The sequence below is a fragment of the Janthinobacterium sp. CG3 genome, from assembly GCF_000344615.1.
In the GTDB taxonomy this organism is placed as follows: Bacteria; Pseudomonadota; Gammaproteobacteria; order Burkholderiales; family Burkholderiaceae_D; genus Janthinobacterium.
In genome coordinates this window covers 3196874-3254203 of the sequence record NZ_KB467824.1, presented here as the reverse complement: position 1 = coordinate 3254203, position 57330 = coordinate 3196874, and the positions used below count along the sequence as shown (strand labels likewise).

The window sequence follows — 57330 nt, the reverse complement described above, 5'->3', positions numbered from 1 at the left end:
GACGGCCGCGCGGTGTCGGCGCCGCGGCGCGGCATGGGGTCCGACGGTGTGCCGGCCTGGGCCTTGCCGGCCGGCGTCGAGGTGCTGGTGCACACGGCGGCGCGCGTGCATGTGATGCAAGACAAGGCGGCCGACCCCTTGTTGGCGTTTCGCCAGGCCAACGTCGAGGGCACGCTGCGGCTGGCGCGCCAGGCGGCGGCGGCGGGCGCGCGGCGCTTCGTCTTTGTCAGCAGCGTCAAGGTCAACGGCGAGGCCAGCGGCGCGCGTCCTTTCGGCCATGCCGACCTGCCGGCGCCGGCCGACGCCTACGGGGTGTCGAAGCACGAGGCCGAGCAGGGCTTGCTGGCGCTGTCGCGCGAAACCGGGTTGGAGGTGGTGATGGTGCGCCCGCCGCTGGTGTACGGGCCCGGCGTGCGAGCGAATTTTTTGAAAATGATGCAGTTCGTTAAGATGGGCCTGCCCTTGCCGCTGGGCGCGGTGCGCAACCGCAGAAGCCTGGTGGCGCTGGACAACCTGGTCGATTTGCTGGTCAGTTGCAGCGACCACGCCGCCGCGGCCGGCCAGACCTTCATGGTCTCGGACGGCCACGACGTCAGCGTCGCCGAACTGCTGCGCATGCTGGCGGCGGCGATGGGCAAGCGCAGCCGGCTGTTGCCGGTGCCGCCGGCCCTGCTCGGCGCCGCCGCGGCGCTGCTGGGCAAGTCGGCCGCGGCCGAGCGTTTGCTCGGTTCGCTGCAAGTCGACCTGGCGCACACCAGCCAGACCCTGGGCTGGCGCCCGCCGCTCGACATGCAAACGGGGATTCGTCAATGCGTCGCCCATTTTTTGACCCACAATTGATCGATATCGTTTATGAAAAGATTGTTTGATTTGCTGCTCGCCTTGCTTGCCTTGCTGTTGCTGGCGCTGCCGGTGGCGGCGGTGGCGCTGCTGGTCAAGCTGACCTCGGCCGGCCCGGCGGTGTACTGGTCCGACCGGATCGGGCGGCACAACCGGGTTTTCCGCATGCCGAAGTTCCGCACGATGCGGGTCGACACGCCCGCCGTGGCGACCCACCTGTTGACCGACCCGGGCCGCTTCCTGACCCCGGTCGGCTCGTTTTTGCGCAAATCGAGCCTCGACGAGCTGCCGCAGTTGTGGAGCATCCTGCGCGGCGACATGAGCTTTGTCGGCCCGCGCCCGGCGCTGTTCAACCAGGACGACCTGATCGCCCTGCGCAGCGAATACGGCGTCGACCAGGTGCTGCCCGGCCTGACCGGCTGGGCCCAGGTCAACGGCCGCGACGAGCTGCCGATCCCCGACAAGGTCAAACTGGACGCCTACTATGTGAGCCGGCAGTCGCTGCTGCTGGATATACGGATTATTTTCCTGACTTTTTTAAAAGTGCTGCGGCGCGACGGTGTCAGCCATTGACACGGGCCGCCGCGGTTTAACTTTGTTGATTGGTTATTGTTGATGAAACCCTTGCTGGATTTCTCCCGCTTTCACAAGCAAATCGTCGCCATCACGGCCGACGCGCTATTTCTGCCGCTGACTTTTTGCGTGGCGGTGTTGCTGCGCTTCGACGGCTTCGGCCTGGCCCTGCTGCAGCCCTACTGGTGGCTGATCTTGGCCGCCCCGCTGCTGTCGATTCCGATCTTTATCAAGCTGGGGCTGTACCGCGCGGTGATCCGCTTCATCGACTACAAGATCGTCTACGTCGCGGTGGTCGGCGTCACCGTCTCGGTGGCGCTGCTGATCGCGCTGGCGGCGTTCGCCACCCACATGCTGGGCCTGTCGCGCGGCGTGTTCGGCACCTATTGGATCAGCGCCATCATGTACGTGGCCGCCAGCCGCTTCCTGGCGCGCGCCTATTTCGCCCACCTGAGCGGCGCCGCCGGCGGCGTGCGGGTGGTCATCTACGGCGCCGGCGCCTCCGGCAGCCAGCTGGTGCACGCCCTCAGCAACGGCGGCGAATACCGCCCGGTGGCGATGGTCGACGACAAGCGCGAGTTGCAGGGCGCGACCGTGGCCGGCATCCGCGTCTACGGGCCGGACGCGCTGGCGGCGCTGGTGGTCGACAAGAATATCAGCAAGATCCTGCTGGCGATGCCGTCGGTGTCGAAGGCGCAGCAGCGGCGCATCCTGGACCGGCTCGAACCGCTGAAGATCAAAACGCTGGTGACGCCGCCGATCAAGAGCCTGGTCAGCGGGCGCGTGCGGGTGGAGGACGTGCGCGAAATCGAGGTCGAGGATTTGCTGGGGCGCGATGCGGTAGAACCGGACCACGATTTGATGGCCCTGTGCATCACCGGCAAGTCGGTCATCGTGACCGGCGCCGGCGGCTCGATCGGCTCTGAGTTGTGCCGGCAGATTCTGCAACAGCGGCCGGCCCGGCTGATCCTGTTGGAAATGTCGGAGTTCGCGCTGTACTCGATCGAGCAAGAGTTGCAAGGGCTGCGCGCGCTGATGCGCCTCGACGTCGAGTTGCTGCCCTTTCTCGGCTCGGTGCTCGACACCGCCAAGTGCGAGAGCATCCTGCGCACCTTCGGCGTCGAGACGGTGTACCACGCGGCCGCCTACAAGCACGTGCCGCTGGTCGAGCACAATCCGATCGAGGGCATCCGCAACAACGCGCTCGGTACGCTGAGCATGGCGCGCGCCGCCATGGCCGCCGAGGTCAAGCGCTTCGTGCTCATTTCCACCGACAAGGCGGTGCGTCCGACCAACGTGATGGGCTCGACCAAGCGCATGGCCGAGCTGATCTTGCAGGCGTTTTCCCGCGAGCAAACCAAGACGCGCTTTTGCATGGTGCGCTTTGGTAACGTGCTGGGTTCCTCGGGCTCGGTGGTGCCGCTGTTTCGCAAGCAGATCATGGGCGGCGGACCGATCACCATTACCCATCCGGAAATCACGCGCTACTTCATGACCATCCCGGAGGCGGCGCAACTGGTGTTGCAGGCCGGCGCCATGGGCGAGGGCGGCGACGTGTTCGTGCTCGACATGGGCGCGCCGGTGAAGATCGTCGACCTGGCCAAGCGCATGGTCCATCTAAGCGGCCTGGAAGTGAAAAGCGAGCTTGCGCCAAACGGCAACATTGAAATCCACTACGTCGGCCTGCGTCCGGGCGAGAAATTGTATGAAGAGTTATTGATCGGCGATAATGTCGAGGGCACCGGCCACCCGCTCATCCTGCGCGCCCGGGAGAACGAGATTCCCTGGGTTAGGCTGGAGGGCATGCTGGCCGAGTTGACGCTCGCCTGCGACCGCTTCGACCACCCCAGCGTGCGCGCGCTGCTGTTGCGCGTGGTCAGCGAATATGCGCCCCAGTGCGGCATCGAGGATCTGATCTGGTGCGCGCGCGAGGAGGGCGCCGTCGCGGCGCCCAAAACGCTCATCACGCTCGCCCGCTGAACCGCGCCGGCGCGCCGGCCGCGCCGCGTCAATACCGCCGCGGCTATACCGTTAACCCAGCGTCACCCACTATTTTAAGAAGAGTTATGGAAAAATTGGACAATTCGAAGCAAACCGATGATTTGGGCAACGCCGGCGCCTTCTCGCTGACGGATACGCTGGTCGCGCTGTGGCGCGGCCGCCGCGCGATCGCCGCCGGCACCGTGCTGGTCACGGCCGCCGGCGCCGCTGCGTCGCTGTACCTGGCGCAATACAAGAGCGAAGGCTTCCTGCAGTTCGGCGGGGCTATCCCGATGCAGAAGGAAAAAAATCCGAGGGAAAAGGAAAGCCCCGGCATTCCGCTGGCCGACTACAAGCGCTTCGCCGCCGCGTTCGGCGCGGTCGACCGTTTCGACCAGTTCGTGCGCCAGAACAAGCTGGAGGGAAACGCGGGCGTGGCCGGTTTGCGCCTCGCCTTCGCCAGCAACGACGGCACCGCGAAAATGATCGAGGCGGTGTATCCGTTCACCAAGCTCGACGCCAAGGATTTGATGGAGCAACCCAAGGACAGCAGCAACAACGTCATCGGATTGCGCATCAGCTACGCGGCCGGCAGCGCCGAAAACGCCCAGCGCACCGTCGGCCTGCTGGGGCGTTATGTCGTCGATAGCATCGTTTATTTGATTTATTCGGACAACCTGCGCTTCAAGCATTCGGAAATCACGTCGCGCGTCACCAAGCTCGACAATGACATCATCGACAACAAGGAGCGCCTCGAGGAATACCGCCGTCGCGGCGAGAGCCTGAGGCAGATCGTCGGGCGCCATCCGGACTCGGCCGGGCAGGCGGCGCGCCAAGTGGTCAGCGTGACCGAGGAAAACGCCCGTTTCCTGTCGCCGGTGACGCATCTGATGTCGACCGAGGTGGAAGCGTCAAACGCCAGCGAGGCGATCGTCAGGGCCAGGCGCGAGCAGCGGCAGTCGTTGTTGCGGCGCGATTATTACGACCGCGCCAAGCAGGTGCTGGAAGCGAGCAAGTCCGGCGAAAGTGTCTTGCGCGCGCTGGACGCGGTCAAGGAGAGCGTGTTCAAGGACAAGGATTTGAAGGATGAACTGGTCAAGGAGGTGTACAACGAGATCAGCATCGACAACCAGAACGCCATCAGCTTGTTTTTGGAAAAAACCCGCTTCATCGCCGGCCCGAGCCTGCCCGAGAACCGTTCGACGCGGCTGTCGTCGGCGCTGATGTCGAGCTTCCTGTTCGGCCTGCTGTTTTCGTCGCTGCTGGTGCTGGGCCGCAACTGGTGGCGGGCCAACGGCCAGAAGATCGGCGCCTGAGCCTAATGCCGCCAAGTGAAGGATTGTCGTCGGGTTAGCCCGCCATCGGCTATACCGCGTGGCTAACCCGACTGGCACCGGCAGCCGCCCGGCGGCGGATGACGCTATCGCTAATCCAAGCTGCGAACACTGAACTTAACGGCATTGGCGCCCGGGCCGCGTGGCGCGCGGCGGCCAGGGCCGCCACGCTGCTAGGTGTTCGACGCGCTGCCGTGGCAATGCGGGCACGACACCTCGTACACGTATTCCGGCGCCAATTGCTGGCGCGGCGTGACGACGGCGCGGCAGACGAAGCATTGCACCGTCTCGGTCGGCTGCAACTGCGGGTTCAGCGCGGTGCGGTAGTCGAACACGAAGCAGTCGCCGGTGTAGTGCGCGCCGCCAACCTCCTCGAAATACTTCAAAATGCCGCCGTCGAGCTGGTACACGCTGTCGTAGCCGATCTCCTTCATGTGGATGGCCGCCTTTTCGCAGCGGATGCCGCCGGTGCAGAAGGTCACCACGGTCTTGCCCGCCAGCTCGTCCTTGTGCGCCGCCGCCACCGCCGGGAATTCGGTGAACTTGTCGATGCGGTAGTCGAGCGTGTTGTTAAACGTGCCGACGTCGACCTCGAAGGCGTTGCGCGTTTCCATCATCACCACCGGCTTGCCGGCGTCGTCGACGCCGCTGTCGAGCCAGCGCTTGAGCGTGCGCGCGTCGACCGACGGCGCCCGCCCCAGCTCCGGCTTGATCAGCGGCATGCGCATCGTGATGATCTCGTTTTTCAGCTTGACCAGCATGCGCTTGTGCGACTGTTCCTCGGAATAGCTTTCCTTGACCTCGATGTCGGCGAAGCGCGCGTCGGCGCGCAGCCAGGCCAGGTAGTTGTCGACCGCCGCGCGCGGGCCGGACAGGAACATATTGATGCCCTCGGGCGTCAACAGGATCGTGCCCTTCAGGCCCAGCTCGGCGCAAATGGCCTGGAATCGCGGCCGCAACGCCTCGGTGTCGTCGACGGTGATGAATTTGTAGGCGGCGATGTTGACGTGGGCGGCGCTGGCCTGCCTGGCCTGGTTGGCTGCGCTGGAGTGGGGTGTGGCGTGCATGGTGGCGATCGAAAAAAACGGAACAGGCGATATTATAAACTTTGTCGCGGCCCGCTCCGGGGCGGGGCGCCGGGGCACGGTAAAATAGCGCCAATTGAATTTGCAAAAGATTGGCACACAGGATGGAAATGCTTACCCAAGACGCCGCCGCCGCGCAGGCGCACGCCGCCCAGCCGCGGGGACCGGCCTTCGTGCACCTGCGGGTGCACTCCGAATACTCGATCGTCGACGGCCTGGTGCGCATCGACGACGTCGTCGGCGCCGCCGCCAAGGACCGGCAGGCGGCGCTGGCCGTCACCGACCTGTCGAACCTGTTCGGCATGGTCAAGTTCTACAAGGCGGCGCGCGGCAAGGGCGTCAAGCCGGTGGTCGGCTGCGACGTCTGGATCAGCAACGACGACAACCGCGACAAGCCCTCGCGCCTGCTGCTGCTGGCGAAGAACCGCGTCGGTTACCTGCAACTGTGCGAGCTGTTGTCGAAGGCCTGGCTGACCAACCAGCACAAGGGCCGCGCCGAGGTGCGGCCGGAGTGGTTGGAAGCATTGGCGGGCACGCCGCTGAGCCTGCTGCCCGACACCAGCCCGGCCAACGGCCTGATCGTGCTGTCCGGCGCCCACTTCGGCGACGTCGGCATCGCCATCGAGAACGCCAACCTGGCGCTGGCCGAGCGCAGCGCGCAGCGCTGGGCGCGGGTGTTCCCCGGCCACTTCTACATTGAAATCCAGCGCGGCGGCCAGCCCAACCAGGAACGCCAGGTGCGCCAGTCGGTCGCGCTGGCGGCCAAGCTCGGCTTGCCGGTGGTGGCGACGCACCCGGTGCAGTTCATCGACCGCAACGAATTCATCGCCCACGAGGCGCGCACCTGTATCGCCGAGGGCGAAATGCTGGCCAACGCCAAGCGCGTCAAGCGCTTCAACGACGAGCAGTGCTTCAAGACCCAGGCCGAGATGGCGGCGCTGTTCGCCGACCTGCCGGCGGCGCTGGCCAACTCGGTCGAGATCGCCAAACGCTGCAACCTGACGCTGGTGCTGGGCAAGCCGCAACTGCCGAACTTCCCGACCCCGCCCGGCATGACGATCGACGAATTCCTGGTCGCCGAGTCGAAGGCCGGCCTGGAGCAGCGCCTGCTGCAGTTGTACCCGGACCCGGCCAGGCGCGAGGCGCAGCGCGCCCGCTACAAGGAGCGGCTGAAGTTCGAGACCGACACCATCAGCAACATGGGCTTCCCCGGCTACTTCCTGATCGTGGCCGAGTTCATCCGCTGGGCCAAGGAAAACGGCGTGCCGGTCGGACCGGGCCGCGGCTCCGGGGCCGGCTCGCTGGTGGCGTACTCGCTGCTGATCACCGACCTCGACCCGCTCGCCTACAACTTGCTGTTCGAGCGCTTCCTGAACCCCGAACGCGTCTCGATGCCCGACTTCGACATCGACTTTTGCCAGGAGGGGCGCGACCGCGTCATCCAGCACGTCAAGGACCTGTACGGCAAGGACGCGGTGTCGCAGATCGCCACCTTCGGCACCATGGCCGCCAAGGGGGCGATCCGCGACGTCGGCCGGGTGCTCGACTTCGGCTACAACTTCTGCGACGGCATCTCCAAGCTGATCCCGTTCAAGCCGGGCAAACCGGTGTCGATCGCCGACGCCATCAAGGAGGAGCCGCTGCTGGCCGAGCGCCTCGACAACGAGGAAGAGGTCAAGCAGTTGCTCGACCTGGCCCAGCAGGTCGAGGGCATCGCCCGCAACATCGGCATGCACGCCGGCGGCGTGCTGATCGCGCCGGGCAAGCTGACCGACTTCTGCCCGCTCTACACCCAGGGCGGCGACGGCGGCGTGGTGTCGCAGTACGACAAGGACGACGTCGAGGCCGTCGGCCTGGTCAAGTTCGACTTTTTGGGCTTGACCACGCTGACCATCCTCGACCGCGCGGTGCGCTACATCAAGCAGCTCGACCCGGCCCAGGCCGACTTCGACCTGGCCAGGTTGCCGCTCAACGACAAGGCCTCGTACGAGTTGCTGACCAAGGCCAAGACGGTGGCGGTGTTCCAGCTCGAGTCGCGCGGCATGCAGGGCATGTTGAAGGACGCCCGCCCCGACCGCTTCGAGGACATCATCGCGCTGGTGGCGCTGTACCGCCCGGGTCCGATGGACCTGATCCCCGACTTTTGCAAGCGCAAGCACGGCGAGCGCTTCGACTACCCGGACCCGCGCACCGAGTCCATCCTGTCCGAAACCTACGGCATCATGGTGTACCAGGAGCAGGTGATGCAGATGGCGCAGATCGTCGGCGGCTACTCGCTGGGCGGCGCCGACATGCTGCGCCGCGCCATGGGCAAGAAAAAAGCCGAGGAAATGGCCGAGCACCGCCAGATCTTCCGCGACGGCGCCGCCAAGGACGGCTTGACGGAGCAAAAGGCCGACGAGATCTTCGACTTGATGGAAAAGTTCGCCGGCTACGGCTTCAACAAGTCGCACGCCGCCGCCTACGCGCTGCTGTCCTACCATACCGCCTATTTAAAGGCGCACCACACCGCCGCCTTCATCGCCGCCAACTTGTCGCTGGCGATGGACGACACCGACAAGATCAAGATCCTGGTCGAGGACGCCATCGACGTCTGCGGGCTGACCTTGCTGGCGCCCGACATCAACCTGTCGGACTACCGCTTCACGCCGGACGGCCCGGCGCCGTCGGTGTCGGGCAAGCGCGTCACGCAGATCCGCTACGGCCTGGGCGCGGTGAAGGGCTCGGGCCAGAGCGCGATCGAGGCGATCATCGCGGCGCGCCAGAAGGACGGCCCGTTTACCGACCTGTTCGACTTCTGCCAGCGCGTCGACAAGCGCCAGATCAACCGCCGCACCATCGACTCGCTGATCCGCGGCGGCGCCTTCGACTGCTTCGGCGTCGACCGCGCGGTGCTGCAAGCTTCGGTCGGCTTCGCCATGGAATGCGCCGAGCAGAGCCTGAAGGCGGCCAACCAGGTCAGCCTGTTCGGCGGCGACGACAGCGACATGGTGGCGCCGCCCGAGTACGTCAAGGTGGCGCCGTGGAGCGACAAGCAAAAGCTCACCGAGGAAAAGATCGCGCTCGGCTTCTACCTGTCGGGCCACCTGTTCGACTCGTACGCGCCGGAGGCGCGCCGCTTCGCCCGCACCAAGCTGGCCGACCTCGACCCGTCGCGCGAGCCGCGCATGATGGCCGGCGTCATCACCGGCATCCGCACCCAGCTGACGCAGCGCGGCAAGATCATCATCGTCACGCTCGACGACAAGAGCGGCACCGTCGAGGTGACCGTGTACAGCGAGTTGTTCGAGCAGAACAAGAAGATTTTCAAGGAGGACGAGTTCCTGGCCGTGGTCGGCAAGGTGTCGGAGGACCGCTTCTCGGGCGGCTTGCGCATCACCGCCGAGAAGGCGTTCGACATCGTCGCCGCGCGCATCCAGTACGGCCGCCAGCTGGGCCTGGCGCTGCCGGCCACGCTCGATTCGAAGCGGGTGCGCGAGGTGCTGCTGCCGCACCGCGCCGAGAACGGCCTGCTGATCGCCGCGCGCGTGGCGCCGCAGGGCGTCGCCTGCACGCTGCAGTTCGGCGAAGAGTGGCGGGTGGCGCCGTCGGACGAGCTGCAACTGGCCTTGCAGCAACAGCTGGGCGCGCAGGAGGTCGCCGTCGAGTATTGATAAAACCGGGGACAGAAAACCGGGGACAGACCACGATTTTCGAGAAACTTTTTCGAAAATCGTGGTCTGTCCCCTTTTACATTTTCGAAAATCGTGGTCTGTCCCCTTTTACACGCTTTTACACGTCGTTGACGCTGGTGATCGCGTAGCCCTTGGCGGCGATTTGCTCTTGCGTATGCGCGATGCTGTAGTCGGGCAGCTCGTCGGCGCCCTCGTCGAGCTCGACCGCGCGCGCCTCGGGCAGCCAGTCGGTGTTGATTGCCTCCTGCGGGATCGGCTTGCCTTCCGGCACCGCCAGATACGAAAAAACGCCGTCCTGCTCGGCACGGCGGTAGATATCGAGACGCATGATGTTGCCTCCTTGCGGTGGGCGCCGCGGCTATGGGACGGTGAGGGCCGCCAGCCGGCGCTTGCTGGCAAGTATGGCACGATTGCCGCGGAGGCGGCGTTCGCCGCGGCCGCGCTTATTTGGCGGCGCGTTTGCGCAGGTAGCGCAGGAACCACGCCAGGCTTTGCAGCGGCTTGCCGCGGCGCCACAGGAAGCGCGAATGCATGCGCATTTCCTTGGTGTTCTTCGGCGCCGGGTCGAGCGGCATGCCGGCCCACGGCGACAATTCCAGGTAGCGCCGGAACAGCAGGCGGGCGTCGTGGCCGCTCCAGTCGGTCCACGGCTTGACGGCGCCGGCGAAGTGGATGAAGACGGCCTTGCCGACCGGCCGCATGGCGGTCTTGTTGACGTCGAGGTCGTGGATCAGGTCGTACAAATAGTTCCAGCGCGGCGACACGTAGCGGGCGCGCCCGTTGAGCACGATGTTCAGCGCGTCCTGGTCGTTGAAGCGCATGTCCTTGGTGCCGTGCATTAGCGTATCCAGCGTTCGCGCGCTGATGTCGGCGTCCATCCACGGCTGCAAATTCATCAGCAGCACGCCGGCGTTGAAGTACTCGTTGTGCGCCAACTCCAGCGCCGCCACCCGGCGCCGCGTCGTCACCGGCGCGTCCGGCACCACCACGGCGATGTCGCCGCCCAGCTCCAGCGCGATCATCTCGGCGATGCTGGCCACGCACAGGATGTCGGCGTCGAGGTACAGCACGCGGTCGGTCTGGCCGCGCAGCACCGTCGGAATCACCAGGCGCGTGAAGATCGACAGCGAGTAGTGCGAATGGCCGAGGAAGTGCGCGAACTGGCTGAACGAGGCCGGCTCGAGCAGGTGCAATTGGGTGCGCACCGGGTATAGCTGCTCGAACGCGGCGATGCGCCGCTTGTTGTCGTCCGACAGGTCGAGCGTCAGCACGTGGAAGGTGAAGTGCTGCCCGGGATTGTTGGCGATGATCGAGGCGATCGTCGCCCCCATCGGCCGGCAGTAGTTGTTGTCGACGCAAAAGGCGATGTGGAACGACGCCAGGCCGTTGGCGCCGCGCGCGGGCGCGCCGGTATCCACGGCGCCGCTCACGGGAGGGCTTTCATGACTTGCGCGACCGGGATCGCCTTGACCCAGTCGCTGCGCCGCGCCGCCGTGATGACGCTGCTGTTGGCCTGGTCCAGCGGCACCCATTCGGGGTTCTTCTGGCGCATCAACGCCACCACCGGCACGTGCACGGCGTTGGCCAGGTGCATCACCGCGGTCTCGACCGAGACGATCAGGTCGCACTGCGCCAGCATCGCCGGCAGCTGGAAGAAATTCTCCTCGGCGCTGAACAACTCGGTGCGTTCCAGGCCGTAGCTGGCGATCACGCTGCGGGCGTTGGCCAGTTCCGACGGCACCGCGTTGACGATGAAGCAGGCGTCGCGCCAGCCGTCGCGCTGGCGCATCGCGGCGATCAGCTCGGCGACGCGCTCCAGCGGCCAGCAGCGCTTGTGGGTCTTGGCGAAGGGGTTGACGAAGACCAGCTTGCCGCTGCGCGGCGCGAAGCCCCAGCCGGCCAGGCGCGCGCGCGCCTGTTCGTGCCAGCGCTCGGGAATGTCGACGAAGGGGAAGCGCGCCGCCGGCGCCAGGTCCAGGCCGCACAACTGGCGGAACCAGTCGGCGTAGACGTCGCTGATGTGCCGCGGGCCGTCGCGGCCGGCGTCGTAGGGCGCCAGCGCGGCGTCGAGCTTGCGGTAGGCCAGGTGGTGGTGCGGCTGGAAGAAGCCGACGGTTTTTTTCATGCCGACCACCAGGGCGCGCGGGCTGACGGCGCGCGCCAGGCCGGCGTACAGGTGCGGGCGCAGCGTCGCCAGCGAGACCACCAGCGGGTAGTTCTCCCGCTGCGCGGCGGCGATCGACTGCTGGTACAGCGCCGGGCTGTAGGTGTCGCTGTAGACCTTGTCGAAGCAGCCGCAGGCGCGCACCCAGTCGTACAGCGAGTATGTTTTCAAGCCGTCCCACTGGGCCGCGTCGGCCGTGCGGCGCACCTCGTCGACCCACAGGTGCACCTGCAGGTGCGGGTGGGCCTGCTTGAAGGCGCGGAAGCAGTTTTGCAGGTAGGTGAAGTCGCCCAGCGCCAGGTGGGCGATGAAGAGGATTTTGTCCGACTTGCGCAGCAGGTCGGCGGGGATCAGTGTGTGCGTCATGGGTGCTCTGGCGGCCGTGGTAAGGGAGGGGGTTGGGTTCAGGCGGCTTGCTGCGAAAACTGCAGGCTGTGCAAATTGGCGTAGACGCCGGCGCGCGCCAGCAGTTCGCGGTGGCTGCCGGTTTCGACGATCTGGCCGTGCGACAGCACGACGATGCGGTCGGCCCGTTCAATGGTCGAGAGGCGGTGCGCGATGACGAAGGTGGTGCGCCCGCGCATCAAGCCCTCCAGCGCCGCCTGCACCGCGCGCTCGGACTCGGTGTCGAGCGCCGAGGTGGCCTCGTCGAGGATCAGGATGGGCGCGTCCTTGTAGATCGCCCGGGCGATCGCCACGCGCTGGCGCTGGCCGCCCGACAGGCGCGCGCCGTTGTCGCCGATCGGCGTCTCCAGGCCTTGCGCCAGGCCCTGCACCACGTCGCCCAGGTGGGCCGCCGTCAGCGCCGCCTCGACGCGGGCGCGGTCGGGCGCGGCGTCGCCGTAGGCGATGTTGGCCGCCAGCGTGTCGTCGAACAGCACCACGTTCTGGCTGACCATGGCGATCTGGCCGCGCAGGCTGGCCAGCGCGATGTCGTCGATGTTCTGGCCGTCGAGCAGGATGCGGCCGCTGCTGACCGGATAAAAGCCCGGCAGCAGGCCCACCAGCGTCGACTTGCCGCCGCCGGACATGCCGACGAAGGCCACCGTTTCGCCCGGCGCCACGCTCAGGTCGATGCCGCGCAGCGCCGGCTCGGCCTGGCCGGGGTAGTGGAAGCCGACGCCGACGAAGTCGACCCGGCCGCCGCTGCGCCGCGCCAGCACCTGGCCGCCGACCCGTTCCGGGGTCTTGTCGATCAGGCTGAAGACGGCTTCGGCCGCCGCCAGGCCGCGCTGCAGCGGCCCGTTGACCTCGGCCAGTTGCTTGAGCGGCGCCAGCAGCATCAGCATCGCCGTGATGAAGGAGACGAAGCCGCCCACCGAAATCTGGCCGGCGGCGTGCTGCGACAGCGCCATCATCACCACCACCGACACCGCGGCGGCCGTCATCAGCTGGGTGATCGGCACGGTGGCGGCGAAGGTGCTGGTCATGCGCATGGTGTAGCGGCGCAGGTTGTCGGCGCGTTGCTGGAAGCGCGCCTTTTCATAGTCGTGGCCGCCGAAGATCTTGATCACCTGCTGCGCCCGGGTGGTCTCTTCGATCACCTGGGTCAGTTCGGCGTTCACCGCCAGCGAGTCCTTGTTGAGTTTTTTCAGGCGCTTGCCGGTGGTGCGCACCACCAGCGTGATCAACGGCAGTAGCACCAGCGTGACGATGGTCAAGGCCCAGTTCAGGTACAGCAGCCAGGCCAGCAGGCCGAGCACGGTCAGGCTGGCGCGCACGATCGAGGTGAACACCTTGGTGACCATTTCGATGATTTGCTGGACCTCGAACATGATCGAGTTGATGACCTTACCGACCGTGTTGGTGGCGTAGAAGTCGATCGGCAGGTTCAGCATGCTGGCGAACATTTGCCGGCGCAACTCGTTGAGGATGCGCGTCGAGACCCAGGTCATCAGGTAGGAGCTGGTGAAGGTGGCCAGGCCGCGCACCAGGAACATGCCCATCACGGCGGCCGGCACCACCCAGTAGGAAAACGCCGGCTTGCCGGAAAAGCCCTTGTCGAGCAGTTGCTGCAAGGCGTACGGCAGCAGCGGCTCGGTGGCGGCGGTGACGATCATCGCCAGGAAGGCCAGCGCCAGGTGTTTTTTGTACGGCGCGTGGAGCGCGGTCAGGCGTTGCATGTCGGGCGGCAGCATCATGGGGTTCCTTGCAACTGCGGTCAGAGGGGGGCGGCCGGGGTACGGCCTGCGGCGCGCAAACCCGACCACAGGATCACCGTCAGGAACGCCAGCATCATGACGCCGATGTTGAGCGTCAGGAAAGTGGTGGTCAGGCCGAACACCATGTAACTGATGCCCAGCGAGACGCCGGCCAGCGCGTAGGGATGGACGCGGCGGTCGCTGCTTTTCAGGCGGCGCGCAAACAGCGTCAGCGGTAGCAGGAACAGGGCCAGCACGGCGGCCAGGCCGAACACGCCTTGTTTGACCAGCGCGTCGAGGTATTCGTTATGCACATTGGTATATTCACCGATCGAGGCCGGCACCTTGCCCTGGTGGATCAGTGCGAGCTTCTGGTCCATGAAACCCTGCTTGCCCCATCCCAGCAACGGCTTGGCGGGCGTCATGACAATCGCGTTGCGCCACATTTCCAGTCTCTGGCCGAGGGAGGTTTCGGTATTGACGGCGCGGGAAAAATCGCGCGCCTCCTGTAGCGAAGCGAGAGTGCGCGCCTTGACGGTCGATTGCGGAATCGCATACGCCACCGCGATCAGCGTCGCCAGCGTCAACAGGCCGGCGTATAAATAACGGCGGCCGTGCATGTTGGTGTAATGCAGGCATAACACGCAGGCGCAGACCGGCATCGCAATCCAGCCGCTGCGGCTGCTCGTTAGCATGGAGCCGACCATGCCGAAGACGCTGCCCAGCAGAAGCAGGAGCGTCCAGGCGGCCCGGCGCGGCTGCGTCAACGCCCAGCCCAGGCCGGACATGCACAAAATTCCCAGCAACATGCTGATATTGCCAAATTGGATGGGATTGGTGGTGCCGCCCGGGCGCACAATCCCTTGCGCAAGAAGTTGCCAACCGACAAATACACCGCCGCCAATGGCGCCCACGGCCAAACCGGCCCACACCGATGACGGTTTGGCCGGATAGGCGAGCAACAACAACAACACCGGCACGGCCAGCAAGAACCTCAATGGCGCGTCATATTCCCTGCCCGGGTCGGCATGGAAGGCGACGATCGCCGATCGGACGATGAAGTACAGCAACAGCGTGCCGATCAACAAGTAGTCGGCTTTTTTCAAGGCCAGTACCGGCCGTTTCCATAGCAGCGCCGCGCTGCCGACAAAGAGCATAGTGGCCCCAATTGAGTAGCCGCCGCCCAGCGCTAGCGCCAGCGCGGAAAAAAGAAACACGGCCAAAGAGTTGTAACCGACCATCAAATAATTCCTTGAAGTATCCAAACCGGTAGAGACTTATTCTAGCCAAACCGCAAAATCAGAAGTTATAGAAGTCGGGCATTGTAAACTAAACCAGCCACGGACCCGGCGTTCAGCGCGCCGGCGGCACTGTTTTACTGTATAAAGCAAATAAACAATTTCCGGGTATCTATGTCGAAGCGCCGCCCCATCACATTTTGGGCCACTGTTTTTGTCGCCGTCGTCTGTCTATCGCTGGTTGCCATCGACGGCTGGCGCAGCTGGAACGCGCGCACGCAGCAGTTGCTAGAGGTCGAGCGCTCGGCCACCAACCTGGCGCGCGCCATGGCCCAGCAGGCCGACGACACCATCAAGGCGGCCGACACCAGCCTGGCCGACATCGTCGAGCGCATCGAAGTCGACGGCGCCGCCGCGCCGGCGCTGGCGCGCCTGCAGCGGGTGCTGCGCGGTCATGTCGCCGAGCTGCCGCAGTTGAACGGCCTGTTCGTCTACGACGCCGACGGCGCCTGGCTGGTCAATTCGCGCCCGGAACCGCTGCGGGAGCGTAACAACGCCGACCGCGAATACTTCCAGTTCCACCGCGCCGACCCGGCGCGCGGCGCCCACATCGGCACGCCGGTGGTCAGCCGCTCCAGCGGCAAGTGGGTGGTTCCGGTGTCGCGCCGCATCAACCGCGCCGACGGCGGCTTCGCCGGGGTGGCATTGGCAACCATCGACGTCGACTATTTCAAGCGCTTCTACCAGAGTTTCGACATCGGCCAGCGCGGCGCGGTGGCGCTGACCACCAACGCCGGCACGCTGTTGCTGCGCCGGCCGTTCGACGACGCCACCATCGGCATGAGCATGGCGCGCAGCGCGCTGTACCTGGCCTACCGCGGCGCCGGGCCGGTGGGCAGCGTGTTCCTGGAGTCGCCGTTGGACGGCGAGGTGCGCCTGAACAGCTACCGCGCGCTGCAGCACTACCCGCTGTTCGCCACGGCCGCGCTGTCGAAGGACGAGCAGTTGGCTAATTGGCGCCGCGACACCTTCCTGCATTCGCTGGGCGTGCTGCTGCTGGCGGCGCTGTTGGGGCTGTTCGGCAAGCGCCTGGTCCAGCAAATCGGCCTGCGCGTGGAGGCCGAGGCGCAACTGCTGGGCGCGCGCGACGCGCTGGAAAGCCTCAACCGCCAGCTCGAAAAGCTGGCGTTGCAGGACGGCCTGACCGGCCTGGCCAACCGGCGCCAGTTCGACGCCACGCTGGCCGGGGAATTCAGCCTGGCCGGGCGCGCCGCCGCGCCGCTGGCCTTCATCATGCTCGACGTCGATTGCTTCAAGCAATACAACGACCACTACGGCCACATCGCCGGCGACGCCTGCCTGCGCGCGCTGAGCCAGTGCATCGTCGCGCTGATGCCGGGGCGGCGCGGCGAACTGGCGGCGCGCTACGGCGGCGAGGAGATCGGGATTTTACTGCCCGACACCGGGCTGGACGAGGCGCTGGCGCTGGCCGAGCGGGTGCGCGCGGCGATCGAGGGTTTGCGCATCGGCCACCGCGGCAGCCCGGCCGGCGTCGTCACCGTCAGCGCCGGGGTGGCGGCGCTGTTGCCGCGGCGCGGAGCCGGCGCGCCGGCGCGCCTGCTGGAGGCGGCCGACAAGGCGCTGTACGCGGCCAAGCTGGGCGGACGCAACCGCGTCTGCGCCGCCGCCGCCGCGCCGGCCTGCGCGTAGGCCTAGGCGCAGGCCGCCGACCCGGGGACGCCTTAAAACTCTTCCCAGTCGTCGGGCGCGGCCGCCGCGGCGTTGAGCAAGCGCTTCGGCGCCGGCGCCGCCGGCGCGTGGCGCGATTCGGCGCGGGCCTCGGCTGCGCCGGCCGGCGCGGCGGCGCGCGCGGCATGGGCGCCGGCCCCGCCCTGGCGCACCGGGCGGGGCGCCGGCGCGGCCGGCGGCGCGGCCGGGGCCGGGGCCGCCAGCGCGGCGGCGCTGGCCTCGTCGAGTTGGAACACGCTGACCAGCTGCGCCAGCGCGCCGGCCTGGTCCTGCAGCGACTCGGCGGCGGCGGCGGCTTGCTCGACCAGCGCGGCGTTCTGCTGGGTCACGCCGTCCATCTGCGTGATGGCCTGGTTGATCTGCTCGATGCCGGCCACCTGCTCCTGGCTGGCGGCCATGATTTCGCCCATGATGTCGGTAACCCGGCGCACGCTGGAGACCACCTCGTCCATGGTGGCGCCGGCTTGCTCGACCAGGCGGTTGCCGACCTCGACCTTCTCGACCGAGTCGCTGATCAGGGTCTTGATCTCCTTGGCGGCGGCGGCCGAACGCTGCGCCAGGTTGCGCACCTCGCTGGCGACGACGGCGAAGCCGCGGCCCTGCTCGCCGGCCCTAGCCGCCTCGACCGCCGCGTTCAGCGCCAGGATGTTGGTTTGGAAGGCGATGCCGTCGATGACGCCGATGATGTCGACGATTTTCTTGGCCGAGGCGTTGATCGAGCCCATCGTCTGCACCACCTGGCCGACCACGGCGCCGCCCTTGACCGCCACGTCCGAGGCCGACAGCGCCAGCGCGTTGGCCTGGCGCGCGCTGTCGACGTTTTGCTTGACGGTGGAGGTCAGTTGTTCCATCGACGAGGCGGTTTCCTCCAGCGAGCTGGCCTGCTGCTCGGTGCGGGCCGACAGGTCCATATTGCCCGAGGCGATCTGGCGCGAGGCGGTGGCGATGGCCGCCGTGCCGCCGTGCACCTGGCCGACGATGTGGGCCAGGCTGTCGCGCATCGCGCGCATCGCAAACAGCAGGCTGGACTGGTCGCCGCGGGCGGTGCTGATCTGCACCGCCAAGTCGCCGCCGGCGATGCGGCCGGCGATCTCGGCCGCGTAGTCGGGTTCGCCGCCGAGCTGGCGCAACAGGCTGCGGCTGACCCACAGCGCGGCGAGCACGCTGGTGAGCAGGGCCAGCAGGCCGAAGCCGAGCATCAGCGCGCGCGCGCCGGTGTAGGTGCGCTCGGCCGCCAGCGCGGCGTCGGCGCTCATCTTGTCTTCCAGCGCGACCAGCGCGCGCAGCGACTCCCACCAGCGTTTTTGCACCGGCCGCAACTCGTTGCGCAGCACCTGGTAGGCCTGCTCGCCCTGCTGCGCCTGCCCCAGCTCGGCGGCCCTGACGATCAACGGCGCCGCCAGCGCCGCGTCGAGCTTGACCTTGTCGAGCAGCGCGCTGCGCTCGGCGGCGCTGTCGGAGCGGGCGGCGAACATCCGGCTCAGCTGCTCCTGCGCGGCGGCGTAGGCTTTCGCCTGGACGTCGATGCGCGCCAGTTCGACCTGGATTTCGCCCGCGTCCTTGAGCAAAATGAGGTTGCGCAGCGCCAGCGCGCGCTCGGTCACCGTCAAATCCATCGTCGCCGCCAGCCGGGACTCGACCGCGTTGACCTTGGTGATCTCGTCCATCTGCTCGCGCATGGCGCCCATGCGGTTCACGCCGAGCCAGGTCACCGTGGCCAGCAACAGCGACACCAGGCCGTAGCCGATGCCCAGGCGGGTCGCCACTTTCATCTTTGCAGCACTCATATCGTTTTTCTCCAATGGCCAGCGTCGGGCCGCGCGCCGCGCGCACGGGGGCGCGGGCGCACCCGGCCGCCCGCATCAAATATTTCCTAGAGGATTTTTAGAGTCGCATCGGCGTACGCCGCTGTCAACGCCGGCGACGGGCCCATCAGATGTGGCTCAAGCTTGCAGCAGATAGCCGGCGCGCCTGTTGCAAACGGGCCGGAAAAGGGGAAGAAAATGAAGTGACGGGGACGGCAGCGGGAAACCAGGGCAGGCAGCCGGCGCCGGGGCGCGAAGGCCAGAGCCTCCGGTCCGGCCCCGGGGTGACGCCCTGGGTCGGGACGGAGCGCTTACAGCGCCGGCACCGTCACCATCGGACGCGTTGCCACGCCCGAGGACACGGCGGCCAGCGCGACGGCCGGCGCGACCCGGTGCAGCAGGCGCGGGTCGAACGGCGACGGGATCAGTTGCAGCGGCGTCAGCGCGCTCTCGGTCTGGCCCGGCAGCGGCTCCTTGGCCAGTTGCGCGATCGCGCGCACGCAGGCCAGCTTCATTTCCTCGTTGATGGTAGTGGCGCCGACGTCGAGCGCGCCGCGGAAAATGTAGGGGAAGCACAGCACGTTGTTGATTTGGTTCGGATAGTCCGAGCGGCCGGTGGCGACGATGGCGTCGCCGCGGGTGGCGTGGATCAGCTCGGGCGAGATTTCCGGGTTCGGGTTGGCCAGCGCGAAGATCAAGGGGTGGCCGGCCATCGACTCGACCATCGCCGCGCTGACCACGCCGCCCTTGGAGACGCCGATGAAGACGTCGGCGCCGACCATGGCGTCGGCCAGCGAGCGGTCGCTGGTGTCGTTGGCGTAGCGCGCCTTGTTCTGCTCCATGTCGGCGTCGCGGCCCGGGTAGATGACGCCCTGGCTGTCGCAGACCTTCAGCAACTGCTTGTTCAGGCCGAGCGAGCACAGCAGGTCGAGGCAGGCGATCGCCGCCGCGCCGGCGCCCGAGACCGCCACGCGCACCGCGCCGATTTCCTTGCCGACCAGTTCCAGGCCGTTCAGGATGCCGGCGGCGACAATGATCGCGGTGCCATGCTGGTCGTCGTGGAAGACCGGGATGTTCATGCGCAGTCGCAACTGCTGTTCAATATAGAAGCAGTCCGGCGCCTTGATGTCTTCCAGGTTGATGCCGCCGAAGGTCGGCTCCATGCGGCAGACGGTGTCGATGAACAGGTCGGGGTCGTTCTCGGCCAGCTCGATGTCGAACACGTCGACGTCGGCGAACTGCTTGAACAGGCAGGCCTTGCCTTCCATCACCGGCTTGCTGGCCAGCGGACCGATGTCGCCCAGGCCCAGCACGGCGGTGCCGTTGGTGATCACCGCCACCAGGTTGCCGCGCGAGGTATAGCGCCCGGCCGCGCGCGGGTCTTCGACGATGGCTTCGCAGGCGTAGGCGACGCCGGGCGAGTAGGCCAGCGTCAGCGCGCGCGCGTCGTCCAGCGGCTTGGTCGGCACCACCGAGATCTTGCCGGCGCGCGGCAGCGCATGGTAGGCCAGCGCGGCGTCCTTCAGGGACAGCTTGTCGGCGGCGGGAACGGCGTGCAGCGGGGTGTTCGATGTAGGCATAGGAGAATATTGGTAAGCGGCGCGCGGCCGGGTTAAAATGAATGGTTTTGCAGCGTTTTATGCAAGCGTTTGCACGCCGTGTAACATGGAATTTACCAGATAATGGAGGAAAAGAAATTCATTTTTTGCCGCATGTTACGCAAACGCTTGCCTGGACGGCCGCCGCGCGGCCGGGGCGTTTTTGCCGGTTCCGGCCACTTTATTGCAGTTTGAAAGGCACATGACAACCAAAGCCGCCACGTTGAACGATGTAGCCCGGGCCACCGGCGTCCACCTGTCGACCGTCTCGCGGGTGATGAATCCGGAGACCCGCGGCAAGGTTAGCGCCGAGGTGGCAAAACGCATCCTGGCGGAGGCGCGCCGGCTCGGCTACCGCACCAACCGGGCCGCCTCGACGCTGGTTACGCGCAAGTCCAACATCATCGGCGTGGTGCTGCCCGACATCACCAACCCGGTCTTCCCGCCCATCCTGACCGGCATCGAGGAGGGCTTGCGCAAGCACGGCTACCAGGCCATCGTCGCCAACGTCGGCGCCGACGAGGAAGAGCAGCGCTTCGTCATCAACCTGCTGCTGGGGCAGCAAGTCGACGGCCTGATCCTGGCAACGGCGCGGCGCCACGACCCGGTGGTGAAGATGTGCGTCGAGCAGCGGGTGCCGCTGGTGACGGTGAACCGGCGCGACGAGAGCGGCATCGCCTCCTGCGTCATCAGCGACGACGGCCACGGCATGCGCCTGGCGGTGCAGCACCTGCTGGCGCTGGGGCACCGCCACATCGGCCATATCGCCGGGCTGGACGCCTTGTCGACCGGGCATTTCCGCCGGCTCGGCTTCGTCGCGGCGGTGCAGGCCAGCGGCATCGACGCGGCCGGGGTGACGGTGTGCGAGAGCAGCGGCCACACGCGCGAGTGCGGCAAGGCGGCGCTGCTGGAGCTGATGCGGCGCGCGCCGCGGACCACGGCGGTGGTGACCGGCAACGACCTGCTGGCGATCGGCTGCTACGACGCGCTCGCCGAACTGGGCCTGCGCTGTCCGCAGGACGTCTCGGTGGTCGGCCACAACGACGTGCCCTTCATGGACATGGTGCGCCCGCCGCTGACGACGGTGCGCATCCGCCACCACGGCATGGGCGTGGAGGCGGCGCGCCTGATCTTGCAGAGGATCGAGACGCGCGACGCGCCGGTGCTCGACATCCGCCTGAAGCCGGAGCTGGTGGTGCGCGAGTCGAGCGCGGCGCCGCTGCTCGACAGCGGCGAGCGGGCCGCCGCGCATCTGGTGTAGGGAGGGTACGGGGAGGGGGCTTCGGCGTTACCCCGCCGGCTTTTCGGCGTTGCCGGGCCGCTTCATTCACCCCGCGCGTTTTGCCGCTTCCGCCAACACCTCGAGCAGTTCGAAATGCAGCGTCGTGAACTGAACATCATCGCTCAGCGCGTGATCTGGCATGCAGCGAACATGGCACTCCTGGAACTCTTGCGCGCTGGAAAACGTCTCCCCCCGCCACACTTCCTCGGGGATATGGCCGAACTGGATGTTGTATACCTTGGTCGCATTGATCAGGCAGCGCAAGTTTTGCTTTAGGTCGTACACCTCGATCACATCGAGTAGTCGCATTCAATCACGTCGTGGTGTATTTCCGATGCGGGAGGGCATCTGTGAACGAACTGTAAGCCCGACGAGGATACCGTGTGTTTCGAACAGACCGGCAGGAAGCAATGGCCTGTTTCATTCGAACACCCTTATCAACGTGGAGCATGAAATGAAATCACAGAATCTTGATCATCGCGCATTCCGGTCGATCCCAGGCGCGGCTCGTCCCAATCCAGCCAGCGGCCCGGCATCGAAAACACCCGTTGCCGCAGCCGTGCAAGGCCTGCGCAGCGCATTGCAGCCAGGCTTTCCCGGGCAAGCGCCGCGCATCGGGCACAGGCTCAACTGGTTTATCGGCCTCTACCTCGTCTCCCTGTTTTCCTTCGGCGGCCTGATGTCGGCGCTCCGCTGGACGCTGGAACTGCTCTGATGGACAGCATGGGGATCGTCATGCTGTCGCGAGCTCAATTCGGCGCCACCGCCAGCTTGCATATCATTTTCCCTTGCCTGATCATCGGCTTGGTGTTTTATCTGGTTGCGCTTGAAATACTATGGCTGGCAACGGGCAGGGAAATCTATCGAACGCAATTCGACTTTTGGGTAAAGCTGTTTGCGGCGGCGTTTATCGTCGGCGTGGCGACCGGTGTCGCGCTATCCTTTCAGCTCGATACCGCGTTCGGCGGCTTCTACGATAAAACGTTCGCCCTGCTTGTGCCGATTCGCAAAATGGAGTTGCTCAACGCCGTGTTTATCGAGGCCGGCTTCTTCGGCGCGATGGTATGGGGCAGGGAGCGGGTCGGCAAGCGCTTGCATCTGGCCGCGACATTGCTGGTCGCGCTCGGCGTCGTCACGTCGATGGCGTGCATTCTCGCGCGCAATTCATGGATGCACACGCCCGACGGATTTTCCTTGCTGGGCGGGCGCTTGGAAACCCGGGACTGGCTGTCGCTCGTCCTCAGTCCCTCTTTTCCGTATCGTTTTTTTCACATGCTGGGCGCCAGCTTCTCAAGCGCGGCATTTGTCGTCCTCGGCGTTTCCGCATGGCTGATGCTGAAGGGACGCGAGCCTCACTTCGCGGCGTTTGGCTTGCGCGCTTCCTTGCGGGTCATTGCCGTCGTGCTGCCGCTGCAATTCCTGTCCGGGGATTTGCATGGCTTGAACACCAGCGCATACCAGCCGACAAAACTGGCCGCAATCGAAGCCTTGTGGGACACCACGCATGGCGCGCCGATGGTGCTGTTTGCGCTGCCGGACCAGGAACGGGAAAGGAACCGGTATGCCATCGAGATTCCCAAGCTCGCCAGTCTGATCGTGGCCCATTCCCTGAACGGGAAAATCGCCGGCTTGAAGGAAGTGCCGAAGGACGAGCGCCCGTATGTTCCGCTGGTGTTTTTCAGCTTTCGGATCATGGTCGCGATGGGCGTGATGATGTTGGCCGTCGGGATCGTTGGCATGGTGCTGCTGCGCAAGAAACGCCTGTATGACAGCCGCCGGTTTCTGCGCATCTGTTGCGGGATGATTCCGAGCGGGTTCATCGCCACCATCGCTGGATGGTGCGTGTCTGAAGCCGGCCGCCAGCCTTGGGTGATCCATGGTTTGCTGAAGACCGTCGACGTTGCCGTGTCCATGCCGGCCGCGCGGGCGATGCATACCGCCGCCTGGTTCGGCGTCGCCTATGCAGTCTTGTTCGCGGCCTTCTTCTATGGCGCTTGCCGCATCGTCAAACAAGTGCCCGTCGGTTCTGCGTGAATGTGTGAGCGGTCTGTAAGCGTCATATGTCTATCTTCTGCATCTGGACCGGGCAATCGAGAAGGCGGATTGCCCGGATAACGAAGTCAAAGGCGCAGAGCGCGCGCAGGAGCAAGCATCGTGGGAAAAAACATCATTCTTCTTTCCGATGGGACCGGTAACAGTTCGGGAAAAGCGTTCCGGACAAATGTGTGGCGGATCTATCAGGCGGCCGACCTGGCCGATCCGCAGCATCCAAGCTTGCCACGCCAGTTCGCGTTGTACGACGATGGCGTGGGTAGCTCGTCCTTCCGTCCTTGGGCCTTGCTGTGCGGCTTGGTGGGCATTGGCCTTGCTCGCAATGTGCGCGAGCTCTACATCTTTCTCTGCCGCATTTATGAACCTGGCGACCGCATTTACGGATTCGGCTTCAGCCGCGGCGCGTTTACCATACGCGTGCTGACCGGCCTGGTTATGAGCCAGGGCCTGGTCCCGTATGGCGGCAACGAGGGGCGGCTGCAGCGGCTGGCGGCGGGCGCCTATCGCGCCTATCGGCGCCAATACACGACCCGCTTCGGCTTGCTACGGCCATTGCGCGCGGTACGCGATGTCGTGATCGATGTCCTGGACCGGCTTGCCAGCCGGCCTCGCTATCGTGACGTCGCGAAGAGGGGGGGGCCAGGGTCGGAAAATCCGCTGCAAATTGAATTTCTCGGGCTATGGGACACGGTCGACGCCTATGGACTTCCGATGGACGAAGTGGCCCGTGTCATCGATCGATTCATCTGGCCGTTCAGGATGCCCGATCTGAATCTGAACCCGCGGGTCAAGCGGGCCATGCATGCGCTGTCGATTGACGACGAGCGCAGGGCATTTCATCCCCGCCTCTGGAATGAAGAGGAACTGCCCGGCACGTCCGCGCCAGAGGCGGCCACCCATGTCGATGCCGAGCGCATCAGCCAGGTATGGTTCGCCGGCGTGCATTCGAACGTCGGCGGGGGCTATCCGGACGACAGCCTGTCCTATGTTTCGCTGGAATGGATCATGGCGGGCGCGGCAAAATGCGGGCTGCGCTTCAGCGACAAGATATGGCAGGGCTTCCGCGCGCTCGGCGACGAGAATGGACGCCTGTACGACTCGCGCCGGGGACTGGCAAGCTACTATCGCTACAAGCCGAGGCGGATAGAGAATCTTGTCAATAACGACGAGGTCAGGATCCGGCGTCCGAAGATCCACGAAAGCGTCTTGCGCCGGATCAGTGTCGGGCATGAGGGCTACGCGCCTTTCGTGCTGCCACCCGATTTCGCGGTCGCGCGCGTGGATGGCAGCATCGTCGATGGCGGCGCCTACCTGCATCTCAAAGACATCGGAAAGCAGTCGGCGTTCGGCATCCATAGCGAACATGTCTACAATTGGGTCTGGTGGCGCAGCGCCGCCAATCTCTTTACGATTGCCGTCACGCTTGCACTTGCACTTGTGCTCATGCCACTCCTGCTGCGTGGCAAGCCGGCTGCCGCCTGCGGGGGTATATGGTGTCTGCTGGCGGCGGGGATCGATTTTTTGGCCTCCATGCTTCCGGGCGTTGCCCAACGGTGGATCGGCTGGTTTTCCTCGCATCCGAAGGTATTGCTCACGCTTGCCGTCGTGGCCGTCGGCGGGCTGGCGATGGGGAAAAAACTGGAATGCCGGATAAGCGATGCAATGCGGCCGGTCTGGTATCACATCGCAAAGATGAGAACGCTGAGCGGCCCCGCTTGCCCGCCCACGGAACCAGGTCGTATCAATCGGACGCTTGAATGGCTGCGCACGCGTCGTACGTATCATGCCGTCGCCGGCATCGTCCAATGCCAGATCGTGCCGGTCCTGTTCATTGCCGCAATCGGTTTCGGCGGCATTGGACTGTTGCTGAATGCAACGTACGGGTACCGCTAACTTTACTCTTGCGTACTCGCCAGATATGCCGCTTCGGTCTCCGCCGATGGCTTGACGCCGAGCACGACGGAGAGCATTTGGCGGCAGCGGCGATAGACCTCGATGGCTGCCGCCGTTTCGCCGCGCCGTCGATGGCATAGCATCAGGCTGCGGTACAGCTCTTCCGAGAGATTGTCGATTTCAATGCCGCGCTGGTACGCCGCCACTGCGCGGTCCCAGTCGCCCGCCTGTTCCCAGGCATGCCCGAAACTGAGCGCCTGGCGCAGGAATTTGCCGCGCAAGCGCTCGCGTAGCGGCAGCGCCCAGGAGGCTTGGGTCTCGCGCTCCAGGAAGTTGCCCGGATACAGACGAAAGAATTTGTCTGCGACGCCGAGGCAATCGCAGGGCTTGTGTTCAAGCTGGTTCGCCAGCCGCTCGAATGCCCACACGTCGACCCAGACAATGTGCTGATTCAGCGAAAGTTTTCCTTCATGCATGGTGATCGCATCGTCGTGCCTGAGCAGCTTGCGCAGGCGGTGCAGGCTGGTATTGAGTGCATGCTGCGCCGCGTCGCCTTCCACGTCCGGCCACACATCGCCGGCCAGCATGGCTGCGGATGCCTCTCGGCCGCCGTGGGCGATGAGCGCCTTGAGCAGTTCCAGCGGCTTGGCTTGGGCCTTGCCCGATGTCTTGGCCGGCGTGTCCTCGATGGCGATGGAAAAGCGGCCCAGCGTATACAGCTTGATCGGCCACGGCCACTGCTCGCTATCGGGCGTATCCGGCTGTAGCCCGCGTACTCGAATGAGTTGCTTGGCATAATCGACTTCAATGCCTTCTTCCAACGCACGGCGCAGCAGCGGCGAGACGATCTTTGGTTGCCAGCGCAAGGTGTTGACATAGCCCTGCCCGCGTCCGATAGCCAGACCGGCGCGCAGGATCGGCAGGCCGGCGGCGGCGTCGCCTGTTTTCAGGGCGGCGTAGGCTTCGATCAACAGCGCGTCGAACGTGAGGATCAGGCTGGCTTCGCCCGCGCGCAATCGCATCCCGCGGGCGCTGGCGCCGGCGTGTTCCAGTTCGCCGGCTTCGAGCAGCAGCTGCGCGCGCGCGATCAGGCAGTAAGTTTGAATCGTCACCGCGCCGGTTTCGAATGCGCAGTCGACGGCGGTTTGTCCATGCTTGAGGGCCGCCGCCAGCTCGTTTCGGGCCAGGTGGTACCAGGACTTTACCGAGTGGAACAAGGCCACGTCCATGCGCCGCTGCGGATCGATGGACGCTTCCAGCTGCGGGATGAGCTGGCGCGCGCAATCGAGGTCACAAAAGGAGAGGGCGAGAATGGCCCGCTGCGTCAGCACCACGGGCTCGATGAAAGTCAGATGGTATTCCCGCGCAATATCGGCGGCTTCCTTCAAGACCGTGGCCGCGGCATTGTGCTCGGCGCGCAGCAACAGGTAGTATGCGGTGGCAATGCGCCACCACACCTGGTTCAGGGGCGACACCTGCGCATGCGCGAGATGCGGGCGCAGCAGCCCTACCACGTGCTCGGCGTAGTCGAGGTTGCCGCGGAAACAATAGCAGTTGAGCAGAATGGTGCCGGAGGCAAAGCGGACGCCGGCCGGCACGTCCTCCGCCAATAGCGTGAAGGTGCGGGCCGCCTCGCGCATCAGCAAGGGATGCTGCGGTTGGCGGTAGAGGAGTGCGGCCAGCAGCGCCGATCGCGCGCTCAGTTCGGCTTCCGGCGATGAGAACTCCGCGCCGTCGGCCAGCAAGGCATTCAGCAAATCGATCCAATGATCGAGCGGCGCGAAGGAGCTCCACTGGAAGTAATAAGTTTCCATGATGGCGGAAATGGCCCGTATCTGGCCGGCCGTGTCGTCTTGCGCCTTCAGGCCCGCGTACGCTTTTTCCAGCGCGCCGCGGGCCTCCCCGGGGTCGATGGCGGCGTCGCAGATGCCGCGCCAGTAGCGCAGCCAGGGGTCGGCGTCCAACGCGCCGGCGGGCAATTGGTCGATCCAAGCCTTCACCGTCTGCCAACGGCCATGCTGAATCAGCTCATGCGCATGCTGGCGGATCAGCCGCGTGGCTGCCGGCCAATCCTGGGTGGCGACATACAGCGGCAGCGCATCCTCGGGACGCTTGCCGATTTCAAGAAGCCGCGCCGAACGCCGCTGCAGCAGCAGGCATTCCGCCGCGTCGAGCTGCCGGCACGCGCGCGCCAGCAGGAACTCGCGAAACAAGGCGTGGTATTGGTACGTCACTTCCGGCTCGTCGCGGCGGTCGATAAAATAGCGCAGGCGATACAATTCATTGAGTTGCTGGCCGGCCTCAAGGTCGCCGCTGATCGCTTCGGCCATCGGCACCGTAATGAGCGGAAGGAAGGCGGTGCGCAACAGCAAATGCTGCGCCTCCGGGGATGCCGCCGAAAATATTTCGACAGCGAAGTAATCGAAAAGCGCCTGGCGCGACATGGGCAGGCTTGCGCCTTGTGCGCTGCCGACCGAGCGGTGCTGGCTGAGCATTAATACGAAGCCGGCGGCCCAGCCTCCGGACATTTCCCGCAGGCTGCTTGCCTTTTGTTCGACCTCTTCGGGGGAAACGCCTTCGAGCAGCGCAATTTTGTGGGCTTCGTCCATGCTGATCTGTAAGTCATGCCGGTCGAGGGAAATCAGCGAGCGGCTCAGTTGCAGCCGCAGGAACGCATCGGGCGGCTCCAATCGGCTGGTGACGATAATGTTCACGTCCTGCGGTACCTCTTCCATCGCATCGCGCATAATCCCATGCAACACCGAAGTCAATGGCACCGCATGGTAGTTGTCAAATATGAGCGCGCCCGGGTGCGGCAGGCAATGGAACAGTTCGCGAAAAAATCGACGCGTGAATCCGGGAAGATCAGACAAGTATTCGGGCGCCAGAAGCGGCAGATGTGCGGTGCGCAGCAAGCTGCCGGCCGCCATCGCCAAGTAATAGAAAAAGCTCGCGGGGTCGGCGTCGCCGCTATCGATCTGATACCACACCGCGTTGAGCTTTCTGGTCTCGAGATAACTCGATACCAGTGATGTTTTTCCCGAACCCGGAGAACTGGCGATCCAGACCGCTTGGTGTTCGCGCGCCTCATCGAGCCGCAGGAACAGGCGCTCGCGCGGCAGTGTTCGATACAGTCTTGGACGGGTCAGCTTCGCAAGGGTAAACGACTGTTCCATGGTTGTCTCTCGATCAGGTTTGTTTTTCGATGTAGGTCAATGGGCGCGGGAATCCATTGTGGTAAACGCGATGAAGGTTAGAGCATGGTGCTCCGCTGCGAGTTCTCCACAGAACTGCAAAGCGCGTGGATTTGATCGATATGCATGGCCTACCGCTTCATTGATGCATGATGAGCTTGATCAGGGCCAGCGATTCTTGCGGAATTCTATCGACGCGATGAATCATTTTTTCAATGTCATGCAGCTTGCGGGCGGCATCGACGCATGCCTCGCGCGTTGACAGATTCAAGGTCTTGTCAATTGCCGCTTTATGCAGCCGCCATCCCAATTCCGCACAGTTCATTTCTGCTACTCCTTCATCTACGCAACGCCGCGGGACCGGGCGGCCTGCATCCAAGATTGCGTCCGCTGCGCTTACAAATAACTCACCGCTCCGGCGAAAACCGCGACGCGGCGCCAATGAACGAATGTGTGGGCCATCTGTAAGAAACGCCCGGTTATGTTGCTTGCGTGAAGACGGGAATACGCCATCAAGTCCTTTCCCCCACTCTTCATCCGGCAAGTCGCCACACGTAGGCCTAGCAGTGCCAGGCCACCTTTACCTATTTTTAAGAAAGCACGGAGGAAAAAATGAGAGATCCAATTTTGTTCTGGAATGAAATTTCTTTGGAAGCCGATCGGCGTAGTCATACAAATAACCAAGGCGAGCAGCGCGGCCCGACACTGAGTTCCCGCGCCTTGGCCATCGTTCATTTGGCGATGTACGACGCCTACGCTGGAGTCGTCAACAACCAGAAGTTACTCCCTAGTTATATGGGGTGTTCTCCGCTTGGTGCTAAATTATCGGCAGAATTGGCGGTATCCGCCGCGGCGCATAGGACCTTGTCAGTTTTATACCCCAGTCAAACGGAATTTTTCGACGCTATTCTCGCAAAAGAAGACGATAAAAAACTGGATGATAAATCCAGGGATTCGTATAAATTCGGCAATGAGGTTGCCTGCAGTATTTTGGAGGACAGATTGGGCGATCCGGACGCTGCGGCGGGTTCGTATAAACCCGCGACCGGCCCTGGAAAACATCGGCCCGACCCCGACAACCCCGGCCAGGGAACCTATTCAGCGGAGTATGGAAAACTCTCGAAAGGCTTTGGCATTTCTCAGCGGTTCGAACTCGCAGAGCCACCGAAGCCGAATACTGATGCGTATAGGAAAGCTTTGGCGCAAGTGAGGGGGAAGGGAATCAAGCCAGATTTGATGGGAACGCTTCCTGCCGGTATTGTAGGTAGAACCCCGGAGGAAACAATCATCGGTATATTCTGGGCCTATGACGGCGTGGCAAACCTGGGTACGCCACCACGCTTATATAACAAAATAATCCGCAAGATTGCCATGAAGAAGTGCAACTCTGTTTCTGATAACGCCAGGCTATTCGCTTTTGTTAATGTGGCAATGGCTGACGCTGGCATCCTGGCATGGGAGCACAAATATAGGTACGAGTTTTGGCGTCCCGTGCTCGGCGTGCGAGAAGATACATCAGCAGGCGATCCTTTCTGGTTGCCTTTGGGTGCGCCCAATACCAACCGTATAGCAAAGAATTTCACACCCGCCTTTCCGGCATATCCGTCGGGACATGCATCGTTCGGCGCAGCAGCTTTCCATATAACTCGGCTCTTTTATGAGGAGGGTGGTTTGTACAGAAAAAATAGCATATGCGACGACACGCTTCTGGCAGGCCTTGACATCACTTCCGATGAACTCAATGGCATCAGTATGGATAATACCGGTACGGTGAGGCCGAAAATTGTCCGCACATTCCCCGGCGGTTTATGGCAAATGATTCAAGAAAACGGTTTGAGCCGCGTTTTCTTGGGCGTGCATTGGATTTTTGACGCTTTCATGCTTAAGGGAAACGGAGAGCCTGATATTTATATGAAGGACGATGACGGAAATCCATTTGGCGGTGTTCCGCTAGGCTTGCAAATTGCTGAAAATATCTTCAGTGAAGGCGCCTGCTTAGCGCCGAAGAAACCAAGAGGCGGCTAACCAGGCGGGACGCCGGCCGCCGGCGCCGCCGAGGCCTTGCTTCTCGGCGCCGCTTCTTGAAAAACTGATGCCGCCTGTTGCATGAACCCGCGCTTCCGCGCTTTTTCATGCAACAGGCGGCATTTTTTCGCTGTCCAGGGTGGCTCAATCATGACAAATCTACGCAATCCCGATCAACGCCGCGCCGTCCATGAGAACGGCCAGCCCCAGAAAAAAGGTCATGACGGTAGTCAGGATCCGCAGCCAGACATCCATGGAGCGTGCCGGTTGAGGGCGCGGGTAGCGTTCGCTCTCGTTGGCGGCGCAGTGTGTTGTCGTCTCGTTTGGGCGGTCGTTCTCGCGAATCATGATGCTCTCCTCTGTCTGGCCTCCCGCTTACTATGTCACGATGCGCATTACAAGTCGTCTACGGATCGACCAGTGCATGTAATGAAGAGAAAGGCAGAGATAGCAGGGCGTTCCCGCGGCGGGGGCGTGGTCGACATCAGGCTGGAGAAGGCGGCGCGACGCTTTCTTTCGCGCGGCATCGGGGTTCGCTAGGCTGCGGGATCGGCGTAGAGCGGCCAGACTGCGCCGCCCACGCGGGCGATCCGCCGGAACATGTGTCACATCAAAATGACGTCGTACTGTTCCTGGTGGTAGGCGTTTTCCACCTGCAGCGAAATTTTCTTGCCGATGAAGTCGCCCAGCATCGCCAGGTGCTGCGATTCCTCTTCCAGGAACATGTCGACCACCTCTTGCGAGGCGAGGATGCGGAATTCGCGCGGGTTGAACTGTTTCGCCTCGCGCAGCAGTTCGCGCAGGATTTCATAGCAGATCGTGCGCGAAGTCTTGACCTGGCCCTTGCCGGCGCAGGCCGGGCAGGGTTCGCACAGGATGTGCGCCAGCGATTCGCGGGTGCGCTTGCGGGTCATTTCGACCAGCCCCAGCGCCGAAAAATTGCTGACCGACACCTTGGTGCGGTCGCGCGACAGGGTTTTCTTCAACTCGGCCAGCACGGCGTTGCGGTGCTCGGCGTTGTCCATGTCGATGAAGTCGAGGACGATGATGCCGCCCAGGTTGCGCAGGCGCAGCTGGCGGGCGATCGCGTGCGCCGCCTCCAGGTTGGTCTTGAAGATGGTGTCGGCGAAGTTGCGCCCGCCGACGAAACCGCCGGTGTTGACGTCGATCGTCGTCATCGCCTCGGTCTGGTCGACGATCAGGTAGCCGCCCGACTTCAGGTCGACGCGCCGGCCCAGCGCGCGCAAAATCTCCTCCTCGACGCCGTACAGGTCGAACAGCGGGCGCTCGCCGGTGTAGTGTTGCAGGCGCGCCAGTTCGCTCGGCGTGTAGGCCTGGGCGAATTCGCGCAGCTTGACGTGGTTTTCGCGCGAGTCCACCTGGATCGTTGCCGTGTCGTCGGTGACGAAGTCGCGCAGCACGCGCTGGGCCAGGCTCAAGTCCTGGTGCAGCAGGCTGGTGGCCGGGCGCGTCTTGGCGCCGTGCAGGATCGCGCTCCAGGTCTTGCGCAGGTAGTCGACGTCCGACGCCAGGTCGGTGTCGGAGGCGTCCTCGGCCATGGTACGCACGATGTAGCCGCCCTTTTCGTCGGCCGGCAGCATGCCCTGCAGGCGCGTGCGCAGCCGTTCGCGCTCCGCTTCCTTCTCGATTTTCTGCGAGATGCCGATGTGGCAGTCCTGCGGCAGGTACACCAGCATCCGTCCGGCGATCGAGATCTGCGTCGACAGGCGCGCGCCCTTGGTGCCGATCGGGTCCTTGATCACCTGCACCGTCAGCACTTGCCCGTCGAACAGGATTTTTTCAATCGGCGCCGGCGTCGAGCTGCTGCCGTCGTGGCTGCGCGCCTCCCAGATGTCGGCCACGTGCAGGAAGGCGGCGCGTTCCAGGCCGATGTCGATGAAGGCCGACTGCATGCCCGGCAGCACCCGCACCACCTTGCCCGAATAGACGTTGCCGGCCAGGCCGCGCGTCAGCGTGCGCTCGATGTGCAGCTCCTGCACCGCGCCCTGGAGGATCAGGGCGACGCGGGTTTCCTGCGGGGTGATATTGATCAGTATGTCTTCGTTCATGCTTCTGGGCTGCCGGCAGGTGGAGGGGAGGTGCGCACGACGATCATACCGATCATACGCGCGTTCACGGGAGCGCCAGTCCGGCCTGGCGCAGCAATCGTGCGGTCTCGAACAGGGGCAGGCCCATGATACCGGAGTGGCTGCCCTCGATGTGTTCGACGAACAGCGCGGCGCTGCCCTGGATGCCGTAGCCGCCGGCCTTGTCGTAGGGTTCGCTGGTGGCGCAGTAGGCGGCGATCGAGGCCGCCGACAGCACGCCGAAGCGCACCTGCGAGACCTGGGTGAGGTGTTCGGCCAGGCCGTTGGAGTGCACGGCGATGGCCGTCAGCACCTGGTGGGTGCGGCCCGACAACTGCTGCAGCATGGCGACGGCCTCGGCGCGGTTGGCCGGCTTGCCGAGGATGGCGCCGTCGAGCGTGACGGTGGTGTCGGCCGCCAGCACCGGGCGCGCCTTGAGGTGGCGGCGCCGCACCAGGTCCCAGGCGTAGGCGGCTTTTTCATTGGCGACGCGCGCCACGTAGTCGAGCGCGGCCTCGCCGGGCAGGACGGTTTCGGTGACGTCGGCGCCGCGCGGGCCGTCGCTGCGCAGCAGCAGCAATTCGAAGTCGACGCCGATCTGGCGCAGCAGTTCGCGCCGGCGCGGGCTCTTCGACGCCAGGTAAATTTTCGTGTCGACCAGTTTCATCGTGTTTTCCTGGTATTTCCGCGGTTCAGACGCGATGATAGGGATGGTTCTGGGTGATCGACCAGGCCCGGTATAGCTGTTCGGCCAGCAGCACGCGCACCATGCCGTGCGGCAGGGTCATGCTGGAGATGCGGATCAGCCCCTCGGCGCGGGCCTTCAGGTCCGGGTCGAGGCCGTCGGCGCCGCCGATCAGGAAGGCCGTGTCGCGGCCGTCCTGCCGCCACTGCATCAACTGCTGCGACAGGCCGACGCTGGTCAAGTCCTTGCCGCGTTCGTCGAGCGCGATGATGCGCACGCCCTTCGGCAGCGCTTGCTCGATGCGCTCGCGTTCGAGCGCCATCGCGGTGGCGGCGGTCTTGCTGCCGGAGCGCTCGACCGGCTTGACTTCCTTGAGCACGACGCGGCACTCGGGCGGCATGCGCTTCGCGTATTCGGCGAAGCCCGTGTCGATCCAGGCCGGCATTTTGTGGCCGACCGCAGCGATGATGAGCTGCATGGAAGCTTACTCTGCTTCTTTTTTGATGCGCTTGATGACGGTTTTGGCTGGCGCCGCGTCGGCCGCGACCTTGACCGCTTTGACGCGCGGCGTTGGCGCCGACTTCGGTGGCAAGGCTTTCAGGGCCTTCACAGCCGCCGCTTCGGTCTTGGTCGGGGCGATCTTGACGGTTTTGCCGACGGCTTTCGAGGCTGCCGGTTTCTTCGGCGCGGCCTTGGCCTTGACGCCCGCGGTGGCCGAGGCTTTCTTGACCACTTTCTTCTCGATCACAGGCGACGCTTCGACTTTTGCCTTGGTGGCCGCCAGATGGCCGCCGGTTTTCTTCGGCGCTTCTTCGCTTTCGCTGGCGGTGCGCTTGGACGGCGCGCGTTTCGCCGCGCCCAGTTTCACCGGCTTGTCGCCCCAGATCTCTTCCAGGCGGTAGTAGGCGCGGATCGGCGCCTGCATGATGTGGACGATCATGTCGCCCAGGTCGACCAGCACCCATTCGCCGGTGTCTTCGCCTTCGATGCCGACGATGTCGCCGCCGGCTTCCTTGACCTTGTCGCGCACCGAGGCGGCCAGCGCCTTGGTTTGGCGGTTCGAGGTGCCCGAGACGATGGCGATGCGGTCGAACAGGCTGGTCAGGTGGACCGTGTCGAACACGGTGATGTCCTGGCCTTTGACGTCTTCAAGGGCGTCGACGACGAGAGTTTGTAGTTTTTTAATGTCCATTTAGCTTTTGTATAAATTATGTTGTTCAATATAGTCTAGCACTAGCGGGGCGATAAGCGAGTGTGCCGTCGTGCCCCGTTGTAATGCCGCACGTATTTCGGTGGCGGAGATATCCACCGCGAAGTCTTTTGCCAGATAAGTCAGACCGTGCGGCGTGTTGCGGATGTGTTCCAGGGTGCCCAGGCGGCGCGCGAACGCGTCCGCCACCGCCTGCGGCACCGCTGGCCCGTTCAGCGCGAAGCCCGGTCGGGCCGCCACGCAAAAATGGGCGAATTCAAATAACTGCCGCCAGTCGCGCCAGGTGTCGAGGCGCTGCAACTGGTCGGCGCCCATCAGGAACACCAGCGAGGCTTGCGGGCCGAACTCGGCGCGCAACTGGCGCAGCGTGTCGATGGTGTAGGTCGGCGCGCCGCGTTCGATTTCCTGGCAGTCGATGAAGACCGGCGCGGCCAGGCCGCCAAAGGCCAGGCGCACCATGTCGGCGCGCTGGGCCGGGGTCGCCTGCAGCGCGTCCTTCTGCCACGGCATGCCGGCCGGGATCACGCGCAGCTGGTCGGCCCGCAGTTGCTCGGCGAAATAGCCGCCGAGCGCGACGTGGCCCTTGTGCACCGGATCGTAACTGCCGCCGAGCAGCGCGACGCATGTCGTCACGCGGCCAGCCAGTCGCGGTGCACCAGGAAGTCGGTGTACAGCGCCGCCTCCGGGCTGCCGGCTTCCGGCTGCCAGTCGTAGCGCCACTTGACGATGGGCGGCATCGACATCAGGATCGCCTCGGTGCGTCCGCCCGACTGCAGGCCGAACAGCGTGCCGCGGTCGAACACCAGGTTGAACTCGACGTAGCGGCCGCGCCGGTAGGCCTGGAAGTCGCGCTCGCGCTCGCCGTAGGCGCAATCCTTGCGCCGTTGCAGGATCGGCAGGTAGGCGCCGACGAAGCTGTCGCCGACGCTGCGCATCATGGCGAAGCTTTGCTCGAAGCCGGCGGCGTTGAAGTCGTCGAAGAAGATGCCGCCGACGCCGCGCGGCTCGCGCCGGTGCTTCAGGTAGAAATACTCGTCGCACCAGGTCTTGAAGCCGGCGTGCAGGTCGGCGCCGAAGGGCGCCACGGCGTCGCGGCAGCTCTGGTGGAAATGCCGCGCGTCCTCCACGTAGCCGTAGTACGGGGTCAAGTCCATGCCGCCGCCGAACCACCAGACCGGCTCGCCGGCGGCGTTGCTGGTGGTGAAAAAGCGCACGTTCATGTGCACCGTCGGCGCGTGCGGATTGCGTGGATGCAGCACCAGCGACACGCCCATCGCCTCCCAGGCGCGGCCGCCCAGCTCGGGCCGTCCGGCCGCGGCCGACGGCGGCAGGCTGGCGCCGGTGACGTGCGAAAAATTCACGCCGCCGCGCTCGAACACGTCGCCTTCCTCGATCACGCGCGAGATCCCGCCGCCGCCCTCGGGGCGCTGCCAGGCGTCGCGGGCGAACGGCTGGCCGTCGAGCGTCTCGAGCGCTTGCACGATGCGCTGTTGCAGATCGAGCAAATAGGCCTTGACGGCGCTGGGGGAAGGGGAAGACAACATTGCGCGCTAGAATAAAAAAGTGAGGGGGGATTGTACCCTGTCGCGCGTTTTTGTGATAGCAAAATGAGGGGTGCGCCGGCGCCGGGCGCCATGGCGTCGAGTTGGCGCGATGTTGTCGGTCGGATTACGCCCGATGGGCTGATCCGACCCACTGTATTAGTGCTTCAGCCCGCGCCAGCCGATGTCGCGGCGGTATTGCGCGCCGTCGAAGTGGATCTTCTCCAGCGTTTCATAGGCGGTTTTTTGCGCCATCTTGACGCTGTCGCCCAGGCCGACGACGCACAGCACGCGCCCGCCGTTGGTGTAGAGCTTGCCGTCGAGCTGCGCGGTGCCGGCGTGGAAGGTCACCGAGTCCGGCGTTTCGGCCGGGATCGCGCCGATCAGCTGGCCCTTGACCGGCGCGTCCGGATAGCCGGCGGCGGCCATGACGACGCCGACCGCGGTGCGGCGGTCCCATTCCAGCTCGACCGCGTCGAGCGTGCCGTTGACGGCGTGCTCCATCACCGTGACCAGGTCGGTTTTCAGGCGCGCCATGATCGGCTGGGTTTCCGGGTCGCCCATGCGGCAATTGAATTCCAGCGTCTTCGGGTTACCCTTGTCGTCGATCATCAGGCCGGCGTACAGGAAGCCGGTGAAGACGATGCCGTCCTTGGCCATGCCCTGGATGGTCGGGTTGATGATCTCGCGCATCACGCGCGCGTGCATCGCCGGCGTGACGATCGGCGCCGGCGAGTAGGCGCCCATGCCGCCGGTGTTCGGGCCTTCGTCGTGGTCCTTCAGGCGCTTGTGGTCCTGGCTGGTGGCCAGCGGCAGCACGTTCTTGCCGTCGCACATGACGATGAAGCTGGCCTCTTCGCCGGCGAGGAATTCCTCGATGACGATGCGGGCGCCGGCGTCGCCGAACTGGTTATCGGAGAGCATCATGTCGACCGCCTGGTGCGCCTCGTTCAAGGTCATCGCCACCACCACGCCCTTGCCGGCGGCCAGGCCGTCGGCCTTGATGACGATGGGCGCGCCCTGCGCGTCGATGTAGGCGTGCGCCGGGGCCGGCTCGGAGAAGGTCCGGTACAGCGCCGTCGGAATGCCGTGGCGCTGCATGAAGGCCTTGGCGAAGTCCTTCGACGACTCCAGTTGCGCCGCCTCCTTGCTCGGGCCGAAAATCTTCAGCCCGCGCGAGCGGAACAGGTTGACGATGCCGGCCGCCAGCGGCACTTCCGGTCCGACCACGGTCAGGCCGATGTGCTCGGCGACGACGAAGTCGGCCAGCGCGTTGAGGTCGCTGATATCGATGTTGACCAGGCGCGGGTCGCGCGCCGTGCCGCCGTTGCCGGGCGCGCAATACACCATCTGTATGCGTTCCGATTGCGCCAGTTTCCAGGCCAGTGCGTGTTCGCGGCCGCCAGAGCCGACTACCAAAATTTTCATAAGAACCGTTCGTTCAGTGGTGACGCGGGCGACGGGGCCGCCCGCGGTGTAGCGATTAGTCGTCGACTGTTCGTCGATTAGTCTTCGATCAGCGCGTTCGAGAACACTTCCTGGACGTCGTCCAGGTTTTCCAGCGCGTCCAGCAGTTTTTGCATCTTGATGCCTTCCTCGCCGCTGAAGACGGTCTCGGTGGCCGGCTTCATGACGATCTCGGCCACTTCGGCCTTGAAGCCGGCCGTTTCCAGCGCGTCCTTGACGTTGGCGAAGTCGTGCACCGCGCACAGCACCTCGAAGCCGCCCTCGTCGTCGGTCAGCACGTCCTCGGCGCCGGCTTCCAGGGCCGCCTCCATCAGCGCGTCCTCCCGGGTGCCGGGGGCGAACAGGAACTGGCCGCAATGCTGGAACAGGAAGGCCACCGAGCCCTCGTTGCCCATATTGCCGCCGTACTTCAGGAACGCGTGGCGCACCTCGGCCACGGTGCGCACCCGGTTGTCGGTCATGCACTCGACCACGATGGCGGCGCCGCCGATGCCGTAGCCCTCGTAGCGCACCTCTTCGTAGTTGGCGCCGTCGACGCCGCCGCTGCCGCGGGTGACCGCGCGCTGCACGTTATCCTTCGGCATGTTGGCGTCGGCGGCCTTCTCGACGGCCAGGCGCAGGCGCGGGTTGGCGGCGACGTCGCCGCCGCCCATACGCGCGGCAACCGTGATTTCCTTGATCAAACGGGTCCAGACCTTGGCGCGCTTAGCGTCCGTTGCGGCCTTTTTGTGCTTGATATTGGCCCATTTACTGTGTCCAGCCATGTCGGATCTTCCTTAGACGGTGTGCAATTGTGGCCGACATTTTACCATATTGGCATGCCAAAATCTCCCCCGGCGGCGGCCTGGATACGCCGCTTCCCTGTGCGCGCGCAACGTCCCAGCCGCGATTTCCACAAATTCCAGGCGCCGGCGGCGTCCAAAAAATACCAGCGGCAAGCAGTCCGGGCTCGGGCCCTCGCGGTCTGCTCCGGGTTCGCGCCCCTGGTTTTGCCCCAAAAACCGCCATGTCGGGAGCTGACCCCGGCGTTGTCGCGTTGCCGGGGGAGGGCGTCAGCGACGTTTCGCTTTTGCCATTACAATCGATGCATGAGTACAATTCCAGCTGTTTCGCCCCAGCAGTCCCTTCCACGTTCGGCGTATCTGGGCGGCCTGTCGATCGCGGTCGGCGGCGCGGTGCTGTTTTCCACCAAGGCCATCGTCGCCAAGCTGTTGTACCGCTACCAGATCGACGCCGTGACCCTGATCGCTTTCCGCATGCTGTTTTCGCTGCCGGTGTTCGCCGCCGTGGCGCTGTGGAAGATGCGCACCGAGGCGCCGCTGGCGCCGCGCGACCGCTGGCGCCTGGTCGGCCTGGGCCTGGTCGGCTACTATTTGTCGAGCTTTCTCGATTTCCTCGGGCTGCAATACATTACGGTCGGGCTGGAACGGCTGATCCTGTTCCTCACCCCGACCTTCGTGCTGCTCATTAGTACGGTGTTCCTGAAGCACCACATCAGCCGGTTGCAGTGGCTGGCGCTGCTGGCCTCGTATTGCGGCATCGTGCTGGTGTTCGTCCACGATTTGCGGGGCGGCGCCGGCAATGTGGTGCTCGGCTCGCTGCTGGTGCTCGGGTCGGCCACCTCGTACGCGGTGTATCTGCTCGGTTCGGGCGAACTGGTCAAGCGCATCGGCGCGCTACGCCTGGTGTCGTACGCGATGTGCGTCTCCAGCGCCGCCTGCGTCGGCCAGTTTTTCCTGCTGCGCCCGGCGTCGATGTTGCTGCAGCCGCTGCCGGTGTACGGCCTGTCGCTGCTCAACGGCATCTTTTGCACGGTGCTGCCGGTGTTCATGACGATGACGGCGGTGCAGCGCATCGGCGCCGCCACGGCGTCCCAGGCCGGCATGATCGGCCCGGTGTCGACGCTGTTCCTGGGCGCGCTGGTGCTCGGCGAGCAAATCACGAACTGGCAGTTGGCCGGCACCAGCCTGGTGCTGGCCGGTATTTATATGTTATCGAAGAAATAGCCCCTTACCTCCCTCCATACGGACAGCCCACCATGACAACCCGCATCGCCCTGATTGCCCACGACAAGAAAAAAGACGACATGATCGCGCTGGCCGGCGAATACATCGATTTCCTGCGCACCTGCACGCTGTCGGCCACCGGTACCACCGGTGGGCGCCTGATCGACGAGTTGGGTCTGGTGGTCGAGCGCAAGCATTCGGGTCCGTTCGGCGGCGACTTGCAGATCGGCTCGATGCTGGTCGAGGGCCGGATCGATTGCGTGGTGTTCCTGCGCGACCCGATGACGCCGCAGCCGCACGAGCCGGACATCAACGCGCTGGTGCGCGCCTGCGACGTGCACAACGTTGCCTGCGCCACCAATCTGGCGTCGGCCCACCTGGTGCTGTCGCAACTGGCGGCGCGCGCCGCCGCGCCAGCCTGACTTCAACTTCACAACGACAAGGAAGCCCCTATGACTAAGACGATCAGAATGCGCCGCACCGGCGGTCCCGAAGTGATGGAATATGTCGACGTCGAGCTGGCCCCGCCCGCTCCCGGCGAGGCGCAGGTGCGGCACGAGGCGATCGGGCTGAATTACATCGACGTCTATTTCCGCACCGGCCTGTACCCGCAAGAGTTGCCGGCCGGCCTGGGCAAGGAGGGCGCCGGCGTCGTCGAGGCGGTGGGCGAGGGCGTCACCGAGGTCAAGGTGGGCGACCGTGTCGCCTACGCGGGCGGGCCGAACGGCGCCTATGCGCAAGTGCGCAACGTGCCCGCGGCGATGCTGGTGGCGCTGCCGGAGAAGGTCGATTTCGACACGGCCGCGGCGATGATGTTGCAAGGCATGACGGCGCAGTATCTGCTGCACCGCACGGTGGCGCTGAAGGCCGGCGACACGGTGCTGTTCCACGCCGCCGCCGGCGGGGTCGGCCTGATCGCCAGCCAGTGGGCCAAGGTGCTGGGCGTGACCCTGATCGGCACGGTCGGCTCGGACGACAAGGCGGAACTGGCCAGGGCGAACGGCGCCGCGCACGTGATTAACTACAACAGCGAGAATTTCGTCGAACGGGTGCGTGAGATTACCGGCGGCAAGGGCGTGCGCGCGGTCTACGACTCGATCGGCAAGGACACCTTCACCGGCTCGCTCGACTGCCTGGCGCCGCTGGGCACGATGGTCAGCTTCGGCAACGCGTCCGGGCCGGTGCCGCCGTTCTCGCTGGGCGAACTGACGTCGCGCGGCTCGCTGTTCATCACCCGTCCGTCGCTGTTCAGCTACATCGCCACGCGCGAGGATCTGCAGGCGACGGCGAGCTCGCTGTTCGGCATCGTCGCCAGCGGCGAAGTCAAGATTGCCGTCAACCAGCGCTATAACCTGGCCGACGTGGCGCAAGCCCATACCGAGCTGGAGTCGCGCAAAACGACCGGCTCGTCCATTTTAATACCGTAGGAAAGATGTGCGATGCTGACGACGAGGTGCCGGCGGGCGGGGGCGGCGACGGCTCGCCCAAGTTCGGCCGCCTGCTGATCGCGCTGGCGCTGGCGGTCTTGCTGATCGGCGCCATCACGCTGGGCGCCGAAGCGTACTATGCAAACCCGCGGCCCTCAATGCGGAGGCTGACTCTCGGGGGCCGCGCCCGGCGCCTGGCCTGTGGCGTCGACGAAGCGGGCGCTCACTCCACCTTTAAATCGACGCGGCGCGGCACGCCGCTCTGGCCCGGGAAGCCGGCGAAGGCGCTGGCGACCAGCGCCGGCATCACCACCGGCGTGGCCGCTACGCGGCTGGTGTTTTGCGCCGTCACGTCAAACAGTTTCTTGCCGTCGGCGCCGTCGATGGTCACCCGTAATTGCCGCTCGTAGTTGTGGCGTATGCTTTCGCGCATGTCGAGCGGGCCGAACATGAACGGGTCGTAATACGGCCGGAAGCCGTGCCAGCGCGGGTAGCCCCACGGATAGCGGTAGCCGTAGCGGCCCGGCCAGTAGCCCGGCCCGCTCCAGAACGGGTCCGTCATTTCCATCACGCGCACCGGCCGGTCGATGGTGGCGAAGCGCACCGCCACCTTCAGCCTGGCCGCTTCCGGGCCGGCGGCCTCGTTGAAGCCGAGCTTGCCCAGTTCGGCGCGCACCAGGTCCAGGTAGCTGCGGTATTCCAGCGTGTCCTCCACCTGCGCCGGCGCCTGGAACGCGTACGACTTGTCGCGCAGCTCGGCCGGCCACTGGTGGAAGGCGGTGACGTCGCTGCGGATGGTGGTGGCGCAGCCGGCCAGTAGCAAGCTCATCGCGGCGGCCAGCGTGGCGAGATATCTGATCATATTGATCTCCGGCAAAGGAATACACATTACAGGGGAATAGTTTACGTCCGTGTATCGCGCGTCGCTGGATTATTACAGATTGTTACCCCCGCCGTCCGCCGCGCTGAAGATTCGGCCGCGCACCGGGCTGGTGTTGGTAAAATAGGCTTTTGCCTCCGCCACCCACCAAATCCCTATGCGCACAGACAGCCCTCAGACGATTTACCGCAAAAATTACACCCCGCCAAGTTTTCTGGTCGAGAGCGTGGAGTTGGGTTTCGACCTCGATCCCGCCCGCACCATCGTCGCCAGCCGCATCACGCTGAGCCGCAACCCGGCCGGCGCCAACAGCGACATCGCGCTGCACGGCGAGCATATCGAACTGGTCGCCGTGCGCCTGAACGGCAAGGCGCTGAAGCCCGGCGAGTACGAGCTGAGCGACGCCGGCCTGACGATCCGCAAGGCGCCCGCCAAGGTCACGCTGGAAATCGAGACGGTGCTGGCGCCGCGGAACAATACCTCGCTGTCGGGCTTGTACGTGTCGAACGGCAACTTCTTTACGCAGTGCGAGGCCGAGGGCTTCCGCCGCATCACCTTCTTCCCCGACCGTCCCGACGTCATGGCCAAGTACACGGTGATGCTGCGCGCCGACAAGGACAAGTTCCCGGTGCTGCTGTCGAACGGCAACCTGGTCGAAGAGGGCGACCTCGGCGACGGGCGCCACTACGCCAAATGGGAAGATCCGTTCAAGAAGCCGTCCTACCTGTTCGCGCTGGTGGCGGCGCGCCTGGTCTGCCAGGAGGAGCGCTATACGCTGCGGTCCGGCCGCGAAGTGCTGCTGCAAGTGTGGGTCGAAGAGGGCAACCTCGACAAGGCCGACTACGCGATGCAGTCGCTGAAAAACAGCATCCGCTGGGACGAGGAGCGCTTCGGCCTGGAGCTGGACCTGGACCGTTTCATGATCGTCGCCGTGGGCGACTTCAACATGGGCGCGATGGAAAACAAGGGCCTCAACATCTTCAACACGAAATACGTGCTGGCGAACCCGCGCGTGGCCACCGACATCGACTACGCCGGCATCGAGGCGGTGGTCGGCCACGAATACTTCCACAACTGGACCGGCAACCGCGTCACCTGCCGCGACTGGTTCCAACTGTCGCTGAAAGAGGGCCTGACGGTGTTCCGCGACCAGGAATTCTCGGCCGACATGATCGGCACCGACACCGGCCGCGCGGTCACCCGCATCGACCAGGTGCGCACGCTGCGCCAGGCCCAGTTCCCGGAGGACGCCGGGCCGATGGCGCACCCGGTGCGGCCCGACTCCTTCGTCGAGATCAACAACTTCTACACCGTCACGATCTATGAAAAGGGCGCCGAAGTGGTGCGCATGATGCAAACCCTGGTCGGGCGCGACGGTTTCCGCAAGGGCATGGACCTGTACTTCGCGCGCCACGACGGCCAAGCGGTGCAGTGCGACGACTTCCGCGCCGCGATGGCCGACGCCAACGGCCGCGACCTGGGCCAGTTCGAGCGCTGGTACAGCCAGGCCGGCACGCCGCTGGTGAAGGCCGTCACGCACTACGACGCCGAGGCGCAGACCTACCACATCACGCTGGCGCAGAGCTGCCCGGCGACGCCGGGGCAGAGCGACAAGCTGCCGTTCCACATCCCGGTGGCGGTCGGCCTGCTGGGCGCCGACGGGCGCGACCTGGCGCTGCACACGGCCGGCTCGGCCGGCGCCACCACGGTGCTGCTGGAGCTGACCGAAACCAGCCAGAGCTTCCACTTCAGCGGCGTCGCCGAACGGCCGACGCCGTCGCTGTTGCGCGACTTTTCGGCGCCGGTGGTGCTCGACTACGACTACAGCGACGCCGAACTGCTGCACCTGTTCAGCCACGACAGCGATCCGGTGAACCGCTGGGAAGCGGGCCAGCGCCTGGCCATGGAGCGCCTGCTGAAGCTGACGGCCGCGGTCGCCGCCGGCGCGCCGCTGGCGCTGGACGCGACCTTCATCGCCGCCCAGCGCGCGCTGCTGGTCGACGACACGCTCGACGCGGCCTTCCGCGAACTGGCCTTGGTGCTGCCGTCGGAAACCATCATCGCCGAACGGATGGACGCGGTGAACCCGCAGGCAATCCACATCGCCCGCCAGTTCATGCGCCGCAGCATCGGCGCCGCGCTGAAAGCGGAATTGCTGGCGCAATACCAGGCCAACCAGACGCCGGGGCCGTACAGCCCGGACGCGCTGTCGGCCGGCAAGCGCGGGCTGAAAAACCTGTGCCTGTCCTACCTGCTGATCGCGCCCGGCGCGGCCGAGTTGGAACTGGCGCAGCGCCAGTTCGACAGCGCCGGCAACATGACCGACCGCGCCGCCGCGCTGTCGGCGCTGATCCATTCGGGCGCGCCGGAGAACGCCGCCAGCGCGCTGAAAAGCTACTTCGCCGACTTCGAGCAAGAGGCGCTGGTGATCGACAAATGGTTCGCCATGCAGGCGAGCGCGCCGGGCACCAACGTCGCCGCCGTGCGCGCGCTGATGACGCACCCGGCCTTCACGCTGAAGAACCCGAACCGCGCGCGCAGCCTGATCTTCAACTTTTGCGCCGGCAACCCGTCGCAATTCCACGCGGCCGACGGCAGCGGCTACGCCTTCTGGGCCGAGCAGGTGATCGCGCTCGACGCGCTCAACCCGCAGGTGGCGGCGCGGCTGGCGCGCAGCATGGACCGCTGGCGCCGCTACGTGCCGGCGCTGCAAGTGCACATGCAGGCCGCGCTGGAACGGGTCAGCGCCAGCGCCAGCCTGTCGAACGACGTGCTCGAAGTCGTCAGCAAGGCCCTGTCGAACTAAACAAACCGGCCGCGAACGCCAGCAACAAGCCAGCGGCAAGAAGCCGGCGTCAGACCCTAGGGGGCCGACGCCGGCCCTACGCCGGTGGTCTACAAGCAGCCAACGGCCCGCAAGCAGCAACACTATTTATACACAAAGGGAATTCATGAAACGCATCAGCCTCACGCAATATCTGGTCGAAGAACAACGTTCGCACAACAGCATCCCGGCCGAATTGCGCCTGCTGATCGAAGTCGTCGCGCGCGCCTGCAAAACCATCAGCCACTCGGTGGGCAAGGGCGCGCTGGGCGACATCCTGGGCAGCGCCCACACGGAAAACATCCAGGGCGAAGTGCAGAAAAAACTCGACGTGATCTCCAACGAGATCCTGCTCGAAGCCAACGAATGGGGCGGCCACCTGGCGGCGATGGCGTCGGAGGAGATGGAATCGATCCACCCGATCCCGAACCGCTATCCGAAGGGCGAATACCTGCTGCTGTTCGACCCGCTCGACGGCTCCAGCAACATCGACGTCAACGTCTCGATCGGCACCATCTTCTCGGTGCTGAAGGCGGCCGACGGCATGGGCGAGGCGACCGAGGCGGACTTCATGCAGGCCGGCAGCAAGCAAGTGGCCGCCGGCTACGCCGTGTACGGCCCGCAGACGATGCTGGTGCTGACCACCGGCAACGGCGTCAACTGCTTTACCCTGGACCGCGAGATGGGCTCCTGGGTTCTGACGCAGAGCAATATGCAGATTCCCGCCGCGACCAAGGAATTCGCCATCAACGCGTCCAACGCGCGCCACTGGCACGAGCCGGTCAAACGCTACGTCGACGAACTGCTGGCCGGCGTCGACGGCGCCCGCGGCAGCAACTTCAACATGCGCTGGGTCGCCTCGATGGTCGCCGACGTGCACCGCATCCTGAACCGCGGCGGCATTTTCATGTACCCGGCCGACACGCGCGACACGGCGATGCCGGGCAAGCTGCGCCTGATGTACGAAGCCAACCCGATGGCTTTCATCGTCGAGCAGGCCGGCGGCGCGGCCACCGACGGCCAGGCGCGCATCATGGACATCGAACCGCACAAATTGCACCAGCGCGTGCCGGTGTTCCTCGGCTCGAAGGACGAAGTGGCGCGCGTTACCAGCTACCACAACGCCTAGTTCGACGGGCCGGGCGGCCCGTCCGGCGGCGCCGTACCGGGCCGGCAGAATTATTTGGCAAAAAAGTCGCATTGGCACTAGCGAAATTTCTGGAATGTTTGTTAGAATACGCGTCTTCGCCGTTGTAGCTCAGTTGGTAGAGCAGCACATTCGTAATGTGAAGGTCGCCAGTTCGATTCCGGCCAACGGCACCAGATATTCGCAGTGAAATCAAAAGGTTACAGGCTTCGGCTTGTAGCCTTTTTGTTTTTCGGCTTGTTTTTTTGTGTCGAGTAGGGCTGGTATAGGATTTACGCGAAGGTCGGCGATTCAATACGGGCAGGTGTTGCGAATAGTGGACCGCGCAGCGGTCGCCCCGGCCAACCTTTCCACCAGCGCCAGCACAGGCAACAAAAAGCCCCCCACATGGTAGGGCTTCGGGGGGGGGGGCGTCGCCACTTGATATTTATTAATATTTTATCAATCTGAAGTCCTCGTGCCTACTTGCCTGATGCGCACCGAAACTTGATTTCGGTCTTGCGGAAGCTCCCAAGGATGTATGGCGGCTGCGCGTCGTTCTCGCTGACCATCTCCATAGACTGCCCTTTCGCGCCGCAGAACTGCCCAGCCTCGCCGATGGCCTCTGCCTAGAGCGTTCCCATTCCGGAAAAGCCGGTCGCAGCCTGGCGCGACACGAAGTATGTATCCGAGCCCATAGCGACCACGCCGGAATTGCTGGCACACCCAACTAGTGCTGACAGTGCCGCAATCATCATTATAGTTTTCATTTTTCCTTAGTTGGAAAAAGTGTACCGTTACGCCAGTTACACGCACTTGAAAATCAAATCAACAGAGTGCATTCCCTCAGTCCAACTTGTGGCTGAGGCACTCTCGGCAACAATGTCCACGGTCTTGCCAGTTTTAGCGCACTCTTGGCTTGCATCAGAATATGCGGACCTCTTTGCAGAGGGGCCGCCGCCAGCCCCAGGTGATGCCCTCGTGTTCACTGTGAAGGTATCTCGGGCCGACTTAAGTACGCCAGACGACGACGCGCACCCAGACAGCACAATCATCATGCAGGCGATTCTTATTTTTGCATTGGTCCAGCCTCCCCGTCGTAACGTTATCAGTGTCCGGTTATATTGCCATATTGCAATAGCTGTTTGCCACGTGCAGGCGATTCAAAAAAGGTGAGGGACAAATCCTAAAAGGGTCGTCGCCTAGCCGGTCATATGCACCAAAATAGACCGGCAATTCTTTTGGCGCATAGTTCAGGCTAGGGGTTTCAGCTTCCCAAAGCTCAATATCTCGCATGTGTCGCCACTTATCCCAATTGGGCTGCTGCTGAGCTGGCGAATCTATTCGTATGCGCCCGCGACCGAATAACGGTTTGATAGGCTCTAGCGCTTTGCTTAACTGAGCCTGCTTTTTTGCCTCTGTCATCCACACCCCTTCAAGGCGTCATCCCTCATAAATCGGGGCACCAGTCAGGCCGGTGAAGGTTCCGGCTTTTCTCCCCGTCGGGATAGGCTGGCGCTTTTAATTGTGCTTGAGTCCGTCAGGCGGGAATTACACGATGCACAGCCAATTTCAAACCCACCGCATTGAACACCGCCAGCAGGGTCTTTATTGTCGGATTGCCTGTAGGCGAAAGCGCGCGGTAAAGGCTTTCGCGCGGAATACCTGCCCGTTCCGCAACAGCGGCCATTCCTTGTGCCTCGGCTACATGGCGCAATGCGGCCAGCAGCGCGGCTTGTCCGCCCGGCAGGTCGGCTTCGTCCAAGGCGGCGGCAAGGTATTCATCAGCAAAAACGGGGTCGTCGCGCAGCAGTTCTATCACTGCGTCGGCGTGCGGTCGAGATGTTTTGTTCATGATGTGTTTCTCCGGTTCCAGTCATCCCAATATGCCAATGCCGTATCTATGTCGGCCTGCTGCTTGCGCTTGTCGCCACCCAACAGCAACAACAGCAGCTTTTCACCAGCGCGGGCGTAATACACCCGATAGCCCGGCCCGTGGTCGATGCGCAGTTCCCACATGCCCCCGGCAATGGGCTTGCAGTCGCCAAAGTTGCCTGCCCCCATACGTTGAACCCGCACAAGAACCCGTGCACGGGCTTGGCGGTCGGCAAGACTTGCCAGCCATTCCTTGAAGGGGTCATGCCCATCAGTCGTCAGGTAGTCCGATATTTGATACATGTTTTTTGTGGATTATACGTTACAAATTCGAAAATTCAAGGCGTTTCAATTTACCGCCCGCAAGCCCGGCGCAACCGGCACAATGTCGATTCCGGCCTGCTCCAGCATGCAGGCTTCAATCTTGACGTGCCACATGCCAAGCAGCCGAGGGACGCCCGCTATGCCTTCGCCAGCCTGCCGCTCAGTTGCGGCTGCGCATGCTCAATGTTGTTTAAAACAAATATATTTTGGCGTATGCGCGCTAGCGCACATAGCGGGGTGAAAATAGCGAGGATAACAAAGGTACGGTCGAAAAACGTCGCCGCCCACTTGCCCGAACTGCGCGGCCGGTGGCGGGGGTGTTGCCAAGACCACCGCTCGCGCGCCGCCGTCAAGGGGCGTCAAATCACACCATAAAGGGATGCGCCATGAACGCTCTGAAGTTGCACATGAAAACACTACTCTGCTCTGTGGGGTTCCTCCTCACAGCGATGCTGGCCGGTTGCGGCGGCGGAGACCAAGGGCGCGACCCAATTCTGGGCTTGCCGGCCGCGGAACTGAGCAGCGTCACGGTCACGCCGGCAACGGCTTCCGTGCCGATCGGCGCCACCCAGCAATTTATCGCCACGGCAACCTACGCCGATGGCGCGTCCAAGGACGTGACCGCGTCGTCGACCTGGACCACGGCGAGCGCCGGCATCGCTGGCGTCAACGCCGGCAGCGGCCTGGCCACCGGCGTTGCCAGCGGCACGGCGAGTATCGGCGCCGCGTTTGGCGGCAAGAGCGGCGCGGCAACCTTGACGGTCACCCCGGCAACCTTGCTGTCGCTGGCGATCAGCCCGCCCAACCGCAGCATCGCGATCGACGGCCGGCTGCAATTCCAAGCCACGGGTACCTTTACCGATGGCACCACGCGCGACGTCACCGCGGCCTCGACGTTCACGTCCGCGACGCCGGCCTTTGCCAGCATCCTCGCCGGCGGCGCCGCCACCGGCGTGACGGCCGGCACCACGGTCATCAAAGCCCAGTCCGGCGCCTTGAGCGCCAGCACCAACCTGACCGTGACGAGCGCGACGCTCAGCGCCATCGCGGTCACGCCGACGAACGGCTCGATCGCCGCCGGCGCCACCCAGCAATTCACGGCCACCGCCACGTATAGCGACGCCAGCACCAGCGACGTGACCATCTATTCGACCTGGACCTCGGCCGCGACCAACGTCGCCACCGTCGGCAGCGCATCAGGCCTGGCCACCGGCGTCGCCCAAGGCGCCGCGCCGATCACGGCTACCTTCGCCGGCAAGAGCGATACCCAAACCTTGACGGTGACGGCCGCCACCGTGGTGTCGCTGGCGGTAACGCCCGCGAACGCCTCCATTGCCATCGACGGCGTGCAACAATTCACGGCGACGGCGACGTATAGCGACGGCAGCACCAGCAACGTCACGGCCGGCTCGACCTGGTCTTCGGCCAACACCAACGTGGCGACCGTGTTGCAAAACGGCATGGCCCACGGCGTTGCCAGCGGCACCTCCGTTATCATGGCCACGTTCCGCGGCAAGAGCGCCAGCCAAACCCTGACCGTGCGTCCGGCCACCCTGACGTCGATCGCGGTCACGCCGATCAACGCCGTCATCCCGGTCGGCGCCACCCGGCAATTCATGGCCACGGCCAGCTACAGCGACGGCACCACCAGCGACGTCACCGCCGCGTCGAACTGGAGCTCCGGCAACCTGGTCGTCGCCACCGTCAACAACGCCACCGGCGTGGCCACCGGCCGCAGCGGCGGCACGGCGCTGATCAGCGCCAGCTACAAGGGCAAGAACGACGCGCAAACACTGACCGTCACAGCGGCGCTGGGTCCGGCCGCCGTGATCCTCGGCGGCGCCGGCAATTTCGCGATTTTGAGCAAAACGGGCGTCACCAACGTGCCGACGTCTAGTGTTACCGGCAACGTCGGCACCAGCCCGATCAGCGGCGCCTTCATCGGCATTACCTGCACCGAAGTGAACGGCATCATTTACGCGGTCGACGCCGCCGGCCCGGCCTGCGCCGTGGCCGACCCGGTGCTGTTGACCGCCGCCGTCAGCGACCTGGAAACGGCGTATACCGACGCCGCCGGACGGCCCGCCGGTGTCGGTCCCTTCCTCAACCTGGGCGCCGGCACGGTGGCCAACCAAACGCTGGTGGCCGGCACCTATACCTGGGGCAGCAACGTTACGATCCCGACCAATCTGACCCTGGTCGGCGGTCCGAACGACGTGTGGATTTTCCAGATCAACGGCAAGCTGAACATCAGCCCGAACATGCGCGTCGTTTTGAGCGGCGGCGCGCAGGCCAAGAATATTTTCTGGCAAGTTACCGGCGCGGTCACACTGGACACCAACTCGCATTTCGAGGGTAACATCCTGGCCCAGACCAATATCGCGATGCTGACCGGCGCCTCGCTCAACGGCCGTACGCTGTCGCAAACGGCCACCACGCTGCAGCAAAACACGGTGGTTAAACCGGCCCCGTAAGGTCCCGGTCCGCGTGGCCGGCGCGTTGTTGCGCGCCGGCCAAGCCACCGCCATCCGCATCGTTGAAGCGACGCCGACGCCATCGGCGCTTCGTCCTATTTCTTGGAGCAAGACATGAAGCAACACACGAAACTAGTCAAATCCGTCACCTCGTTCGGCGTCATCGCCGGCGCGCTGCTAGCCAGCCAATGTGCCCACGCGGCCGACGAGTGGGTCAATCCCGACTGGGCCAATGCGGCCTGGTATATCGGCGCCGGCATCGGCCGTTCGCAGGCGAACATCGACGAAGAGCGCCTGAGCCGCAGCCTGATGGCCGGCGGCTCGACCGCCGTGCGTTTCGATTCGCGCGAACACGATACCGCCATCAAGCTGTATTTGGGCAAGCAACTGAACAAGAATTTCGCCGTGGAATTGGGTTACTTCGATCTCGGCAAGTTCGGTTTCAACGCCGTCACCGTCCCGGCCAGCCGGCTCAACGGCGACGTCAGTTTCCGCGGCGTGAACCTGGACTTGTTGGGCCAGTTTCCGCTGTCGCAGCGTTTTTCGGTGTACGGCCGCGTCGGCATGAATTACGCGCAGGCGCGCGCCCATTTCACCGGCAACCGCCTGTTCGCGGTGACCAACCCGAATCCAAGCGAGCGCAAGCTCAATCCAAAGGTGGGCGTGGGCCTGGAGTATAAATTCAGCGAAGCGTTGGCGATGCGCGCCGAACTTGAGCGCTACCGCGTCAACGACGCCGTCGGCAACCGCGGCGACGTCGATCTGCTCTCGTTCAACCTGGTGTATAAATTGGGCCGTCCGGCCTCGAGCGCGCCGGTGTACGTGGCAGCGCCCGAGCCGGCGCCGCTGCCGGTGGAGCCTACGCCGGTGCAGCCGCAGCCGCAACCGGCCCCGGTGGTCGTGTCGGAAAAGGTCAGCCTGGCGGCGGAAGCCTTGTTTGATTTCGACAAATCCGTGCTCAAGCCGGAAGGCAAGGCCGCGCTGGACGGTTTGCTGGCGCAACTGCAGGGCATGAACACGGAAGTGATGATCACGGTCGGCCACACCGACTCGGTCGGCAGCCCGCAGTACAATCAAAAACTGTCGATACGGCGCGCCGAGGCGGTCAAGGCTTACGTGGTGAGCAAGGGCCTCGACACGTCGCGCGTCTACACCGAGGGCAAGGGCGAAGCCCAGCCGCTCGCCGACAACAAGAGCGCCGAGGGCCGGGCGAAAAACCGCCGCGTCACCGTCGAGGTGGTCGGCACGCGCGGCAAGTAAGCGCGCCGTCCTGGCGCCGCAGGGGTATCGACAGACCCGTTCGCCGCAAGGCTGGCGGGTTTTTTCTCGTGTGGCGCGGCTGTCGATGGCAGGGAAACTGTCCAGACCGTAGTACCATCGGGCTTTTGCCGCCGCGCGCTGCGATAAGGCGGCGATACGCCTCAAAAGGTCAGCGTTTCGTTAGGGTATTTCATGTTTTCGACCAATGCACTGCTGCAAATGATCGCCGGGTTTTTTTTGATTCTCTTGGTGCCCGGGCCAACGAATACCTTGCTTTTGTCGTCGGGCATCAAGTTCGGCGTCGCGCGCTCGATTAACCTAATTGCCGCGGAAACATTGGGCTACCTGACGGCGATCTCCGCCTGGGGCTTCTTCCTGTTGGCGCTATCGCATTCCACGCCCGCCCTGGTGGTCGCCATTAAACTCCTGTGCGCCGTCTACATCGCTTATTTGGGCTGGCAAATGTGGCCCAGCCATCCAACCGCGGGCGGCGTCGACGGCAAGCGCATGACGTTTGCGTCGATGTACTGCGTGACGCTGCTCAATCCCAAGGCGATCCTGTTTGCCAGCGGCATCTTCCCGCTGGCGGCGTTTGCGTCGGCCGGGGTTTTTTTCGTCTGCGTCGCATGCTTTGTGCTGACGCTGGTGCCGGTGGCGCTGGGCTGGCTGTGCTTGGGGGCGAGCTTGAAGGGCGGCGGCGACGCGCCGGTCAAACCGGCGTTATTGCTGCGCTGCGCGTCGCTGGTCTTGCTGCTGTTTTCGGCTACGCTGGCGTACTCGGTTCTGATGGCGTAAGGCCGCTAATGCGAAGGCGCCGCGGCCGGGACGGTGGCGCCGTGTCGTTGCCGCGACAGCGGCACCGCCGCCGCCATGCGCCGGCACGCGTCGGCGCAGCGGCGGCAGGCCAGCGCGCAGTCCTGGCAATGCTGCATGGCATGCCTTGCGCATTCGTCGGCGCAGGCGTTGCAGGCGTCGACGCAGGCCCGGCAAACGGCGGCGGCCGATTCGCTGCCGCGCGCCATGAAGCCGGCCGCCAGCCGGCAGATCTGGGCGCAATCGACGTCGACGGCGATGCAGCGCGCCATCCTGGCGACGTCCGCTTCCGCCAGGCAGGATACCGCGCAGTGGTCGCAGGCGTTGGCGCACAGGTGGCAGGCGTCGATGCACGATTCAAACATTCGCTGGCTCATGGGCTTCTCCTGGTGTCGCGTGGGCCGGGGGGGGGGGGCGAACCCTTATGCTGCGCCCGATTGCGCCGTGCCGGCGCCACCTTGAGCGTTGGAAAGTCCGGCCGGCGCGCCGGCCTCAGGTTTTCAACGGCAGCGTGAAGCGGAAGGTGGTCAGCGCGTCGTTGGAGCTGACGGCCAGCGCGCCGCCGTGGCAGCGGGCGATTTCGGCCGCGATATACAGGCCCAGCCCAAGGCCGGCGGGCGCGTTCTCGGCGGCGCCGCGCCAGTAAGGCTGGAACAGGCGGGCGATCAGCTCCGGCGCAATGGCCGCGCCGCCGTTGCTGATTTCAACGCGCAGCACGTCGTCGGCGGCCAGCGCCGTCAGCGTGACCGGGCGCTCCGGCGCGCCGTGCACCAGCGCGTTGGTGAGCAGGTTCGACAACAGTTGCGCCAGCCTGACCCGGTCGCAAAAGATGATGGCTTGGATGTCGATCAGGCTGTCGATGGCGCGCAGCGGGAAGGCGCCGCGCAACTCGGCGACGACGTGCTCGAAGTCCGCCGCCAGCGCGTCGGTCGCCTTCAGGTTCAGCGGAATGCCGCCGCCCATCCGGCCGCGGGCGAAGTCGAGCACGTCGTCGACCAGCGCCGCAATGCGGTAGCCGCTGCGGCGCATGCGCTCGACGGTGAAGCGGGTCTGCTCGTCGAGCGGCTTGCGCAGCAGGATGTCGGTGCCGCCGATGATCGACCCCAGCGGCGTGCGCAGGTCGTGGCCCAGCACGGCGATGAATTGTTCGCGCAGCTCGGCGGTGGCGCGGGCGTCGAGCAGGGCGGCCTCGCTGGCGCCCCAGCGGCTTTCGCCCTCCAGTTGCTGGGATATCAAGTCGGCCAGCAGTGTCAGGGTGCCCAGCGTGTGCGGATCGGCCACTTTGGCCGGCTTCGGGTCGAGCGCGCACAGCGTGCCGAAGTAGTCGCCGTTGGCGCGGTACAGCGGCAGCGAGACATAGCTTTCAAAGCCGTACAGGCGCGGCGTGATGTGTCCGCTAAAGTGCGGGTCGACGCTGGCGTGGTCGATGGCGATGGCGCCGCCGCCGATGCGCACCTCGTTGCACAGCGTGGTGTCGAGTTGCAGCTGGTCGCCCGCCTTCATGCCGAAATCGATCTGGTCGAGCACGGCGCAGGCGGTCCACGATTCGCTGGTGACCCGGGCCACGCAGGCGAAGCGCAGGCCGGTGATGCGCGACATCAGTTGCAGGATCGTCGGGACGGCGCCGATGGCGGCGATGGCGGCGATGTCGGCCGCAAGCGGGGTGCTCATGTCTTGGTTCAAAGTCATGTTGTTCCTGGTTGCGGCGGACGCCGGCGCGGCGATAAGGCAGCGCCCATTTTATCCCGGTTTCGGCGCCGCTTCGCACCGCACCGCACCTCGCGCGCGACTTTCACGGGCCGGCGCGGTCGGCCACGCTGGCCACGGTGGCGATCAACTCGCCGGGCTCGACCGGCTTGGCGACGTGCGCCAGGTAGCCGGCGCGCAAGGCCCGGGTGCGGTCCTCCGAGCGGGCGAACGCGGTCAGCGCAATAGCCGGCACCTTGCCGCCGCGTTCGGCGCCCAGCGCCCGCACGCGGCGCAGCAACTCGTAGCCGTCGACGTCGGGCATGCCGATGTCGCTGATGAGCACGTGGGGACGTTCGCGCTCCAGCAGCGCCAGCGTATCGGCCGCCGACGCGGCGGTGACGACCTCGGCGTGGCATTCCTCCAGCAGGCGCCGCACCAGGTCGCGGGTGTCCGGCTCGTCGTCGACCACCAGCACCTTGATACCGCTCAGGTTGGCCGGCGCGAACGGCGGCGCCGGGCAGATTTCCGTGCCCGGCTGCACCCGGCCGCCGCTGTAGAGGCTGCGCCGCAGCGCCATGACCGGCAGGCACACGGTAAACGTCGCGCCCAGTCCGCTGCCGGCGCTGCGCGCCTGCACGGTGCCGCCGTGCAACTCCACCAGGCTCTTGACGATCGACAGGCCCAGGCCCAGGCCGCCATAGTGGCGCGTGGTCGAGCCGTCGGCCTGGCGGAAGCGGTCGAACACGTGGGCCAGGAATTCGGGCGCGATGCCGGCGCCGGTGTCGGCCACGCTCAGTTCAATGTGCGAGTTGACGCGTTCGAGCAGCAGTTGCACTTCGCCGTTCTTGGGGGTGAACTTGATGGCGTTGGTGAGCAGGTTCCACAACACCTGTTGCAGCCGGTTCGGGTCGCCCGAGACGGCGCCGGCGGACGGGTCGAGCAAGAGTTTCAGGCCGATGCCCTTGGCGTGCGCCGCCGGGCGCACCGTGTCGATGGCGGCGTGGATGACGCCGAGCAGCTCGACCGGCTGCACGTCCAGGCGCACCTTGCCGGAACTGATGCGGCCCATGTCGAGCAAATCCTCGACCAGCCGCGCCTGCAGGCGGGCGTTGCGTTCAATGGTTTCCAAGCCGCGCGTCAGGTCGCTCTGGCTTTTCGGCCCGGCGCGCAGGATCTGCGACCAGCCGAGGATGGCCCCGAGCGGCGTGCGCAATTCGTGCGACAGCGTCGTCAGGAACTCGTCCTTGACCGCGCTCAGGCGTTCCGCCTCGGAGCGCGCCGCCCGCTCGGAGGCGAGCAGCAGTTCGCGTTCGCGCGCCGACTGTTGCGCCGCCGCGTACAGCCTGGCGTTGTCGATGGCTACCGCCGCCTGCGCCGCCACGGCGACGATCAGGCGCTCGGTGCGGGCGGTAAACACCGCCGCCGCCGCGTGGCCGAAACACAGGCCGCCCAGCACGTCGCCCTGGCGCGACAGCACCGGCACCGCCAGGTAGGCGCGCAGCGGCGCCGGCGCGCCGTCGTGCCAGGCGGCGCCGACGTCGTCGTGGCGGATCGCCGCGTGGCCGTCCAGGGTGGCCTGGAACAGGCCGGCGGCGCCGGGGCGGCCGAAGCGGGCGAACGGGTTCGGCGCCGGCCCGGCCAGTTTGCACCGGGTGCCCGCCTCGCCCCGTTCGTCGCGGCTAATGTAGCAAAAGGCGCCGAACTGCGCGCCGCTCAGTTCGGTGGTGGCGTCGACGACCGCCTGCAGCAATTCCTCGACGTTGAGCTTGGACGCCAGCATCGCCCCGGTTTCATTGAGCCGTTCCAGGATCAAGGTTTCGTCGCGCAAGGCCGCCTCGGTGCGGCGCCACGCGGTGATGTCGCGAAAGCTCCAGACGCGGCCCTGTTCGGCGCCGTTGACGTATTGCACCTTGGAATAGCGCTCGAAGGCGCGGCCGTCGGCCAGTTCCAGCAGGTCGTAGCTTTCCGGCAGCGACGAGGCGTCGATCTCGCGCACCCGCGCCAGGAACGCCTGCGGCGCCGCGAACTGCGCGCTGACCGCCGCCATCACGCGCGCGTAGTCGCCCGCCAGCATCAGCTCGGGCGCCAGGCCCAGCATGGCGACGAAACGCCGGTTGAAGGCGGTGATGCGCAGCGCCGCGTCGACCGCCGCGATGCCGTCGGTGGTCGATTCCAGCGTCGCCACGGTGGTCGCCAGCGACGTCGCCAGTTGCTCGGAGCGCATTTCCAAATCTTCCTTGGCTTTCAGCAAGGCCGCTTCGGCGCGCTGGCGCGCCAGGAAAATGCTTTGCGCGTTTTGCAGGGCGACCGAGCGCAACAGGGCGTCCTCGTCCTCCTGTTTCATGGCGCGGCGGCGCCGAGTACCGCCGCGGCCATCGCCGTGCCCAGCACGCGCGCGCGGATCTTGGCGAAGGCGGTCTCGCGGCTGGTGGTGGTGTCGTCGCAAAACGGCGAGAAGCCGCAATCGTCGGTGGTGCCGAGCTGGGCCAGGGGGAGGTAGCGGGCCGCCTCGAGCACCCGCTCGCACACCTCTTCCGGCGTTTCGATGCGCGGGTCGATCGGCGCGACCACGCCGACGAAGACGCGCTGGTTCGGCTTCAGGTAGCGGCGGATGATCTTGAGCACGCGTACGCGGTCCGGCTCGCCGGCCAGGGCGATGTAGAAACTGCCGACGCGCAGTTCAAACAGGCTCGGCAGCAGATCCGCGTAGTCGACGTCGGCGCTGTGGGTCGAGTCGCGGTCGCTGCCGGGGCAGGTGTGTACGCCGATGCGCTGGCGCTCCTGCTCCGAAAAGCGCGCCAGCGCCAGGTTGTTCAAGTCGATGAAGCTGTTCAGCAAGTCGCCGCTGGGGTCGAGCTTGACCGCCAGGCGCGCCTCGGTGAAGTCGATCTGCACCTTGTAGGCGCCCTTGGCCAGGCAGTTGCGCACTTCCTTTTCATGTTCGCCCAGCAGGTCGGCGATGAAGGCGTCGCGCGAGTAGCCGGGGATGCCCTCGGCCGGATACATCAGGCTCAG

Annotated in this window: 46 protein-coding genes, 1 tRNA gene and 1 pseudogene (2 of these 48 only partly in view); 20 read left to right on the top strand and 28 right to left on the bottom strand. The window is 65.0% G+C overall.

What is annotated here, in order from left to right:
* The 4 genes from JANGC3_RS0114190 to JANGC3_RS0114175 form a co-directional block, all read left to right on the top strand.
* Positions 1-840, top strand: partial view of an NAD-dependent epimerase/dehydratase family protein gene (locus tag JANGC3_RS0114190; protein ID WP_157406643.1) — the 3' portion only. The gene continues 69 nt to the left of window position 1, outside the view; only the last 840 of its 909 coding nucleotides appear in the window; its start codon lies beyond the left edge, outside the window; its stop codon occupies positions 838-840.
* 12 nt (positions 841-852) lie between these two features.
* Positions 853-1413 carry a sugar transferase gene (locus JANGC3_RS0114185; RefSeq protein ID WP_017877151.1) on the top strand — a complete coding sequence of 187 codons (561 nt, stop codon included), beginning with the start codon at positions 853-855 and terminating at the stop codon, positions 1411-1413.
* Positions 1414-1455: 42 nt separating this feature from the next.
* Positions 1456-3393, top strand: coding sequence for a polysaccharide biosynthesis protein (locus tag JANGC3_RS0114180; RefSeq protein WP_017877150.1), 1938 nt, complete (start codon positions 1456-1458; stop codon positions 3391-3393).
* 86 nt (positions 3394-3479) lie between these two features.
* The gene (locus JANGC3_RS0114175; protein ID WP_017877149.1) at positions 3480-4709 is read left to right on the top strand and encodes a hypothetical protein; all 1230 of its coding nucleotides are present in this window, start codon (positions 3480-3482) and stop codon (positions 4707-4709) included.
* A gap of 191 nt (positions 4710-4900) precedes the next feature.
* Here JANGC3_RS0114175 and JANGC3_RS0114170 read toward each other — a convergent pair whose 3' ends face one another.
* Complete coding sequence (locus JANGC3_RS0114170; protein ID WP_017877148.1) at positions 4901-5794, bottom strand: sulfurtransferase; 894 nt, start codon at positions 5792-5794, stop codon at positions 4901-4903.
* Between the two features lie 122 nt (positions 5795-5916).
* Here JANGC3_RS0114170 and dnaE point away from each other — a divergent pair, with 122 nt between their 5' ends.
* Complete coding sequence (gene dnaE, locus JANGC3_RS0114165; RefSeq protein ID WP_017877147.1) at positions 5917-9465, top strand: DNA polymerase III subunit alpha; 3549 nt, start codon at positions 5917-5919, stop codon at positions 9463-9465.
* A gap of 118 nt (positions 9466-9583) precedes the next feature.
* Here dnaE and JANGC3_RS0114160 read toward each other — a convergent pair whose 3' ends face one another.
* The 5 genes from JANGC3_RS0114160 to JANGC3_RS0114140 all read right to left on the bottom strand — a co-directional run bounded on the left by JANGC3_RS0114160 (position 9584) and on the right by JANGC3_RS0114140 (position 14948).
* Positions 9584-9814 carry a DUF6139 family protein gene (locus JANGC3_RS0114160; protein WP_017877146.1) on the bottom strand — a complete coding sequence of 77 codons (231 nt, stop codon included), beginning with the start codon at positions 9812-9814 and terminating at the stop codon, positions 9584-9586.
* Positions 9815-9929: 115 nt separating this feature from the next.
* A complete protein-coding gene (locus JANGC3_RS0114155) occupies positions 9930-10916 on the bottom strand; it encodes a glycosyltransferase family 8 protein (RefSeq protein WP_017877145.1) in 987 nt (328 codons plus the stop codon).
* Positions 10913-12016, bottom strand: a complete 1104-nt coding sequence (locus tag JANGC3_RS0114150) for a glycosyltransferase family 9 protein (RefSeq protein ID WP_017877144.1) — start codon at positions 12014-12016, stop codon at positions 10913-10915. Before JANGC3_RS0114150 ends, JANGC3_RS0114155 begins: the two co-directional genes overlap by 4 nt.
* 38 nt (positions 12017-12054) lie before the next feature.
* Positions 12055-13788, bottom strand: coding sequence for a lipid A export permease/ATP-binding protein MsbA (gene msbA / locus JANGC3_RS0114145; protein WP_026132977.1), 1734 nt, complete (start codon positions 13786-13788; stop codon positions 12055-12057).
* Positions 13789-13811: 23 nt separating this feature from the next.
* On the bottom strand, positions 13812-14948 hold the full coding sequence (locus JANGC3_RS0114140) for an O-antigen ligase family protein (RefSeq protein ID WP_232429706.1): 1137 nt from the start codon (positions 14946-14948) through the stop codon (positions 13812-13814).
* A 255-nt stretch (positions 14949-15203) separates the two neighbouring features.
* On the opposite strand from JANGC3_RS0114140, the gene JANGC3_RS0114135 reads away from it, so the two are divergent.
* Positions 15204-16739, top strand: a complete 1536-nt coding sequence (locus tag JANGC3_RS0114135) for a GGDEF domain-containing protein (protein ID WP_017877141.1) — start codon at positions 15204-15206, stop codon at positions 16737-16739.
* A 32-nt stretch (positions 16740-16771) separates the two neighbouring features.
* Here JANGC3_RS0114135 and JANGC3_RS0114130 read toward each other — a convergent pair whose 3' ends face one another.
* A complete protein-coding gene (locus JANGC3_RS0114130) occupies positions 16772-18565 on the bottom strand; it encodes a methyl-accepting chemotaxis protein (protein ID WP_026132976.1) in 1794 nt (597 codons plus the stop codon).
* A gap of 335 nt (positions 18566-18900) precedes the next feature.
* Positions 18901-20163: pseudogene (locus tag JANGC3_RS29355) on the bottom strand (malic enzyme-like NAD(P)-binding protein); the annotation flags it as partial.
* Between the two features lie 220 nt (positions 20164-20383).
* Here JANGC3_RS29355 and JANGC3_RS0114120 point away from each other — a divergent pair.
* Positions 20384-21442, top strand: coding sequence for a LacI family DNA-binding transcriptional regulator (locus tag JANGC3_RS0114120; protein ID WP_017877138.1), 1059 nt, complete (start codon positions 20384-20386; stop codon positions 21440-21442).
* 66 nt (positions 21443-21508) lie between these two features.
* On the opposite strand, the gene JANGC3_RS0114115 is transcribed toward JANGC3_RS0114120, so the two are convergent.
* Positions 21509-21772, bottom strand: a complete 264-nt coding sequence (locus JANGC3_RS0114115; RefSeq protein WP_017877137.1) for a hypothetical protein — start codon at positions 21770-21772, stop codon at positions 21509-21511.
* 145 nt (positions 21773-21917) lie between these two features.
* Here JANGC3_RS0114115 and JANGC3_RS32740 point away from each other — a divergent pair, with 145 nt between their 5' ends.
* From JANGC3_RS32740 to JANGC3_RS29345, 3 genes are all read left to right on the top strand, one after another.
* Positions 21918-22178, top strand: a complete 261-nt coding sequence (locus JANGC3_RS32740) for a hypothetical protein (RefSeq protein ID WP_157406641.1) — start codon at positions 21918-21920, stop codon at positions 22176-22178.
* Complete coding sequence (locus JANGC3_RS29350; protein WP_017877135.1) at positions 22178-23497, top strand: cytochrome ubiquinol oxidase subunit I; 1320 nt, start codon at positions 22178-22180, stop codon at positions 23495-23497. The genes JANGC3_RS32740 and JANGC3_RS29350 overlap by 1 nt, the downstream gene beginning before the upstream one ends.
* Before the next feature lie 120 nt (positions 23498-23617).
* Entirely contained in the window at positions 23618-25408 is a 1791-nt protein-coding gene (locus tag JANGC3_RS29345; protein WP_157406639.1) for a DUF2235 domain-containing protein, read from the top strand.
* A gap of 2 nt (positions 25409-25410) precedes the next feature.
* On the opposite strand, the gene JANGC3_RS0114090 is transcribed toward JANGC3_RS29345, so the two are convergent.
* Positions 25411-28584: a BTAD domain-containing putative transcriptional regulator gene (locus JANGC3_RS0114090; protein WP_081611864.1), complete on the bottom strand. Its 3174-nt coding sequence runs from the start codon at positions 28582-28584 to the stop codon at positions 25411-25413.
* A gap of 157 nt (positions 28585-28741) precedes the next feature.
* The gene (locus JANGC3_RS32735; RefSeq protein WP_157406637.1) at positions 28742-28927 is read right to left on the bottom strand and encodes a hypothetical protein; all 186 of its coding nucleotides are present in this window, start codon (positions 28925-28927) and stop codon (positions 28742-28744) included.
* A 287-nt stretch (positions 28928-29214) separates the two neighbouring features.
* Here JANGC3_RS32735 and JANGC3_RS31620 point away from each other — a divergent pair, with 287 nt between their 5' ends.
* Positions 29215-30627 carry a vanadium-dependent haloperoxidase gene (locus JANGC3_RS31620; protein WP_081611863.1) on the top strand — a complete coding sequence of 471 codons (1413 nt, stop codon included), beginning with the start codon at positions 29215-29217 and terminating at the stop codon, positions 30625-30627.
* A gap of 159 nt (positions 30628-30786) precedes the next feature.
* Here JANGC3_RS31620 and JANGC3_RS32730 read toward each other — a convergent pair whose 3' ends face one another.
* From JANGC3_RS32730 to JANGC3_RS0114040, 9 genes are all read right to left on the bottom strand, one after another.
* Positions 30787-30975 carry a hypothetical protein gene (locus tag JANGC3_RS32730; RefSeq protein ID WP_026132975.1) on the bottom strand — a complete coding sequence of 63 codons (189 nt, stop codon included), beginning with the start codon at positions 30973-30975 and terminating at the stop codon, positions 30787-30789.
* Between the two features lie 257 nt (positions 30976-31232).
* Positions 31233-32696 (bottom strand): ribonuclease G, encoded by a 1464-nt coding sequence (gene rng / locus JANGC3_RS0114075; RefSeq protein WP_017877129.1) that lies wholly within the window; start codon positions 32694-32696, stop codon positions 31233-31235.
* 64 nt (positions 32697-32760) lie between these two features.
* Positions 32761-33381 carry a Maf family protein gene (locus JANGC3_RS0114070; protein WP_017877128.1) on the bottom strand — a complete coding sequence of 207 codons (621 nt, stop codon included), beginning with the start codon at positions 33379-33381 and terminating at the stop codon, positions 32761-32763.
* A gap of 25 nt (positions 33382-33406) precedes the next feature.
* On the bottom strand, positions 33407-33877 hold the full coding sequence (gene rlmH, locus JANGC3_RS0114065) for a 23S rRNA (pseudouridine(1915)-N(3))-methyltransferase RlmH (RefSeq protein WP_017877127.1): 471 nt from the start codon (positions 33875-33877) through the stop codon (positions 33407-33409).
* A 6-nt stretch (positions 33878-33883) separates the two neighbouring features.
* Positions 33884-34591 carry a ribosome silencing factor gene (gene rsfS / locus JANGC3_RS0114060; RefSeq protein ID WP_017877126.1) on the bottom strand — a complete coding sequence of 236 codons (708 nt, stop codon included), beginning with the start codon at positions 34589-34591 and terminating at the stop codon, positions 33884-33886.
* Positions 34592-35242, bottom strand: coding sequence for a nicotinate-nucleotide adenylyltransferase (locus JANGC3_RS0114055; protein WP_017877125.1), 651 nt, complete (start codon positions 35240-35242; stop codon positions 34592-34594).
* Positions 35239-36153 carry an oxygen-dependent coproporphyrinogen oxidase gene (hemF, locus tag JANGC3_RS0114050; protein ID WP_017877124.1) on the bottom strand — a complete coding sequence of 305 codons (915 nt, stop codon included), beginning with the start codon at positions 36151-36153 and terminating at the stop codon, positions 35239-35241. Before hemF ends, JANGC3_RS0114055 begins: the two co-directional genes overlap by 4 nt.
* A gap of 156 nt (positions 36154-36309) precedes the next feature.
* Positions 36310-37578 carry a phosphoribosylamine--glycine ligase gene (purD, locus tag JANGC3_RS0114045; protein ID WP_017877123.1) on the bottom strand — a complete coding sequence of 423 codons (1269 nt, stop codon included), beginning with the start codon at positions 37576-37578 and terminating at the stop codon, positions 36310-36312.
* Between the two features lie 77 nt (positions 37579-37655).
* The gene (locus tag JANGC3_RS0114040) at positions 37656-38381 is read right to left on the bottom strand and encodes a YebC/PmpR family DNA-binding transcriptional regulator (protein ID WP_017877122.1); all 726 of its coding nucleotides are present in this window, start codon (positions 38379-38381) and stop codon (positions 37656-37658) included.
* Between the two features lie 324 nt (positions 38382-38705).
* Here JANGC3_RS0114040 and JANGC3_RS0114035 point away from each other — a divergent pair, with 324 nt between their 5' ends.
* From JANGC3_RS0114035 to JANGC3_RS0114025, 3 genes are read left to right on the top strand one after another with little or no spacing between them, the layout of a single operon-like run.
* Positions 38706-39623, top strand: coding sequence for a DMT family transporter (locus JANGC3_RS0114035; RefSeq protein WP_017877121.1), 918 nt, complete (start codon positions 38706-38708; stop codon positions 39621-39623).
* A gap of 32 nt (positions 39624-39655) precedes the next feature.
* Positions 39656-40045 (top strand): methylglyoxal synthase, encoded by a 390-nt coding sequence (locus JANGC3_RS0114030; protein WP_017877120.1) that lies wholly within the window; start codon positions 39656-39658, stop codon positions 40043-40045.
* Between the two features lie 30 nt (positions 40046-40075).
* Complete coding sequence (locus JANGC3_RS0114025; protein WP_026132974.1) at positions 40076-41050, top strand: quinone oxidoreductase family protein; 975 nt, start codon at positions 40076-40078, stop codon at positions 41048-41050.
* A gap of 223 nt (positions 41051-41273) precedes the next feature.
* On the opposite strand, the gene JANGC3_RS0114020 is transcribed toward JANGC3_RS0114025, so the two are convergent.
* Positions 41274-41912, bottom strand: a complete 639-nt coding sequence (locus JANGC3_RS0114020) for a DUF4136 domain-containing protein (RefSeq protein WP_035788682.1) — start codon at positions 41910-41912, stop codon at positions 41274-41276.
* Between the two features lie 175 nt (positions 41913-42087).
* On the opposite strand from JANGC3_RS0114020, the gene pepN reads away from it, so the two are divergent.
* The 3 genes from pepN (at position 42088) to JANGC3_RS0114005 (ending at position 46077) form a co-directional block, all read left to right on the top strand.
* Entirely contained in the window at positions 42088-44736 is a 2649-nt protein-coding gene (pepN, locus tag JANGC3_RS0114015; protein WP_026132972.1) for an aminopeptidase N, read from the top strand.
* Between the two features lie 145 nt (positions 44737-44881).
* On the top strand, positions 44882-45883 hold the full coding sequence (locus JANGC3_RS0114010; protein ID WP_017877116.1) for a class 1 fructose-bisphosphatase: 1002 nt from the start codon (positions 44882-44884) through the stop codon (positions 45881-45883).
* A gap of 118 nt (positions 45884-46001) precedes the next feature.
* Positions 46002-46077, top strand: a tRNA-Thr gene (locus JANGC3_RS0114005).
* A 922-nt stretch (positions 46078-46999) separates the two neighbouring features.
* Here the strand turns inward: JANGC3_RS0114005 and JANGC3_RS32725 are convergent.
* From JANGC3_RS32725 to JANGC3_RS0114000, 3 genes are all read right to left on the bottom strand, one after another.
* Positions 47000-47305, bottom strand: a complete 306-nt coding sequence (locus tag JANGC3_RS32725) for a hypothetical protein (RefSeq protein WP_157406635.1) — start codon at positions 47303-47305, stop codon at positions 47000-47002.
* Between the two features lie 115 nt (positions 47306-47420).
* Positions 47421-47735, bottom strand: coding sequence for an addiction module antidote protein (locus JANGC3_RS31615; RefSeq protein WP_081611862.1), 315 nt, complete (start codon positions 47733-47735; stop codon positions 47421-47423).
* Entirely contained in the window at positions 47732-48058 is a 327-nt protein-coding gene (locus JANGC3_RS0114000; protein WP_017877115.1) for a type II toxin-antitoxin system RelE/ParE family toxin, read from the bottom strand. The genes JANGC3_RS31615 and JANGC3_RS0114000 overlap by 4 nt, the downstream gene beginning before the upstream one ends.
* 428 nt (positions 48059-48486) lie before the next feature.
* Between JANGC3_RS0114000 and JANGC3_RS29340 the strand changes: the two genes are divergently transcribed.
* From JANGC3_RS29340 to JANGC3_RS0113980, 3 genes are all read left to right on the top strand, one after another.
* On the top strand, positions 48487-50553 hold the full coding sequence (locus tag JANGC3_RS29340; RefSeq protein WP_198292025.1) for an ice-binding family protein: 2067 nt from the start codon (positions 48487-48489) through the stop codon (positions 50551-50553).
* 114 nt (positions 50554-50667) lie between these two features.
* The gene (locus JANGC3_RS0113985) at positions 50668-51813 is read left to right on the top strand and encodes an OmpA family protein (RefSeq protein WP_017877114.1); all 1146 of its coding nucleotides are present in this window, start codon (positions 50668-50670) and stop codon (positions 51811-51813) included.
* A 219-nt stretch (positions 51814-52032) separates the two neighbouring features.
* A complete protein-coding gene (locus JANGC3_RS0113980) occupies positions 52033-52608 on the top strand; it encodes a LysE family translocator (protein ID WP_081612008.1) in 576 nt (191 codons plus the stop codon).
* Positions 52609-52613: 5 nt separating this feature from the next.
* On the opposite strand, the gene JANGC3_RS29335 is transcribed toward JANGC3_RS0113980, so the two are convergent.
* From JANGC3_RS29335 to JANGC3_RS0113960, 4 genes are all read right to left on the bottom strand, one after another.
* Positions 52614-53003: a four-helix bundle copper-binding protein gene (locus JANGC3_RS29335; protein WP_051068306.1), complete on the bottom strand. Its 390-nt coding sequence runs from the start codon at positions 53001-53003 to the stop codon at positions 52614-52616.
* A gap of 115 nt (positions 53004-53118) precedes the next feature.
* The gene (locus tag JANGC3_RS0113970; protein ID WP_232429705.1) at positions 53119-54315 is read right to left on the bottom strand and encodes a sensor histidine kinase; all 1197 of its coding nucleotides are present in this window, start codon (positions 54313-54315) and stop codon (positions 53119-53121) included.
* Between the two features lie 103 nt (positions 54316-54418).
* Positions 54419-56659: a hybrid sensor histidine kinase/response regulator gene (locus tag JANGC3_RS0113965; RefSeq protein ID WP_017877110.1), complete on the bottom strand. Its 2241-nt coding sequence runs from the start codon at positions 56657-56659 to the stop codon at positions 54419-54421.
* On the bottom strand, positions 56656-57330 hold the 3' portion of the coding sequence (locus tag JANGC3_RS0113960) for a cobalamin-independent methionine synthase II family protein (protein ID WP_017877109.1). It continues 390 nt past the right edge of the window; 675 of the gene's 1065 nt are visible here — the last part of the coding sequence; its start codon lies beyond the right edge, outside the window — the gene reads right to left on this strand; the stop codon is at positions 56656-56658. Before JANGC3_RS0113960 ends, JANGC3_RS0113965 begins: the two co-directional genes overlap by 4 nt.

Coding starts and splice junctions, on each gene's coding strand:
- JANGC3_RS0114185 (WP_017877151.1), top strand. CDS start 853: ATGAAAAGATTGTTTGATTTGCTGCTCGCCTTGCTTGCCTTGCTGTTG.
- JANGC3_RS0114180 (WP_017877150.1), top strand. CDS start 1,456: ATGAAACCCTTGCTGGATTTCTCCCGCTTTCACAAGCAAATCGTCGCC.
- JANGC3_RS0114175 (WP_017877149.1), top strand. CDS start 3,480: ATGGAAAAATTGGACAATTCGAAGCAAACCGATGATTTGGGCAACGCC.
- JANGC3_RS0114170 (WP_017877148.1), bottom strand. CDS start 5,794: ATGCACGCCACACCCCACTCCAGCGCAGCCAACCAGGCCAGGCAGGCC.
- dnaE (WP_017877147.1), top strand. CDS start 5,917: ATGGAAATGCTTACCCAAGACGCCGCCGCCGCGCAGGCGCACGCCGCC.
- JANGC3_RS0114160 (WP_017877146.1), bottom strand. CDS start 9,814: ATGCGTCTCGATATCTACCGCCGTGCCGAGCAGGACGGCGTTTTTTCG.
- JANGC3_RS0114150 (WP_017877144.1), bottom strand. CDS start 12,016: ATGACGCACACACTGATCCCCGCCGACCTGCTGCGCAAGTCGGACAAA.
- msbA (WP_026132977.1), bottom strand. CDS start 13,788: ATGCTGCCGCCCGACATGCAACGCCTGACCGCGCTCCACGCGCCGTAC.
- JANGC3_RS0114140 (WP_232429706.1), bottom strand. CDS start 14,948: ATGCTCTTTGTCGGCAGCGCGGCGCTGCTATGGAAACGGCCGGTACTG.
- JANGC3_RS0114135 (WP_017877141.1), top strand. CDS start 15,204: ATGTCGAAGCGCCGCCCCATCACATTTTGGGCCACTGTTTTTGTCGCC.
- JANGC3_RS0114130 (WP_026132976.1), bottom strand. CDS start 18,565: ATGAGTGCTGCAAAGATGAAAGTGGCGACCCGCCTGGGCATCGGCTAC.
- JANGC3_RS0114120 (WP_017877138.1), top strand. CDS start 20,384: ATGACAACCAAAGCCGCCACGTTGAACGATGTAGCCCGGGCCACCGGC.
- JANGC3_RS0114115 (WP_017877137.1), bottom strand. CDS start 21,772: ATGCGACTACTCGATGTGATCGAGGTGTACGACCTAAAGCAAAACTTG.
- JANGC3_RS32740 (WP_157406641.1), top strand. CDS start 21,918: ATGAAATCACAGAATCTTGATCATCGCGCATTCCGGTCGATCCCAGGC.
- JANGC3_RS29350 (WP_017877135.1), top strand. CDS start 22,178: ATGGACAGCATGGGGATCGTCATGCTGTCGCGAGCTCAATTCGGCGCC.
- JANGC3_RS0114090 (WP_081611864.1), bottom strand. CDS start 28,584: ATGGAACAGTCGTTTACCCTTGCGAAGCTGACCCGTCCAAGACTGTAT.
- JANGC3_RS32735 (WP_157406637.1), bottom strand. CDS start 28,927: ATGAACTGTGCGGAATTGGGATGGCGGCTGCATAAAGCGGCAATTGAC.
- JANGC3_RS31620 (WP_081611863.1), top strand. CDS start 29,215: ATGAGAGATCCAATTTTGTTCTGGAATGAAATTTCTTTGGAAGCCGAT.
- JANGC3_RS32730 (WP_026132975.1), bottom strand. CDS start 30,975: ATGATTCGCGAGAACGACCGCCCAAACGAGACGACAACACACTGCGCC.
- rng (WP_017877129.1), bottom strand. CDS start 32,696: ATGAACGAAGACATACTGATCAATATCACCCCGCAGGAAACCCGCGTC.
- JANGC3_RS0114070 (WP_017877128.1), bottom strand. CDS start 33,381: ATGAAACTGGTCGACACGAAAATTTACCTGGCGTCGAAGAGCCCGCGC.
- rlmH (WP_017877127.1), bottom strand. CDS start 33,877: ATGCAGCTCATCATCGCTGCGGTCGGCCACAAAATGCCGGCCTGGATC.
- rsfS (WP_017877126.1), bottom strand. CDS start 34,591: ATGGACATTAAAAAACTACAAACTCTCGTCGTCGACGCCCTTGAAGAC.
- hemF (WP_017877124.1), bottom strand. CDS start 36,153: ATGTTGTCTTCCCCTTCCCCCAGCGCCGTCAAGGCCTATTTGCTCGAT.
- purD (WP_017877123.1), bottom strand. CDS start 37,578: ATGAAAATTTTGGTAGTCGGCTCTGGCGGCCGCGAACACGCACTGGCC.
- JANGC3_RS0114040 (WP_017877122.1), bottom strand. CDS start 38,381: ATGGCTGGACACAGTAAATGGGCCAATATCAAGCACAAAAAGGCCGCA.
- JANGC3_RS0114035 (WP_017877121.1), top strand. CDS start 38,706: ATGAGTACAATTCCAGCTGTTTCGCCCCAGCAGTCCCTTCCACGTTCG.
- JANGC3_RS0114030 (WP_017877120.1), top strand. CDS start 39,656: ATGACAACCCGCATCGCCCTGATTGCCCACGACAAGAAAAAAGACGAC.
- JANGC3_RS0114025 (WP_026132974.1), top strand. CDS start 40,076: ATGACTAAGACGATCAGAATGCGCCGCACCGGCGGTCCCGAAGTGATG.
- JANGC3_RS0114020 (WP_035788682.1), bottom strand. CDS start 41,912: ATGATCAGATATCTCGCCACGCTGGCCGCCGCGATGAGCTTGCTACTG.
- pepN (WP_026132972.1), top strand. CDS start 42,088: ATGCGCACAGACAGCCCTCAGACGATTTACCGCAAAAATTACACCCCG.
- JANGC3_RS0114010 (WP_017877116.1), top strand. CDS start 44,882: ATGAAACGCATCAGCCTCACGCAATATCTGGTCGAAGAACAACGTTCG.
- JANGC3_RS32725 (WP_157406635.1), bottom strand. CDS start 47,305: ATGACAGAGGCAAAAAAGCAGGCTCAGTTAAGCAAAGCGCTAGAGCCT.
- JANGC3_RS31615 (WP_081611862.1), bottom strand. CDS start 47,735: ATGAACAAAACATCTCGACCGCACGCCGACGCAGTGATAGAACTGCTG.
- JANGC3_RS0114000 (WP_017877115.1), bottom strand. CDS start 48,058: ATGTATCAAATATCGGACTACCTGACGACTGATGGGCATGACCCCTTC.
- JANGC3_RS29340 (WP_198292025.1), top strand. CDS start 48,487: ATGAAAACACTACTCTGCTCTGTGGGGTTCCTCCTCACAGCGATGCTG.
- JANGC3_RS0113985 (WP_017877114.1), top strand. CDS start 50,668: ATGAAGCAACACACGAAACTAGTCAAATCCGTCACCTCGTTCGGCGTC.
- JANGC3_RS0113980 (WP_081612008.1), top strand. CDS start 52,033: ATGATCGCCGGGTTTTTTTTGATTCTCTTGGTGCCCGGGCCAACGAAT.
- JANGC3_RS29335 (WP_051068306.1), bottom strand. CDS start 53,003: ATGAGCCAGCGAATGTTTGAATCGTGCATCGACGCCTGCCACCTGTGC.
- JANGC3_RS0113970 (WP_232429705.1), bottom strand. CDS start 54,315: ATGACTTTGAACCAAGACATGAGCACCCCGCTTGCGGCCGACATCGCC.
- JANGC3_RS0113965 (WP_017877110.1), bottom strand. CDS start 56,659: ATGAAACAGGAGGACGAGGACGCCCTGTTGCGCTCGGTCGCCCTGCAA.